Annotated in this window: 52 protein-coding genes and 2 pseudogenes (2 of these 54 cut by a window edge); 38 read left to right on the top strand and 16 right to left on the bottom strand. The window is 56.9% G+C overall.

What is annotated here, in order from left to right; genetic code table 11:
• The 3 genes from RJT37_RS19985 to RJT37_RS19975 form a co-directional block, all read left to right on the top strand.
• Window positions 1-698 carry the end of a hypothetical protein gene (locus RJT37_RS19985; RefSeq protein ID WP_313690422.1) on the top strand. 910 nt of this gene lie to the left of the window's left edge, so 698 of the gene's 1,608 nt are visible here — the last part of the coding sequence; the start codon falls outside the window, past its left edge; the stop codon is at window positions 696-698.
• Window positions 699-1,643: 945 nt separating this feature from the next.
• On the top strand, window positions 1,644-2,324 hold the full coding sequence (locus RJT37_RS19980) for a hypothetical protein (protein WP_114450774.1): 681 nt from the start codon (window positions 1,644-1,646) through the stop codon (window positions 2,322-2,324).
• 1,121 nt (window positions 2,325-3,445) lie between these two features.
• Window positions 3,446-4,843 carry a Cdc6/Cdc18 family protein gene (locus RJT37_RS19975; RefSeq protein ID WP_313690419.1) on the top strand — a complete coding sequence of 466 codons (1,398 nt, stop codon included), beginning with the start codon at window positions 3,446-3,448 and terminating at the stop codon, window positions 4,841-4,843.
• 167 nt (window positions 4,844-5,010) lie between these two features.
• On the opposite strand, the gene RJT37_RS19970 is transcribed toward RJT37_RS19975, so the two are convergent.
• Window positions 5,011-5,469, bottom strand: a complete 459-nt coding sequence (locus RJT37_RS19970; protein ID WP_245944541.1) for a DUF555 domain-containing protein — start codon at window positions 5,467-5,469, stop codon at window positions 5,011-5,013.
• 527 nt (window positions 5,470-5,996) lie between these two features.
• Window positions 5,997-7,793 carry a hypothetical protein gene (locus RJT37_RS19965; protein WP_313690417.1) on the bottom strand — a complete coding sequence of 599 codons (1,797 nt, stop codon included), beginning with the start codon at window positions 7,791-7,793 and terminating at the stop codon, window positions 5,997-5,999.
• Window positions 7,794-8,401: 608 nt separating this feature from the next.
• Here RJT37_RS19965 and RJT37_RS19960 point away from each other — a divergent pair.
• The 4 genes from RJT37_RS19960 to RJT37_RS19945 all read left to right on the top strand — a co-directional run bounded on the left by RJT37_RS19960 (window position 8,402) and on the right by RJT37_RS19945 (window position 12,502).
• Window positions 8,402-10,150, top strand: coding sequence for a hypothetical protein (locus RJT37_RS19960; RefSeq protein ID WP_313690414.1), 1,749 nt, complete (start codon window positions 8,402-8,404; stop codon window positions 10,148-10,150).
• Window positions 10,151-10,205: 55 nt separating this feature from the next.
• The gene (locus RJT37_RS19955) at window positions 10,206-10,508 is read left to right on the top strand and encodes a hypothetical protein (RefSeq protein ID WP_114450771.1); all 303 of its coding nucleotides are present in this window, start codon (window positions 10,206-10,208) and stop codon (window positions 10,506-10,508) included.
• A gap of 196 nt (window positions 10,509-10,704) precedes the next feature.
• On the top strand, window positions 10,705-11,655 hold the full coding sequence (locus tag RJT37_RS19950; protein WP_114450797.1) for a replication factor A: 951 nt from the start codon (window positions 10,705-10,707) through the stop codon (window positions 11,653-11,655).
• A 70-nt stretch (window positions 11,656-11,725) separates the two neighbouring features.
• Entirely contained in the window at window positions 11,726-12,502 is a 777-nt protein-coding gene (locus tag RJT37_RS19945; protein WP_245944539.1) for a DNA-binding protein, read from the top strand.
• A gap of 221 nt (window positions 12,503-12,723) precedes the next feature.
• Here RJT37_RS19945 and RJT37_RS19940 read toward each other — a convergent pair whose 3' ends face one another.
• Window positions 12,724-13,146: a TRAM domain-containing protein gene (locus tag RJT37_RS19940; RefSeq protein WP_112077703.1), complete on the bottom strand. Its 423-nt coding sequence runs from the start codon at window positions 13,144-13,146 to the stop codon at window positions 12,724-12,726.
• A gap of 67 nt (window positions 13,147-13,213) precedes the next feature.
• Window positions 13,214-13,612, bottom strand: a pseudogene (locus tag RJT37_RS20820) (DUF7837 family putative zinc-binding protein).
• Window positions 13,613-13,885: 273 nt separating this feature from the next.
• On the opposite strand from RJT37_RS20820, the gene RJT37_RS19935 reads away from it, so the two are divergent.
• From RJT37_RS19935 to RJT37_RS19905, 6 genes are all read left to right on the top strand, one after another.
• Window positions 13,886-14,374 (top strand): hypothetical protein, encoded by a 489-nt coding sequence (locus RJT37_RS19935; RefSeq protein WP_114450770.1) that lies wholly within the window; start codon window positions 13,886-13,888, stop codon window positions 14,372-14,374.
• Window positions 14,375-14,443: 69 nt separating this feature from the next.
• Window positions 14,444-14,971 (top strand): hypothetical protein, encoded by a 528-nt coding sequence (locus RJT37_RS19930; protein WP_114450769.1) that lies wholly within the window; start codon window positions 14,444-14,446, stop codon window positions 14,969-14,971.
• Window positions 14,972-15,178: 207 nt separating this feature from the next.
• Window positions 15,179-15,511: a hypothetical protein gene (locus tag RJT37_RS19925; RefSeq protein ID WP_313690652.1), complete on the top strand. Its 333-nt coding sequence runs from the start codon at window positions 15,179-15,181 to the stop codon at window positions 15,509-15,511.
• A 120-nt stretch (window positions 15,512-15,631) separates the two neighbouring features.
• Window positions 15,632-16,810 carry a transcription initiation factor IIB gene (locus RJT37_RS20760; RefSeq protein ID WP_390209098.1) on the top strand — a complete coding sequence of 393 codons (1,179 nt, stop codon included), beginning with the start codon at window positions 15,632-15,634 and terminating at the stop codon, window positions 16,808-16,810.
• A 109-nt stretch (window positions 16,811-16,919) separates the two neighbouring features.
• Window positions 16,920-17,129, top strand: a complete 210-nt coding sequence (locus RJT37_RS19910; protein WP_313690649.1) for a hypothetical protein — start codon at window positions 16,920-16,922, stop codon at window positions 17,127-17,129.
• Window positions 17,130-17,311: 182 nt separating this feature from the next.
• On the top strand, window positions 17,312-18,328 hold the full coding sequence (locus RJT37_RS19905; RefSeq protein WP_241964307.1) for a DNA polymerase sliding clamp: 1,017 nt from the start codon (window positions 17,312-17,314) through the stop codon (window positions 18,326-18,328).
• 8 nt (window positions 18,329-18,336) lie between these two features.
• Here the strand turns inward: RJT37_RS19905 and RJT37_RS19900 are convergent, their stop codons facing one another.
• Window positions 18,337-18,531: a hypothetical protein gene (locus RJT37_RS19900; protein ID WP_147270979.1), complete on the bottom strand. Its 195-nt coding sequence runs from the start codon at window positions 18,529-18,531 to the stop codon at window positions 18,337-18,339.
• A gap of 382 nt (window positions 18,532-18,913) precedes the next feature.
• Between RJT37_RS19900 and RJT37_RS19895 the strand changes: the two genes are divergently transcribed.
• The 4 genes from RJT37_RS19895 (at window position 18,914) to RJT37_RS19880 (ending at window position 23,205) form a co-directional block, all read left to right on the top strand.
• A complete protein-coding gene (locus RJT37_RS19895) occupies window positions 18,914-19,048 on the top strand; it encodes an AbrB/MazE/SpoVT family DNA-binding domain-containing protein (RefSeq protein ID WP_120083811.1) in 135 nt (44 codons plus the stop codon).
• A 5-nt stretch (window positions 19,049-19,053) separates the two neighbouring features.
• Window positions 19,054-20,289 carry an RNA-guided endonuclease InsQ/TnpB family protein gene (locus tag RJT37_RS19890; RefSeq protein ID WP_123124672.1) on the top strand — a complete coding sequence of 412 codons (1,236 nt, stop codon included), beginning with the start codon at window positions 19,054-19,056 and terminating at the stop codon, window positions 20,287-20,289.
• Window positions 20,290-20,435: 146 nt separating this feature from the next.
• Window positions 20,436-21,314: a DUF6166 domain-containing protein gene (locus RJT37_RS19885; RefSeq protein ID WP_256309296.1), complete on the top strand. Its 879-nt coding sequence runs from the start codon at window positions 20,436-20,438 to the stop codon at window positions 21,312-21,314.
• A gap of 328 nt (window positions 21,315-21,642) precedes the next feature.
• Entirely contained in the window at window positions 21,643-23,205 is a 1,563-nt protein-coding gene (locus tag RJT37_RS19880; protein WP_313690644.1) for a hypothetical protein, read from the top strand.
• A 249-nt stretch (window positions 23,206-23,454) separates the two neighbouring features.
• On the opposite strand, the gene RJT37_RS19875 is transcribed toward RJT37_RS19880, so the two are convergent.
• Window positions 23,455-24,849 (bottom strand): protein adenylyltransferase SelO, encoded by a 1,395-nt coding sequence (locus RJT37_RS19875; RefSeq protein WP_313690642.1) that lies wholly within the window; start codon window positions 24,847-24,849, stop codon window positions 23,455-23,457.
• Between the two features lie 238 nt (window positions 24,850-25,087).
• On the opposite strand from RJT37_RS19875, the gene RJT37_RS19870 reads away from it, so the two are divergent.
• Together RJT37_RS19870 and RJT37_RS19865 are read left to right on the top strand one after the other, a co-directional pair.
• Window positions 25,088-25,675 carry a DUF7437 domain-containing protein gene (locus RJT37_RS19870; RefSeq protein WP_123124676.1) on the top strand — a complete coding sequence of 196 codons (588 nt, stop codon included), beginning with the start codon at window positions 25,088-25,090 and terminating at the stop codon, window positions 25,673-25,675.
• Window positions 25,676-25,680: 5 nt separating this feature from the next.
• Window positions 25,681-26,214 (top strand): PIN domain-containing protein, encoded by a 534-nt coding sequence (locus RJT37_RS19865; protein WP_123124677.1) that lies wholly within the window; start codon window positions 25,681-25,683, stop codon window positions 26,212-26,214.
• A 94-nt stretch (window positions 26,215-26,308) separates the two neighbouring features.
• Here the strand turns inward: RJT37_RS19865 and RJT37_RS19860 are convergent, their stop codons facing one another.
• Both RJT37_RS19860 and RJT37_RS19855 read right to left on the bottom strand, forming a co-directional pair.
• Window positions 26,309-27,634 (bottom strand): RNA-guided endonuclease InsQ/TnpB family protein, encoded by a 1,326-nt coding sequence (locus tag RJT37_RS19860; RefSeq protein ID WP_123124803.1) that lies wholly within the window; start codon window positions 27,632-27,634, stop codon window positions 26,309-26,311.
• 305 nt (window positions 27,635-27,939) lie between these two features.
• Window positions 27,940-28,753 (bottom strand): annotated as a pseudogene (locus RJT37_RS19855) (IS5 family transposase).
• Between the two features lie 568 nt (window positions 28,754-29,321).
• On the opposite strand from RJT37_RS19855, the gene RJT37_RS19850 reads away from it, so the two are divergent.
• Window positions 29,322-30,926, top strand: a complete 1,605-nt coding sequence (locus RJT37_RS19850; RefSeq protein WP_313690638.1) for an AAA family ATPase — start codon at window positions 29,322-29,324, stop codon at window positions 30,924-30,926.
• Window positions 30,927-31,165: 239 nt separating this feature from the next.
• On the opposite strand, the gene RJT37_RS19845 is transcribed toward RJT37_RS19850, so the two are convergent.
• Complete coding sequence (locus tag RJT37_RS19845) at window positions 31,166-32,296, bottom strand: serine hydrolase domain-containing protein (RefSeq protein WP_313690637.1); 1,131 nt, start codon at window positions 32,294-32,296, stop codon at window positions 31,166-31,168.
• 578 nt (window positions 32,297-32,874) lie between these two features.
• Here RJT37_RS19845 and RJT37_RS19840 point away from each other — a divergent pair.
• Window positions 32,875-35,796, top strand: a complete 2,922-nt coding sequence (locus RJT37_RS19840) for a VWA domain-containing protein (RefSeq protein ID WP_313690636.1) — start codon at window positions 32,875-32,877, stop codon at window positions 35,794-35,796.
• 178 nt (window positions 35,797-35,974) lie between these two features.
• On the opposite strand, the gene RJT37_RS19835 is transcribed toward RJT37_RS19840, so the two are convergent.
• The 3 genes from RJT37_RS19835 to RJT37_RS19825 form a co-directional block, all read right to left on the bottom strand.
• Window positions 35,975-36,322 carry a hypothetical protein gene (locus RJT37_RS19835; RefSeq protein WP_313690635.1) on the bottom strand — a complete coding sequence of 116 codons (348 nt, stop codon included), beginning with the start codon at window positions 36,320-36,322 and terminating at the stop codon, window positions 35,975-35,977.
• Complete coding sequence (locus RJT37_RS19830) at window positions 36,319-37,203, bottom strand: IS1595 family transposase (protein WP_313690633.1); 885 nt, start codon at window positions 37,201-37,203, stop codon at window positions 36,319-36,321. Before RJT37_RS19830 ends, RJT37_RS19835 begins: the two co-directional genes overlap by 4 nt.
• A 386-nt stretch (window positions 37,204-37,589) precedes the next feature.
• Window positions 37,590-38,231 carry a hypothetical protein gene (locus RJT37_RS19825; RefSeq protein ID WP_313690631.1) on the bottom strand — a complete coding sequence of 214 codons (642 nt, stop codon included), beginning with the start codon at window positions 38,229-38,231 and terminating at the stop codon, window positions 37,590-37,592.
• 254 nt (window positions 38,232-38,485) lie between these two features.
• Here RJT37_RS19825 and RJT37_RS19820 point away from each other — a divergent pair, with 254 nt between their 5' ends.
• The 5 genes from RJT37_RS19820 to RJT37_RS19800 all read left to right on the top strand — a co-directional run bounded on the left by RJT37_RS19820 (window position 38,486) and on the right by RJT37_RS19800 (window position 45,790).
• Window positions 38,486-40,519, top strand: coding sequence for a GAF domain-containing protein (locus tag RJT37_RS19820; protein WP_313690630.1), 2,034 nt, complete (start codon window positions 38,486-38,488; stop codon window positions 40,517-40,519).
• Window positions 40,520-40,567: 48 nt separating this feature from the next.
• On the top strand, window positions 40,568-40,948 hold the full coding sequence (locus RJT37_RS19815) for a response regulator transcription factor (protein WP_313690582.1): 381 nt from the start codon (window positions 40,568-40,570) through the stop codon (window positions 40,946-40,948).
• 62 nt (window positions 40,949-41,010) lie between these two features.
• Window positions 41,011-42,174, top strand: coding sequence for a poly-gamma-glutamate biosynthesis protein PgsC/CapC (locus tag RJT37_RS19810; protein WP_313690628.1), 1,164 nt, complete (start codon window positions 41,011-41,013; stop codon window positions 42,172-42,174).
• A 396-nt stretch (window positions 42,175-42,570) separates the two neighbouring features.
• Window positions 42,571-43,752 carry a Mur ligase family protein gene (locus RJT37_RS19805; RefSeq protein ID WP_313690626.1) on the top strand — a complete coding sequence of 394 codons (1,182 nt, stop codon included), beginning with the start codon at window positions 42,571-42,573 and terminating at the stop codon, window positions 43,750-43,752.
• A gap of 175 nt (window positions 43,753-43,927) precedes the next feature.
• Window positions 43,928-45,790, top strand: coding sequence for a transposase (locus tag RJT37_RS19800; protein WP_313690624.1), 1,863 nt, complete (start codon window positions 43,928-43,930; stop codon window positions 45,788-45,790).
• Window positions 45,791-45,793: 3 nt separating this feature from the next.
• Here RJT37_RS19800 and RJT37_RS19795 read toward each other — a convergent pair whose 3' ends face one another.
• Window positions 45,794-46,162 (bottom strand): hypothetical protein, encoded by a 369-nt coding sequence (locus tag RJT37_RS19795; RefSeq protein ID WP_313690570.1) that lies wholly within the window; start codon window positions 46,160-46,162, stop codon window positions 45,794-45,796.
• Window positions 46,163-46,514: 352 nt separating this feature from the next.
• Between RJT37_RS19795 and RJT37_RS19790 the strand changes: the two genes are divergently transcribed.
• The 3 genes from RJT37_RS19790 to RJT37_RS20755 are packed head-to-tail and all read left to right on the top strand — an operon-like array spanning window position 46,515 to window position 48,593.
• Complete coding sequence (locus tag RJT37_RS19790) at window positions 46,515-47,453, top strand: hypothetical protein (protein ID WP_313690622.1); 939 nt, start codon at window positions 46,515-46,517, stop codon at window positions 47,451-47,453.
• 1 nt (window position 47,454) lies between these two features.
• Entirely contained in the window at window positions 47,455-48,369 is a 915-nt protein-coding gene (locus RJT37_RS19785) for an N-6 DNA methylase (protein ID WP_313690567.1), read from the top strand.
• Complete coding sequence (locus RJT37_RS20755; protein WP_425604929.1) at window positions 48,366-48,593, top strand: zinc finger domain-containing protein; 228 nt, start codon at window positions 48,366-48,368, stop codon at window positions 48,591-48,593. The genes RJT37_RS19785 and RJT37_RS20755 overlap by 4 nt, the downstream gene beginning before the upstream one ends.
• Window positions 48,594-48,645: 52 nt before the next feature.
• On the opposite strand, the gene RJT37_RS19780 is transcribed toward RJT37_RS20755, so the two are convergent.
• Complete coding sequence (locus tag RJT37_RS19780; protein ID WP_313690566.1) at window positions 48,646-48,783, bottom strand: hypothetical protein; 138 nt, start codon at window positions 48,781-48,783, stop codon at window positions 48,646-48,648.
• Window positions 48,784-48,839: 56 nt separating this feature from the next.
• On the opposite strand from RJT37_RS19780, the gene RJT37_RS19775 reads away from it, so the two are divergent.
• The 5 genes from RJT37_RS19775 (at window position 48,840) to RJT37_RS19755 (ending at window position 51,878) form a co-directional block, all read left to right on the top strand.
• On the top strand, window positions 48,840-50,195 hold the full coding sequence (locus RJT37_RS19775) for an RNA-guided endonuclease InsQ/TnpB family protein (RefSeq protein WP_313690621.1): 1,356 nt from the start codon (window positions 48,840-48,842) through the stop codon (window positions 50,193-50,195).
• A 180-nt stretch (window positions 50,196-50,375) separates the two neighbouring features.
• The gene (locus RJT37_RS19770; protein WP_112077683.1) at window positions 50,376-50,711 is read left to right on the top strand and encodes a hypothetical protein; all 336 of its coding nucleotides are present in this window, start codon (window positions 50,376-50,378) and stop codon (window positions 50,709-50,711) included.
• Window positions 50,708-51,121: a hypothetical protein gene (locus tag RJT37_RS19765; RefSeq protein WP_313690565.1), complete on the top strand. Its 414-nt coding sequence runs from the start codon at window positions 50,708-50,710 to the stop codon at window positions 51,119-51,121. Before RJT37_RS19770 ends, RJT37_RS19765 begins: the two co-directional genes overlap by 4 nt.
• Window positions 51,118-51,411 carry a hypothetical protein gene (locus RJT37_RS19760; RefSeq protein ID WP_313690563.1) on the top strand — a complete coding sequence of 98 codons (294 nt, stop codon included), beginning with the start codon at window positions 51,118-51,120 and terminating at the stop codon, window positions 51,409-51,411. Before RJT37_RS19765 ends, RJT37_RS19760 begins: the two co-directional genes overlap by 4 nt.
• A 170-nt stretch (window positions 51,412-51,581) precedes the next feature.
• Window positions 51,582-51,878 carry a DUF8011 family protein gene (locus tag RJT37_RS19755; protein ID WP_313690562.1) on the top strand — a complete coding sequence of 99 codons (297 nt, stop codon included), beginning with the start codon at window positions 51,582-51,584 and terminating at the stop codon, window positions 51,876-51,878.
• A 194-nt stretch (window positions 51,879-52,072) separates the two neighbouring features.
• Here the strand turns inward: RJT37_RS19755 and RJT37_RS19750 are convergent, their stop codons facing one another.
• Window positions 52,073-52,276, bottom strand: a complete 204-nt coding sequence (locus RJT37_RS19750; protein WP_313690560.1) for a hypothetical protein — start codon at window positions 52,274-52,276, stop codon at window positions 52,073-52,075.
• 432 nt (window positions 52,277-52,708) lie between these two features.
• Here RJT37_RS19750 and RJT37_RS19745 point away from each other — a divergent pair, with 432 nt between their 5' ends.
• From RJT37_RS19745 to RJT37_RS19730, 4 genes are all read left to right on the top strand, one after another.
• Entirely contained in the window at window positions 52,709-53,926 is a 1,218-nt protein-coding gene (locus RJT37_RS19745) for a deazapurine DNA modification protein DpdA family protein (protein ID WP_313690620.1), read from the top strand.
• A 123-nt stretch (window positions 53,927-54,049) separates the two neighbouring features.
• Window positions 54,050-54,328: a hypothetical protein gene (locus tag RJT37_RS19740; RefSeq protein WP_313690558.1), complete on the top strand. Its 279-nt coding sequence runs from the start codon at window positions 54,050-54,052 to the stop codon at window positions 54,326-54,328.
• Window positions 54,329-55,382: 1,054 nt separating this feature from the next.
• Window positions 55,383-55,868 (top strand): hypothetical protein, encoded by a 486-nt coding sequence (locus tag RJT37_RS19735; RefSeq protein ID WP_313690556.1) that lies wholly within the window; start codon window positions 55,383-55,385, stop codon window positions 55,866-55,868.
• A gap of 85 nt (window positions 55,869-55,953) precedes the next feature.
• Window positions 55,954-56,718: a hypothetical protein gene (locus tag RJT37_RS19730; protein ID WP_313690619.1), complete on the top strand. Its 765-nt coding sequence runs from the start codon at window positions 55,954-55,956 to the stop codon at window positions 56,716-56,718.
• Window positions 56,719-56,826: 108 nt separating this feature from the next.
• On the opposite strand, the gene RJT37_RS19725 is transcribed toward RJT37_RS19730, so the two are convergent.
• A protein-coding gene (locus RJT37_RS19725; protein ID WP_313690553.1) for an avidin-fold protein crosses the window boundary here: on the bottom strand, window positions 56,827-57,671 show its 3' portion. It continues 4 nt past the right edge of the window; only the last 845 of its 849 coding nucleotides appear in the window; the start codon falls outside the window, past its right edge; its stop codon occupies window positions 56,827-56,829.

Below are 57,671 nucleotides of genomic sequence, written 5' to 3'. Positions count from 1 at the left end.
CGGTCATCGGCGAGTACTTCCTCGTCGACGAGGTCGAGGAGATCTCCTACTCGGGAGAGAATGCCGGCCTCAGTAACGCAGCCCTCGCAGACGCCGCCACGCAGCGCCAACCTGCCAAGCGCGTGTTCGCTGAAGAGCTGAACATGGCGACCCACTCGTTCACCCGTCCAGAGGACGAGGGCGACGATCGTGCGCCAAAGTTCACGCTACTCCCCTCGGGTGAGGCGGTCAACCGCGTGCTCGTGGTCGGTGCTCTCATCGAAACCTCGGATGTCGGCGATGACTCCGAGTTCTGGAAGGGGCGCGTCATGGCAGGTGGTGAAGTTGTGAACCTCTACGCGGGGCAGTACCAGCAGGAGCCGATGGCTGTGCTCCGCTCGGCCGAGACCCCGTCGTTCGTCGCAGTGGTCGGCAAGGTCCACCAGTACGAGACGGACGCCGGCGTGAACGTCTCCATCCAGCCCGAGCACATCTCGACGGTGGGCGGGGAGATTCGCGACTCGTGGATGGCTGAAACCATCGACGCAACCCGGGCGCGACTAGGCGCGCTCGAGAGCGGTGAATCGGATGCAGCGGACGCCGTTCTCAGCGTCTACAACAGTGATATCTCGGCCACCGAAGCGGCAGTCCAGGCGGCAGCCGAGGACCTCGCTCCTGCCGGCAGCGACATCGAGTCGGAGCCAGCTCCCGCCCAGTAAGGGCGGCGCGGGATATTTCCGTCCGGCTAGGGTGAACGTCGCCCTCCGGCACGCCGTCACTGTGCATCGAAAATCTGCCGAGTGCCCCCGGTACGTCGGCGGTTCGCTGGTCTCAAGCGGTATGCAGTTGCATCGGCTCTTGACCCTTGACTAGCTTCTACCCATTTCTGGTTCCCTCTGGCGCTTCTTTTCTCCAGTTCTTGCCCCCCGAAGGAGGTGAGGGGCGATTCGACCATCTATTAGTGCTCGCCCCATCGATGAGGTCGGCTTATCACTGCCTCCGTCGAAGATCGCGGGCCTCACGATGATCAATCGCTAGCCCTCACCGACCGTTCGACTCTGTTTCCATCGGTTCCGTTCCCGGAGTCTTGGCACGAGTCCTGCCCGTGTCCACTCATAGCAACACTAGAAAGCAATCTGGCAACGCCACCGAACTCATCGCAGAGTCCCCGTCGAGAGTCACAGCCGACCCGACCATACGCTTGAGAGCGTGGTCCTTGGAGGTCGGCCAGTATTGCCAATGCCACGTCTGACGACGCACCTGGCTCTCGCATCTCACTTTCTGTACCATTCGACCATCCGCCAGCAGTTTTCAGACGGATGCAAGTTCCGGCGCTCCGTTCTTGTCCTACGCAACACCAAACGGCATCTACGTTCGGACTGTAACGTAGGATTTGAGCCTTTCGTACGACTTCATCTCATCTGGAGATACCGTCAACGTCACCAATTGCGGTCAGAGCAACCCGCTACACATCGTGAAATGTGGCGGCTACATTGAATGTGGTTCGCGAAGAGTTATGCTTGCATTTCACTGCTAGTTCTGACTATGAACACCCACCAAGCTCCTTCCTCGGCATCGTGTGAGTATTGGGCCCTGAAGAGGAGTGATGGAGATCGAAGAGGCGGTGTAACCGCTGTTCTCGGTCGATTTCGTTCATTCCAATCATGAACTCCAACAATACCTCCACGGACGCACAGCACTCGAACAGTACTCTCGGTCGCCGATCATTCCTCCAGGAGGGCGGTGGGCTCGCCGGTGCTGGAGCAATCACCGCGATCGCCGGCTGCTCCAGCTCTAGCGCTAGTGGCGGGACGAATGATGGTGGGGAGAGTTCGACCCCGACGCCTGACTCGGATGAGCCTGTCTTCCCGCTCACCGCCTCGGTTTCCGACCCGTACCATTTCTACCGGATCATTAACGAATACAAGGATCACACCGAATATCACGGCCCTGTCTGGCTTGTCGACCTTACCTTCGATCTGGCCGTCGATATCGATGACTGGAAGAGTTCCGACGAGTACGTCGTTCCGACGATGTATCCCATCAGAGTCTCGAAAAACGGTGGGAACCCAGAGTACGGCCGCATCTTCCACATCAATAAGGACGAGGGCTGGTACAGAGTCGAGAATAAGTGGTTTGTCGAGCGGGCTCACTTCGTCGTCGACGAGACGGAGACCGAGTATCTCATCCTCGGCTACGGCGAAGATGACGAACCCGACGCGGACACGGACTACAGCGTGTACCTTGAGGATCGGACAAATCAAGACTTCCACGAACTCGTCTCGTTCAGGTACGACGGCGACCCCGCCGAGCGCAACCTCCTCGATGAGGAATTCCGAGAGTAATAGTGAAGTGCTACTACACCGCTTTGCTTGTGTCCTCCAACAGCAGTGGGAGAGCTCAGAGTTTCCCGTCTTGGCGATAGAACAATATGCAACTTTATTTTTGGCTATGCCGTTCAGGACCCGGATGTTGAGGTTAGTGCTTGGCCTGACAGGGGAGTGCAGGTGATATCTCATACGGGGCTCGCTCTTCCATACGAACAGGTGAATCGGAACATCGGATATACCACGATCCAACGTGGGGAAAGAAAATTCAGAGAGGGGACACCCCTCCGGTTCCGTCGTAAGGAGAGATGGTCGGCCCCCCACGAGTTCCGACGTTAACACAAAGGGACACCCCAAGACTTCCGTCGTAAATGAAGGATAGATCGTATTAGCTCACCAGAGATCAAGATGAGATACCGCACCATTTCCGACGTTAGCATGTGAATCTACTCTCTTAGTATTAGAGCGGAACAAATAAGATGAAAAGACGGGTGGAGACTACCTCAGAACTCTCGTTGAGAGTGAATAATTCGGCATCCCACAAATAGAATATGAAAGTTAGAGACGAGAGTTATACTCGGGAGACTCTACCAGCCCACGATGGTTGACCCACACCCCTTCGGTTCCGGCGTTAGATGAATTGGTGACCACCCAGATTGAGGATAGGATGATCAGACACACCCCACCGGTTCCGACGTTAGCGGCCACGAAAGCAGGTAACTAGACTGAAAATATTAGAGGTGATCCGTATCCTATCTCACGATAAAAACATGTGAAATTTGATTTAGTTTACCCATAGCTTTATGACAATGCAGCTGAAACAACTCCGTAGGACGAAGTACTAGATATGAAGAAGCGAAGCGACTGATTTGTTCGAGACGAAATTCGGTAACAGATTGAAACGCACAGAAACGCCGTAGAGGCGCGTTCTATCCTCTGGACCGTGATCGTACCTATGCTTCCTGTGAGGGGTACACGTTCATCGGTAACGACGGAACCGAAGGGGTGTGTGTGTGTTGGGGGTCTGTGGTTGTTCGGAGACCGAGGTAGTCCTTCCAGTATATTCTCTTCGGTGGTAGATTTACGTCGGAAGTCGAGGTGGGAATACATTTAAGTAATCAGGTTTCGTCGATGCCTCTATGTCAAACGAGACCTCGACTTCCGATGAAAGTCGAGATTTGGAATCTGCGTCTTCAGACGGTCAAGACGACCGATATCGCGTCCAAACATCGGAACCGAAGGGGAGTCCAGACGAGAATGGAAAACCGCCATCAAGCGACGGGGACGGTACACAATTCAAAGTTGACGACCCGCTCTTTTCTCAACGGAAGGGAATTTTCCAAAATAAGGAGATGGTCCGTGTCGGTTGGGTACCTGATGGCGATCGAATTGTCGGACGTGACGATTATATTTCCACTATCAGCAGCTGTCTGAACGACGCTGTCTATGGTGGTGCCCCAAATCATATCTCAATTACCGGGAAAACAGGAACGGGAAAATCTCTTGTCTCCCGATACGTCACTCGTCGCGCTGTCAATGCATCTGTTGAGGATATCCGAATAGGTCATACGTATCTAGACTGTTCGAAATCCTCAACTGAAGTTCAAGTCATCTCGACAATCGGGCAACAGCTGAACGACGAGGATATTTATGACGAGAATGAAGACATCGTGAAAATGCCCGATACCGGGCTACCGAAAGACAAGTTCTACAAACGCCTCTGGCAGATTCTCGATCACTATGATTCGGCTATCATCATTCTCGACGAAGTCGACCTTCTCAAGAGCGACCACGTCTTGATGAGTCTCGCGAAGGCTGTCGAATCGAATGATACGTCGTGTCAAATTGGAATTATCGCAATAAGCAATCAAATCAATTTCTTCGACGAGCTAAACCCACGCACGAAGAGTGCCTTCCAGACCCAAGAACTCAATTTCGACCCATACAACGCAAATCAAATTCAAGAAATTCTTCGAGGCCGTGATGACGCCTTCCGTGATGGAGTCCTAACCGATGACGTTATTCCTCTTGTTGCGGCTTTCTCAGCACAGGAACACGGAGATGCGCGAAAGGCAATGCGATTATTCAGGACAGCGGGAGAGCTTGCTGATCGCGAGGGATCAGACGTTGTTGGAGAAGATCATGTGCGAAGCGCTCAGGACACACTTGAAAAGGATCGATTCCGCGACTTCCTCCAGGGAACCCCAACTCAAATGAAAGCCGCATGCCTCTCGATCTCTGCCAAGTCGCTCTACTCGCGCGACGATTATGTTATCACAGGTGAACTATATGATGCGTACCAGCAGATCACTAACGCAATAGATATGGACACGATCGGGATACGGCGGTTTCGGGATATCCTTGATGAGATGCAACTCAGTCAGGTAATTGAAACTAAAGAGGTAAATATGGGAAAAGGCGGCGGCCGCCACAACTCTCATCGGCTACTCCACAATCCTGAGACTATCCTTGATATTGTAATGGAGGATACTCGATTTAGAGAAATCTCTAAATCCTCGCTGAAACGGTTCGCCTGATTAGATCGCTTTGAGGTTGTAATAAAAGAATTTAGTGTAGTCGTCTGGAAGTATGATGAACCGGTAGGATCTATTTACAGTAAAAACCATATAGAATGTATTATTCACGCATAATGTTCTTCTCGGGAATATTTTATGCTAATCCTTCGGATTGACCCCGCTTAAACTCACGTTTGCTTTGTTTCGTTTCTGGATTGGACGTCGCGACCAAGATCCACGAAGTTCATTTCTGGCTTTTCATCCGCTTCGTCAACCGGTCGCGTCTCCAACACCGTGAGCGGGATGTCCTTCATGCGGACGCCCAACTCGCGCTTCGCGACACGCTCGCTCTCCTCGTGAGACTCTGCCAACATCTCGACGATAACAGTCAGTACGACCAGCGCAAAATCCGTCGTACAGAGCGCCGCCTCCATTTCATACCCACAGGAGGGACAGACGACATCTTGGACGAGGATCTCCGACGACCGGGCTTCTGTTGACTTCGTTCGCGTACCGACTTCCGCAACTGCGATGTTGATTGCGTCTTGGACGCTCTTCGCGCCGGCGACGACCCACGGGACCGACAACTGAATTTCGTACCACTGCTCATCGATACTCATCTTGTCGTCGCTGCGCCAGCTCGTCATCGCGATCGCCGACCAGTTACGCGGGCATCAACTGTGTATCGCCGTCTCCTATTCGCTGTCGGTGGAGGTCTCGGTGTCATCGGTGGAGGGAGAATCCGCTCGATCCGCCCACGTCAATGACACAACGAGGGCCGAGCCGAGCCAATTCCGTGTTGTTGGAGGGTGTTTCGACCGGTCGCGTCAGCGGCCGGGATGACTAAACATCCCGGTTCGCAACCGTACCGCACCCAACGCTGTCACGTTATAAGATGATTTGCCGTTCACATTTACTGTAGCCTCACATCCGTCACATCCCCCACATTCCACTTCTTTCGATATCGTCTCGATATCCTAAACATGGATGACTGCGAGATCGCGATCGATATCAAGACCGCTCGCTCTGTGGTCTGTGAAAAGGAAGGATTAGTTTTCTGAGTTCGTCGGGGGAACTCGGGTGGTTGTTAGGGTTCGTTACATTTCGGGGTGACAGTACGGAGACGGTATTCCGTCATCGAATCCATACCGAGGAGTACGCACTACGCGTGTACTCATGCAGTATCACCAGTCTGGGCAATGCGGGTGAGCTCATCGGCGATAAAGTCAGCAATCATCACTGGCTCGGGCCAGGAGACGCAGACTTCACCGTCGAAATTCGCAGCCTCACTCCGGGGAACTGGTTCACCATCATCAGACGGACTCGACGAACGACCAACATATTGCGGTCTGGCAGTCGTCGACGTCTGATCGGATAACTTGACAGGAGCGCGTTCGACAATCTCGATTTCAGATGCCCATCGTGAATCGAGCTTCGGTTGACCTTGATACGTCTGCTTGGATCTCTCGCGTGGAAGCTTGAAATCCACCAGACGCACAGTGTCGCCCTCGTTCGGTTCAATGAAGGTTTTCTTCGAGATTAGGACTTCGCCATCGACATCACCGGGGTCAGCCGTTGACGCAGTCTCTTCGTATTCGCTGGACTCCCAGACGGAAACCCGGACCTCATCCTCGCGGCGGTTACCATCCTTTAGGATCATAGCAAACTTCAGGCTAGGAACTGGTGGATAGTAGATTTTCTTCACGACGCCCTGTGTCGTGACATAGCCTTTCGAGGACGCGAGATTCGCCTTCAAAATCGCGTTGATCCTGATGACGTTTCTCGGGTCGGTCTGCTCCTCTTCGACAAGCGAAAGGAACGCGGTCGTGATGTCCGTCCCAGCCTGCACACGGCGTGCAAGTTGGGAAGCGACAGTGACCGGTGGTTTCCGAATTTCGTGCAGTGCATTCCCGTCAAGCAGTCTGCGTGTCTCGGCAAGAATTTCTTCACGAAGATCGGGATCTTCCTTACCCAGCTCGCGCAACGGAGCAGCTCGGTCGTAGATCTGCTGTTTGAACCGTTGTTCGAAGCTCCGCCGGTTCCGATCCCGTCGCTCAGGAAGCGTGCGATCGTGTTCCGTGCGGAAACGAGCAAGGAGGTCTGTGTGTTGATTCAAGAGAGCAGCCACACCTGTCATGTGACCGTTTTCGTCGATACCATGAGAGCTCCGCTTGAGCTCTTCATCCAACGCTAGGCGGAATTCGATTCCGGCTATCGACGACCGAGAGTAGTCCTCGGGGTTCGGCACGACGCTCCGAAGGGAGGCAACTTCGCCATAGGGAAGCAGCACTTCTAATTCGGACGTCGTGACACCTTCTGATTCGCGAGGCGTCTGTTCATCGTTGGGGATGATCTTCAGCTCACGAAGCCGTTGAGTGTCCGGGTCGAGGGTCTCGACAGGTTCGAGCTTCTGTCCCAACTGTACGGGGGCAGTAGACGAACTCGTGGGGATGTACTCTTCAAGACCAGACGCTGTGCCCGTCAACTGATCGCCAGTTGGGTCGGTCAGGCGGTCGTGGCCCATGTAGATGTACTCGCCAGTCGAGAGAGCGTCGGGTTCAGAGATCGCGTCAGCCGGACGGCCTCTCGCGTTCATCTCAGCCCTCCGCTCGTCACTACGGGATGGGACCATCGGTTGGTCGTTGTACCAGCCGTAGTAATCATCGGAACTCTCGCTCTCGAACTCATGTTCGGAGCCAGACGTGAATTCAGAGATTGCGCCTTGCGACTCCACGTCGTCCGCATCGAGGCGACGCTCTGGCTCATCGAGGCCAGCGTGCCAGCGGATAGTCGGCGACTCCACGTTACCGTCCAAGCGACGGCGTTCCTCGCGATCGAGGGAGCGGAGATCGTAGAACCACCCATCGTAGCGACGGGCAATGTGGGTCGGATTCTCATATTCGATTTCGGTTCTACCGTTCTTCTCGTGACCAGCCTCAGAGAGGTGGACACTGTCGGTGTTTCCACTCATAACAATGTGGGAAAGCGACCGTGCTTTCCATTCGCATAGACGCTCGAACCGTCTATAACTGTATCGCGCCTATCACCGCGCAGTAATGCGGTTTTCTGATGAAAACCCCCGAAATACCGCTCCCTTCTAACAGAGCCTCCGACTAGATCGCTCGCGCCAGCAACACTCATCGTCGCCCATAGCCTCTCAATTCGTCCTCACAGACCGTTATAGAACGTCGCAATCGCTCAAGAAGTGTGGAAGTGGAAAGACGAGAGTCGCCTTTCCCACATTGTTATGATGAGCCGTTCAAGGCTCACTATTAGCTACTCAGGATGTTGATATAATCGTATCGGCTACCGACCACCCAGTCCATAGCACAGTAGCCTGTCCCCGGACGTTACCCCTCATAATCCCGCCCGAACACGCTCATCGACTACCCCCAGCGAATGCGGGCGGGAACTGACCGGGGGACACCTGAAGACGTGACACGTTCCTAAAGACGCGATTGGCTAGCTTGCGCTCAGTTTTGGACCCCAAATGGGGCTGAGGGAGTGAGAGAGGGTCGACAGCAGCGCCGCTGTCGGTTCAGATCGCCTCAGACCTCACCCAGATGGAGTGACTACCAGATGACGTACTACCACAACGGAGACGACCAGCTCACGAACGGCGACGTCGAACAGGACGACCGGTTCGACGAACTCACCATGCGCGGCCTCTACGAGTCACCGCACCTCGAAAGCGACTGCCTCGGCATCCGCCTCGAGAACGCTGGCGAGCTCATGATGGCTGCCCGTCGTGAGCCCGAATACGACGAGTTCGGCCTCGAAATCGAAGGAAATGGAAACTACGAACTCGACGCATACTGGATCGGTGCGAGCCTTCGCACTACCGAAGGTCGCGACGTCGATCCTATCGACCTCGCCGACGAGGACCTCACTGGACTCCCACTCGAAGCCCAGGAACGCCTACACGGACTCCGTGAGGAACGCAAACGCCAGCGCGAGAAGGCCTTGGCCGCCCACGTGGTCGGCATCGACCGCGAGACACGATGCCGTAAGGAGCTCGTCGAAGAGCGCGAGGAACGCCAGTCCAAGCGCAACGAGCGCGTCCTCGGGGAGGGAATCATCCGCAACAACGCATTCGAAGATATCGACGACAACGAGGCTGAGGCTGTCCACGAGGCCGCTGCTCGAATCGAAGACCACCTTATCACCGGCCCCGGTGACGAAGTACTCCGACACCTGCTCGCACGCAAAGTCCGGAGCGGTCAGGACGTCTTCACCGCTCAGTCCAACACGTTGGACCAGCTCTATCAGGAGGCGAGCGTCATCCAACCTATCTCGTCCGTGCCGATTATCCCCTCGAAGTACAACGTCGAGGCTGACATCCAGGGCGAAGTCACGACCCTCTGGCAACCCAAATCAGGGAGCCAACAGCAGGTCGGCCTCATCAAAGACGACGCCGGCGATACCATCAAATTCACCGTGTGGACACGCTCTCAACAGGGTGTCATCCTCCACGAAGGCGATCTCGTTCGGATTCGTGCCGGGAAAGTCGGGAAGTACCAGGGACAGGCCACTCTCGCCGCTGACTCCGAGACGCATATCGAAGTTCTCGAGCGTGGCGACGGGCCCGCTCCCAGAGGCGACATCCCGAACGTAGACTGGGAGAAATACGCCAAGCGTCACCGCGAACAGGGCATCGAACAGCCCTTCCAAGTGCACAGCGCGTGTACGATTCCCCCCTTGGGCGCTCCCGGCGTCGAAGAAGTCTCTCGTCCCGTGCATGCTCCCGTCGACAGACTCGACCAAGAGAAGGGCGAGAAGCTGGACGCCCTCGAATGGCTCAAAGCCACCGAGATATTCGACGAGGACGATAGCAAGATACCACTCCCAACTTGGTGGCGCGAACAAGCGAACGTGGTCGCCCTAATCGTCGACGTCGACGTCGACGCCGAAGGGGACGAGATCGGCGCGGCCATCCGGGAGGTCGTCTCGACGGGCCGTCCCGAATCCACGCCTGTTCCCGTTACTCCCGTTCCCCAGGGTAAGCGTCGTCTCTGGGCGCTTATCCGTGACCTCGACCTTTTCGGAACCGCCCTTGATGACGACAAGGAGGGAGAGGTAGAGACGGAGACAGCGGACGACACGAACGAGAGCGTACTCACTGGCGTTGCAACCCCCGACACCTCGGAGACTACCGTGGCGAGCGACGACAAGCCGGGTCTTGGACTTCCAACGACCACGTGCCGGTGTCCAGAGTGTGATCACGATCGAGCGCAATATCGCCTCGTTCAACTCCGGTCCATCGACGAACCACCGACGAGACTCCTCTCCTGTGTGAATTGCGGCCAGAGATGGCGCGAAGACAGCTAGTCGACAGAAGCAGCACTTCACTCCGTGTATCCAGTCTCACTATTCCAATAGAACGATGTCAACCAACAACTCCGACCACGGTCCGACGAACAGTCACAGTCAACCACTCACGAACGAGGAACTCACCGGCGACGACGATGTCGACTTCCATCTTGACATCGTCGACGGCGAAGATCCCAGCCGGCCCGTCACCGACGACAAGAACGAGTTCAACCCGTACCCGTCGGGACCCGGTCCCCTTCCAAGAACGATGCGGTTCGTCAGGCTCATCGACGGCACCTGGGCGTTCATCGAGCGCGGGAACGTCGGCGGCTGGATCAGTGCCGAGGAAACCATCAACCTCGATGAAGTCCGGTGAGTCGCGATCGGCCACCAATACCTGTGTTTTGGCTCCCCCAAGGGGGTGAGGGGAATCGGAGGAGGAGCAAACATCCTGGGTGCTGCTCCAGCAGCCGTCCTCTGGGCACTCCCACTCGAATCTCATCTTCTATCTAGTCTCGTTCACCCAGTCGAACCATTCCAGCCAGCGACAGCAATCGCGCCACTTCCAGAAAATGTCAAGCAACACAAAATCCGCAGAACTAGCCGTAACTGTCTCCGACACAGACCTCTCGGAGGCTACAACCGGCATCCTCGAACAGTTCCCAGACGACCTTGATGGCGACCTCCCCAGCGTAGAGGAAGTCGCGAGCCGTCTCGAGAAGATGACCAACCAGTACAAGGTTCCTCTTGACGAGGCCCGCCGCGCCGCGGTCAGCCACTATCGCGACGTGTTCGGCCTCGAATACGATGACCTCGAGTTCCCTGGCCAGAGCGCCGGCGACGTCACCCTCGCCTCAATCAACCAGCACGAGCAGTGGGTGGACGTGACCGTAAAAATCGTCGAACTCTGGGACCCCACCCACGACAGCATCGACCAGGTCGGGCTCATCGGCGACGAGAGCGGTCGCCTCAAGTTCACCAAGTGGACGAAGGCCGAACTCCCAACCCTTGAGGAGGGTAGCGTCTACAAGCTTTCGAACGTCATCACCAGCGAGTACCAGGGGCGATACAGCATCAACCTCAACTCGCGCTCGAACATCGAACCTGTCGACGGCGACATCGACGTTAGAGCCGATATCGAAGATGTTCAACTCTCTGTCCCGATGGTTGCAATCCAGTCCGGGTCGGGACTCATCAAGCGGTGTCCCGACGGGGACTGCACGCGCGTCCTCCAGAATGGTCGGTGTGCAGAACACGGCGACGTTGAAGGGGAATTCGACCTTCGCATCAAAGCGGTCTTCGACGACGGTGAGACCGTCCAGTACGCAATCTTCGACCGCGAAGCGACTGAGGCCATCGCGGGTATCACGCTCAATGAGGCCATCGAGCAGGCGATGGACGCTCTCGATACCAGCGTTGTCGAGGACGCCCTCATCGACGCGCTCGTGGGCCGGTACTACCGTGTAGAAGGCTCTATTGTCGGTCGATATCTGCTCGTGAACGAGGCTGAACAGCACGGGTAACCTCGAATCCGAACCAGAACGCGACCCGAGTAGCCTGACTTTCGACTCCACAACCGTCACTAAACACTTTATGAGCAAATCCAACCCAGAAGCGACATCCAACAGCACCGACACCGAGAACAGCAATGCCGGCCGGCAAGGTCGCCAGGTAGCGAAGCGTGCCTTCGCCGCCGAAATCAACGACGCTACCCACGTCTTCAAACAGTCTGATGAGGAACGAGCCCCGAACTTCGCGCTGCTTCCGTCGGGCGAGGTCGCCAACCGATACTTCCTCGTCGGCACGATAACCGAAGTCAACGACGTCGGGAACGAGGACGACTACTTGCAGGCTCGCGTGGTCGACCCTACGGGCACTATGTTTGTCTACGCCGGGCAGTACCAGCCCCAGGCCGCTGCGTTCCTCTCCAGCCTCGAACCCCCGGCGTACGTCGCTGTGACCGCGAAGCCATCCGCGTTCGAGAGCGATGGCGAGACGTACGTCTCGCTCCGGCCCGAGACCACCACCCGCGTCGATAATGAAACCCGTGATCAGTGGGTTTCCGAGACCATCGAATGTACCGAAGCCCGACTCGACGCCTTCCCCGATAGTGACAGCGAGTTCGCCGCGATGAGCCGCGAGCAGTACGGCGACAGTCTCGACCTCGATAACTATCGGGAGGCCGTCAACGACGCTCGCGAGGACCTCGGAATGGACATGGACCACCGGTCGGACAGATCCAATAGTGAGACCACGACCGAGAACCAGAACGACGACGTCAGCGTAGATGAAGACGGCGTCACCAAGGAAGCGACGGTTGAGGAGGCAGAAATCGCCGCTGCCGTCGCAAACGCCAGGTTCGAGGAGTAAGCCCAAGTAGGAACACCTCCGTTCACTCCCGGCCACACTTTCTAACGTTGTCGCACAACTCTCTCGGGAGGGCTTTCACCCCTCCCCACCCCGTCGTTCGTTCCTCCCCGTCGAAATCCACCTTCCCTGAGCTGTAAGTGCAGTTTGACTCTACGGAAAACCTATTCTTACAATAACTGCGAGTGTATGTTCGTCCTCTTCTCGCACCGAAAATCGAGGAATTACTCGTAGTAACTCAACCGTTCGACGACCTCGGCGAAAGCGACGTTTTGCCGTACATCGGTAATCTCAATTTTGACTCGCTCACTCTCTTTCGTATCCGGGACGATCACGACGAAACCACGTTCGACCCGAGTGATGCCATCACCCTGTTCGCCGATGTCCTCAATCTCGACTTCTCGAGTCTCACTTTCCTCAACTGGTGGTTCCTGTGGCTCACGCTGGGACTGTGATCCCGTTTCAGCCTGTTCGCTCTGTTCTGGCTCGCTCTGTGTCGGGGAAGACACGAGTGCGACGCGATATGTTTCTCCTTGCTGTAGATCACCCAGTTGTAGCTCGCGCTCTGGAACGTCGATCACGTACGACCCGTCCTGTTCCTCAATCGAAGCTGAAAACAGACATTGGAGTTCTTCAGAAATCTTCATTAGTCGGCCTCCTGGCAGCGTAATAGTGCAGAACACTTGACTCTGCTGTCGTGTCGTTGCTCAGAATTCACTCGGGACTCACGACATCGTCGCAGATGGGACACTCTGCCCAGATACCAGTCGTTCCGTTGTTTTACTCATATTCAACCAAGACGTGTGCAGCAGAAATGTTCTCATCACACTCCGGACATTGCCCGTGTTTCGGAGTATCGTAGGTTATCAGGAGAAGGAAGGGAGCGTGTGACAATTCCCCTCCAACTGGCTGTAGAGTTATGTTTCGGTGTAAGCTTTGTGTGGAATCGTACCTGAGACGAGCGTAGTCGCAAAAAATCACTCGCAACCCGATCTCCGGTGATGAGCAGTATTTATGCGAACTCTGCGCCGAGAACTCCCTCTCTGTCGAACAAGTCGCCGAAAGCGGATGGGCTGTGCGCAGAACACGGCACTCTCCTGGTTGAGACGGCATAGAATCGAACCCCGGTCTCACGACTACTCTGAGGCCCCGTGACGCAATCCGAATCTCCTGTACGAACTACACTGGGAGAAATCTCTCTCCGGAGAGGCAATCGGTGAACACCGCGGCTGCGGTGCGACCATCGTCGCGCGGTGGATAGATCGGTTCGATATCGACGCGAGGCAAGCCGATAGTCAAAAAATTAGTGACGGCTAAGGGTACTGTGACAGAACTATTGACCCCCCCGTTTGTGCTCCCCTGAAATGGTGGAGGGTTCAACACGAAATGGCTACACTCCAGCTCAGCACCGCCTCGAACGCACCGACTATCGACCCCACTCAGGTCGATGAACTCCGCGAGTTTCTCGACGAATGGCTCATCGGCACGGGCTCATTCGACGATATCACGCTGAAGATTGCGGTTCCCGAACGCGATCCCGATACCGGCGAGGCAGACCCGCCGCACCTCACGCTCTACGGATATGCCTCGTTCTCCCCGACGCATCGGCCGACCGTTCGCGAGGCCGTCCTCGAGGGCCTCGACGACAATCTCGATGAAGACGAACGCGAGGTCGTCATCAACGACGAAACCGAGGAACTCCTCTGGGACTACGCCGGTGAGCACACCGAGGACTTCCTTCGCGAACTCTCGCCGTTCCTCACCGAGCCCTTTGTCATCCAGACCGTCGGCTACGAGAAATGTCGATTCCCCCACGTCGGCTACCAGTACCGCGTCGATCCCGATGGAGAAATTGACCATATCCAGTTGGGATGAGCAGTCGGCTCGAATCTTTCGCCACGACGCTCGCCGCAACTCGCCTCCATCTCCTATCCCCCATCCAGCATGAGCTTCTACGCGCGAATCTCCGGCTACCTCCAGTACCGCACGCACGACCACCTCGACGCCGCCATCGAACGCCTCAGGCGAGGCGCTTGGCTCAACGACGACGAGCAGTGGCTCGTCCGAGGTCACCCCCGAGAGATCCGCACTGACGCTACCATCGACCACGATCGCAACCTCCTCGCAATTCCCGCTGGTGTGTACCAGAATCTCGGTCGAATCACCACCGAACTCTTCGCTGGGGCGACCGACGGTGTCGTAGTCACGTCCTCGAACGACGCGTGTTTCGACGCTTGGATCGAGACCCCGCTTCCCGAAGCCGCCAACGTTCCGCCTGGTGAGGGTGGTGATGTCTCTTCTATCCGTTGTATCGACCTCGAACACTTCGCCCGTACGCAGGGCCTCGGCGTCAACCAATTCGGCGATCCTGGTCACTTCCAGTGGCAGTGGGATGTCCTCGATGCCTTCCACGACAAGCACGACCCAGACATCCTCGGGATTCTCGAATCCGCGAACGGGCCACCCGGATGACCAAGAGCCGAAACTATGCAATCTCCCGAACCCATGACCCAGAACACTGACCCAGACGCAAATACAGACTCAAGTGCGAACAAAACGAATACTGACATAGGCACTGCTCCCGATACGTTCGCTGATTTTCGCGATCAATTCGACGACGAGTGCGTTCTCCAGACGCTCTCGAAAGCCCACGATATCGATCGCGAGAACCCGCCGACTGTGTACTTCCTTGACGAGGACACCGGCCGTGTCTATCGTGTTCTCGAAGCCACACGAGGCTCACCCGACTCGGGGTGGTTCGTCCTCGCCCTCGCCCTCGCCGGCACCCACGTTGACGATGGCTACGAACGCCAGTTGCGCGTCCACGACTCGGACACCCACCGTGTCCTGCTCGGCAACGATATCGAGCACTATGCTCACCATGAGCCGACCCCCGCCGACGACGTCATCACTACTAGTGAGGGGATGTTCATCCTTCGGATGGACGAGCCACTAATCCCGATCGGTGAGCACCGCCAGACACGCTCCTCCGGGGATGACGTCGATGAGTGAACACGAACACAGCGAACTCGAAGGACCGTGAATCGTGCTCTTCGGTTGCTTACGACCAGATTCCTCGCCTTCAGTTTGTCTTCCCCCGGAGGAACTGGGGGGTCTACGCCCCCGTTCCATATGTCTCAAGATGCCCTCGAGAACACTGACACTACGACCCATAGTACCGGCTCGTCTTCCGCCGGGTCGGGGTCTCCCACTCCCGTCTCGACGCGCCTCAGGCAGAACCAGCAGCAGACTCAGTCATTTTCCAGCGAGACTGCCTCCGAAGACGAGCAGTCGAAAGCCACGGACTCGGAATCGACCGATGAAATACAGTGTCCTGAGTGCGCAACCGACGAGTACCTCGTCATTGACGAGGAGGAAACCTACTGTGGGGAATGTGGCCTCGTACTCTTCCGTGATATCCTCGATCGGCGCCTTCGCTGGGTCGATACTGGGGACGGCCGTGAACCCGAACGTGGCGGCGCTCCCACCACACATCGCCTCCATCATAAGGGGCTCCCGACGGAGATCGGATATAACAGTGACGGGTACGACCGCCCGCTGTCGCGTCAGACCAAACGGCGTTTCCGTCGACTCCGTAAGTGGGATAGTCGATCGAAAACCGGCTCGAGTCGCGACCGCTCGCTCCGCCTCGGCCTCGGCGAAATCGCTCGCCTCATCAGTGCGCTCGAACTCTCCGGCTCTATCCACGACCGCGTCGCTGACCTCTACCGCGAGGTGTGTGAGAAAGAAATGCTCGCTGGCAACTCCATCGAAGGCATGGCGAGCGCCTGTGTGTACGCTGCTTGCCGTCTCGAACGCCTGCTACGCACGCTCAAAGAGATTGGTGAAGTCGCTCGTGTCGATACTAAAGAAATCAATCAGGACTACAAATGCCTAAATCAAGATCTTGAGCTCGCAACGCCTCCACCACTCCCGCAGGACTACATCCCACGACTCGCGAGTGCCGTTGATGCCTCCCCTCGTCTCGAACGCCGTGCCTACCAGCTCTCCAGATCGAACGCTGTGGGTGTCCTCGCGAACGGCCGGCAACCGAACGGCGTCGCCGCAGCGTGTCTCTATCACGCCTTCAAAGAGAGTGGGCAAAGCAACCTCCGACTTACCCAACAAACTCTTGCCGAGGAAGGCTACACGACCCCGACAACGATTCGCAAGCTCTGGAGGGAGCTCCAAGGCCTTGCCGATGACGGAGAACTTCCCGATCCGGACGGCAACCTCGACCATTTCTCGTTACCCTGTGGAACGGTGGTAGGCGACGAGACGGATCGGATGACACCCCCATATCCTACGTAACAGTCCTAATCGCACCATCCGAATCGTTACGTAGGACTAACACTCGGGACGCGGCACCTGCGACCCCCCCGCTCGTTTGTCGCACCCCGAGTCGGTGGGGGAACTCGAAATGGGCTCACTCGCACGCCACCGTGCAGCGAATCGCTTCCAGACCGCACTCCAGCAGCGCCTCGACGCTGCCTCGAACCAGAGTGAAGTACAGCAAGCCTACGACGATGCACTCGAGGGGCTCATCAAAATCGCTCTCGACGATGTCGAACTCGACCGCGTCGCCAGGGAGCTTTCGATCAACCCCGACGTTATCGACTTCCCCGAGTGACCGAGATCGCGACCATCATGCTCGGTTTTGCCCACCCCACGGGGATGGGGGGAGGTAGAAGAGTTCATGACGGTTACCGTTCATAACGGTATTACCGTTATTATTACTATTATTGGTTCGATTTTCTCCCTTCGTGAGCAGCTCGATCACCGACAGTATCGCGACCACGACTCCACTCAAACATGAGTACCAACACCGAATCCGAAAGCGCGGACGCACAGCCAGCGACCACACCCGACGACGGATCCTCAGACGTAGAATCTGAGATGGACGTCGACGACGCGACCACCGCAGAAACCGCTGAAAATACCCAACCCAAAGGCGAGCCCGAACCAGATCTGGAATCGGAACCAGATTCTGAACCGGAGCAAGAATCCAACACCGACGGTGAAGCCGACGAGGACGTCGAGGAAGACGCAGAAGAAGAGGCCGATGTCGGCACCGGACCGCCGAGCCAGTTCCAAGCCGCCATCATGGGCGGTGACATCAAGGAGTTCGTCGGTACGCTTCGCGCCATCGTCGACGAGGCGAAGTTCAATGTTGAGCCTGATGGCATTCAGGTCCGTGCGGTCGATCCCGCAAACGTCGCGATGGACGACGGTGTGCTGTCCGCAGGGGCTTTCGAGTCCTACGACGCCTCCGAGGGTGTTCTGGGCCTCAATCTCGAACGTCTCGAGGGGGTCCTAAAACTCGCGAAGAAGGATGATCTCGTCGAACTCTCGTTCGACACGAATACGTTCAAACTCGTCATCTACATCGATGGCGTCGAGTTCACGATGGCGTGTATCGACCCCGACAGCATCAGGTCGGAACCCGAAATTCCGGACATGGATCTCCCCGCGTCGTTCACTGTCGATGAATCGCAGATCAGGCGGGGGGTGAAAGCAGCTGATATGGTCTCCGACCACATCCAAATCCGTTGTGACGAGACCGAGCAGGCCGTCTTCATCGAAGCCCAAGGCGACACCGACGACGTGTCCCTGGAACTTACGGAGGAGGAGTATACCGAGCTGACCGCCGTCGACGCGGAGGCGCTGTTTTCGCTTGACTACGTTAAGGACATCTCCCGGAAATTCCCGAAGAACGCTGCAATCAGCATCACCTTCGGGACGGACTTTCCAATGATGATCGAATACGAGTTTGCAGACGGCGAGTGCGAGATTCTCTCGATGATTGCCCCCCGAATCCGGTCCAACTAATGACTTCGCTAACCTCCCTCAGCGACGGCGATACCTATGCAGATATACGGCTTGGCGAGACGTTCATCGTTTCTGTCGATCGTTCCGAGGATGCACTCACTATCCGGGTATTCCACCCGGACGAACCGGAGACCGCCATCGGCGAACACTGCCTCGATCTCAGTCCTGACGGAGCAAACGACGAGACCACCGTTGGGGCACATACCGGGACTGACCCGACCACGAACAGCGATTTGGCTCTTGGGTAGTTACTCGATCGATGGCTCCTGGACGCTACGCGGCTCCTCTCTCGATTATCGATACGAGAACTGAAACCCAGCGGAAGTGTCCGTACTGTCGCTGGGAGACGAACTCACTCTATAGACTCGACAGCTGGCCAGACGACTACGCGGGCTGCGCGTCCTGCGTTCTCGAGGCACTTGCCGATGACGACGAGTACATCATCTACAGAAATCAAGGGAGAGTGCCTCGGGGCTTGACGAGGGTGAATCCCGACTATAGCCAACCAACCGACGATGGGTTTCGCCCGGCCCACAGGCCCACCGAATCGGCGTCATTAATTGGATTGGGTACGATTAAATCAGTATGGATCAGACAGAGATGGAATGTTACCCCACCGTCCGCGACCGGGGGCAAGTCACCATCCCCGAAGAAGTCCGAGAAACACTCGGCATCGAATCCGGGGATAGAGTCAAACTCACCGTCGAACGGCTGGAGTAACACCTATGAACGTCACGCTTCGCTGTCGCGCCTGCCCTGATGAGGAAACCGCCAGCGAAGCGTGGCGTCACATAGAACTTCACCGGCAGATCCGCAACCACGCCGTCCGCGACTACTACTCCCACGAACCGGGCAACCGTCCGAGTTCTTTCGATCAGCACAACAAACTCACCGACTGGAAACAGCGGTGGCCCGTGTTCAAGGACGTGTCCGCACATGCCGCCCAACAAACCATCTCTGAAGTTCACAAGAACATCAAGATCCTCCGAGAAAAGCGGTACAAGGGCTGTAAAACTGGACGGCTCAAATGGCAGGGGAGCGGAGAGCGGCGATCGGTCGCGTATCAGTCCGAAGGCTACGACGTGAATCACACCACGGGCCGCGACGGATACGTGTCACTCCGACTCTCCAAAATCGGCACTATTCAGATTCGCGCACACCGCGACCTGCCGCCGACCGAGAGCATCAAGCGCGTCGTTCTCAAAAAGGAGCTGACGGGCGAATGGTTCGCCTGTCTCGTCACCGAACGCCCGGACGACAGCCTCCCCGAGAAACCGAATCCCGACGACCTGTCTCCAGCCGACTGCGTAGGCGTGGACCTCGGCATCCAGTCGTATATCCACACCAGCGACAACCTCGCTGTGGACATGCTCGACCTCTCCGACGAGTACGACCGCTACGCACGCGAACAGCGGAAACTCGACCGGAAAGAGTATGGGTCGAACAACTGGGAGAAACAGCGTCAGAAGGTCGCCAAGGCGAAGCGTCGTATCAAGCGGGTGGTGCTGGACTTCCAGCACAAGTTGACGACGTGGCTGGTTCGGGAGTACGACATGGTGGCTGTCGAAGACCTCGACGTGAAGCCGATGATGGAAACGTCTCAATCGGCCAAGAACAAACAGGATGCGTCGTGGTCGCGGTTCTTGACGCTCTTAGAGTACAAAGGAGAGTTGCACGGCACGCACGTCGTGAAGGTAGACTCGGCAGGGACGACCAAGGAATGCTCGCGGTGTGGTGTCAAGACGGACAAGCCGATTTGGGTTCGGCAGCACTCGTGTCCGGCGTGTGGTCACGAGGAGGACCGGGACCTAAATGCGGCGAAGAACATCCTTTCACGCGGTTGCAAGCAGTTAGGGGCGGGACGCTCCGAATCAACGCCTGTGGAGACTGCGCTCCCTACGTTCACTCCTTCGCGGGTGAATGCAAAGCGCGTCGTAGAAGCAGGAAGCCCCGAGGCTTGACCTCGGGGCAGGTTCACCATTCGTCTCCGACCAACCTAGAGCAATCACAACCGAGTCCCACACCATCGACCGAGGCACGACCCGCCTCGGACCCGTCGCAGTCCCACCAATCCGCTGATGGATAACCCACCTTCAGACTTAATCTTATGCCAGCAAAAACCGATTACTCGCGAAAAACGAAATGGAAGAACGAACCGTACCAAGGCGAACGAGGCGTTGGCGGAAACTTCGTCTACGCTGGCGATAACCTGCTCGACAAGCATCTGTTCGTCCACCGACTCGCTCCCGGCGGATTCGACTGGGGGCCTGACGCCTCTGACGAGAAGGCCAGTCAACTCGCTATCGCACTCCTCGCCCCGCTCAAAGGCGTGGACTACGCTGTCGAACACTACCACCTATTCGCGGAGAACTTCGTCCGGCGTGAACTAACCGACGATACCTGGGAAATCAAACGTCAAGACTACCGCTCAGATGAGTACGTCGAGGCCATCGACGGTCGCGACTACCCCGAAAACACCGCCCCCGGCCCCGAAGACGTTCCCGATCTCGAGGATGCCGACCTAGAGTCCATCACGTACGCCGCGGAGATCGCTCTCGCCGAGAAGTACGCGGAGGTTCTGTGGCAGTCGGGGAACCGTCGCGAGAACCTTCGACGGCTGAAAGCCATCTGGAGCGGTGAGGAAGATCCCGCCAGCGACGCCGTCGCTTCGGGGACACTTTATCGAATTCAAGGCCTCGACATTCCCTCGAACGCCCGCAGTACGCTCGTCAAGCAGTTCGACTCGATGGGCGAACTCGCAGCCTGGGTCTGCTATGGGCGCAATCACTCCCAGCTCGCGGGCATCAGCGACGCATCCGCGAAGAAAATCCCTAACGCTCGCCCCGGCTTCGTCCAGTACTTCGGCGGTACAGAGCACATCCCCGAGCACGACACCCGTGAAATGTCGCTCTCGGAGATGTCCAACACTCGGGGCGACACCGCCCAGCAGACGTTCACAAGTACTCTTAGTGAGGCAGACGAGTAACCCACAGCAGCCTGACCGACTCGGCTTCCCTCTCACCTGTTTGTTCCCCCCTGTTCGGTGGGGGGATCGGATGTCCAAACAGAACACTCCAAGCGTTCCGCGCGTCGATTGACGACCACCGGGACGGATTCTGTTCGGGCTCTCCACCACCCCCCATCTTTCTCCTCTCGGCTCTAGCGGTTCTCCACGCTCCACTCCCCTTCGTAGCTGTAGTACTGTGCGGCAAACTCCCATGATACGGGATCGGCCGTCTCGTCTCTGCGTTTTCTCCGTTCACTCCCAGCCGTGTGCGTACTCCCGCGGCATTTTCGATACCGAGGACTCACCCATGTCAACAGAATCCAAATCCAGTTCCAGCCAGCCTCGCTCCCCCGGCTCCGACTCGAACGAGAACGAGACCGAGAACACCAGTGGGGACGAGAACGATACTAGCGCCAGTCGCACCGATACCGACCGCCCGCCCCTTCCGCTTGCCGATCTCCTAACCCGAGAGACAGACCGAAAATTCGTCGGCCTCACTGAGAACGACTCCCGGGAATATCCCGATGAAGTTCCACCGGAAACCCGGTGTTCGGCAGCGAACTCCCGCTCGTTTAAGGAAGCTATCCAAGCCCTCCCGAAGGCGAGCTCCGGTGAACTCTGGGCGACCAACGATTTCGTCGAGACATCCGGGCGTGTCGACACTGCCGTCATCCGCCGTGTGCATGGCCTCGACGTCGACGCACTCGAATCCTATACCGGAAGTTCGATCGAAGACCTCGCCGCCGCGAGTGAGGCCGACGCAGTCGTGCGTGTCTATGATCATCAAGATATCGTCGACGACCGCCGAAAGGCGTTGAACGCGCTCGGCTACGATGTTAAGTTCCGGTGGCAGATCGCCTCGGATTCGTACTCCATTATCAACCCACAGGAGGCGTATCTCCCCATCATCAGTGCACTCCAGCAGCGCGGCGAAACCAATCCCTTCGGGTGGGTGTCCTACCGCGATTGGGGTGGGTTGTTCAAGATGGTCGTCATCTGCCCGAGCCTCCGTCACCTCGTCTCCGGCGATCAGGGGGACATCGAAGACGACGTCGAAGAAGACGGCATCACCATCGCTGTTAGTAACGATAGCGACTCCGATGAGGACTCCAACAAAGACGAGGAAGGATCGGAGACCATCATCTACGGCGGCTTCCAGACCGGGTACGACTTCCGAGGCACGCAGACGCTCTGGGCGCGACCTGTCCTCTTCTTCCCCGACAGCGGGACCGTCCTTCCCGATATGGGCGAACGGTACACACGGCGGCACTACGGGAAAGCCACGAATGCCGATCACGAACGCAGTCAGGGCCGTGTCCCGATTAGCGAGTGGTGGCGCTCTATCTACGACGACATCGACACTCGGATGATCGAGGTCGATACCGCTATTCGTCGGACACGGGCCATCGCGTACGACTTTGAGGACCTCCCTTTCTCCGTCGAAGACTGCTACACCTACTGGGGGATCGCATTCAAATACGCAGAGCGGGCCGCCGACCGAGCGATCTCGATCGCAAAGCCCTCCTCGCGACCAACTGTGTTCAACCTTCAGCTCTCCTTGCTCATCGCGGTACTACAGGAATACGAGGGATCGATGGCCTCGGATACCTATCAGGAGTACCTTGAGGTCGCTGGCGAGTTGTTCAGAAAGCCAGCGATGATGATCCAACTCGCCATGCAAGAGCACGACCGGCGGACGGACGACGACTCCCAGCATGTCCTTCCCGAGAATCAGCAGACGCTCAGTGACTCTCTCGAAGACATCGTCGATATCCCGGGCATCAGCGTCGATACAGAGGCCGACCTCTCGGATCAGCAAGCACACCGAGTGCAGGATCAGCTTCAGCGACGACTCGGTGACATCTCCTGATTCACCGTGAACGAAGTGGTCATTCAACTGTGGATTCGTGAGTTCATAATCATACGCTCAAATATTAGATAGCAGATAATTCTCTCACCGCGTGCAAGATGGAGGGCGCGAGTCTTGCATTTGTGAATACTGCTCTCTCAATCGGCGATGCCCAACAGTTCATCAACAGTAACTGCCGTTTGCCCGATGATAGTGTCCTCGCCTGAGCAATGGCGAGTTGATGAGTATATCTACTTTGGTACTATTGGCTCACGTATTACAGTACGTTGTATACTCCGTATCGAATTCTCGTGGCGGTGGTTGCTGGAATTGTGAACCCATATCCTTCGATATATAGGGGTTTTCCAGCACGTTCAATAACCGTTCGAATGTGGAAAGAGTCCCAGTTTCGAGATACTCGTCCAATGCCTGTTCAACCAGGTAGTTGCGGGGAATGTACCGCGGATTGGCCTCCTGCATCAACTCCTCATCTAGGCCGACAGCAGCCAGTTTATCTCTGAGCTGTTCGAATTCTGTAGTTGCAAACGCTGGGTCATCAAACGTACCGGTTGTCTCTAATTCGAGGAACGTATTGGTATAGTCTGCGTTCGAATTGCGGAGCCACTCCAGGAATTCATCGACGAGTGCTTCCTCATCATCCGAGGTGATCCCCAGCTTCTTTCGCATCATCGTGTAGTATTGTGCATCAAATCGATCGTCAAATTCGTCCAGTTTACTTTCGAGTTCATCATACGTGAGCGCCGTTCGTGTACACAGCGGTTGGAGCGCCTCTGCGAGACGTTCGAGATTCCACCGCAAAATGGGTCGCTGGTTGCCGAAGGCATATCGCCCGTGCTTGTCGATCGAGCTGAAGACCGCATCCTCATCATAGTAATTTATGAACGCACAGGGCCCGTAATCAAATGTTTCTCCATCGATACTCATGTTGTCGGTATTCATCACGCCATGAACGAATCCGACACGCAGCCAGTCGACAACCATCTCAATCGACGACTGCATGACTGCATCAAAGAAATCGAGGTATGGACGATCCGCTGCAGTTAGCTGTGGGTAGTGTCTGTCGATAACGTAGTCAGTGAATCGCTGTAGTTCGTCGGCTGCTCGGCTTGCAACATACTGAAAGGTCCCGTATCGAATATGGCTGTTCATCACTCGGACAAGAATGGCTCCAGGTTCCTTCCGCCGTCGTCGGATCGCTTCGTCAGTTTCGAGGACAGCTAGGCTTCTCGATGTTTTCATGTGTAGATTCCGCATCGCATATGAATACAGATACTCTCTGAGCATCGAGCTGACAGTTGCGTTGCCGTCGCCTCTCCCGGAGTACGGCGTTCGACCGGAGCCTTTTAATTGGATATCGTATCTATCACTATCGCGTACATGTTCGCCGAGTATCATCGCTCTTCCATCGCCCAGGACGGTAAAGCTCCCATACTGGTGGCCTGCATATGCTTGGGCGATTGGTTCTTCCAAGAGGTCTTGGCCTGCTAGAATGGTAGCATTGAGTTCCGCTGGATCCAATCCAAGATCAGCACAGAGCCCGTCATTACGAACTACAATTTCTGGATTAGCGATACTTTTCGGCGTTACTCTCGAATAGAGGCTTGGGTCCAAATTTTTATAGGTGGTATCAAATGAAAACGTCATTTTGTCTTAAGTAGTATTATTTTGCTTGTTAATAAACTTACTTTTGAGGATATTGAGATCCGGTCAGTAGAGATTCAAATCGGCGCGTGCTGCATACATCTTCTACCTCTTACACACGGTTCTATCAAATAATGAGTCTCTTCTCCGGTTTGAGGAATAACAAACCCCTCAATCAACGGTTGGAAGCACCACTTAGCCCACCGATACAACTTTATGTATTCCGCGGAAATTAAAATATATGGCCGAATCAGCTCTCTCGGGTTCGCACCCGTTGGATACGATGCTGGCAGTTTCTGACGTGATCCAGAACGAACGGTTGGCACGTCTGTACGCTCGGGTACTCGAACTCGACACCCCCACTGTAGAGGAGCTCGCAAGCCGTTCTGCGAGTTCTCAAACCACGGTCTACGAGGATGTCAAGCATCTCGTGGAAATCGGTGTCCTCAAGCGCGTGACGGACTCTCAGCCGCACCGATATAGCGCTCGTCGGGTCGATATGACCATACAGACCGGGGAAGAGACGTTTCAAATCACCCCGACGCTTCTCGTTGCCCTGGCTCAACGCGACTCAAACGACAATATCGAACTTTACGTCGAACGCCACGAAGTCAGCGGTCTGGCGACGGCCATCGAATACGCTCGGGCCTACACGAAATCGGAGATGACTGCCCGGATCATGGCTCGAGAGCAGGAGATCCCCGTCCTCGAAGCCGAAACAATCCTCCAGGAACTCCAGGAAATCCTCCTTGATGTAGAGGACGAGATTTCGACGGAAATCGATATCGAGGCGTTGGATGCAGACGTAGACGAGCAAATCGGCGAGTAGTAACCGTGCCGGAACACCTCTTTCCCGATGTCGAGAGCCACCTCATTGACACGAATCTCTTCATTCGCTTCGAGCGCCACGAGACGATTGACCTGCTTGAGCGAGCAGTGACCGAACACGATATCGTTCTCTTGGTCCCGCAGCGAGTATACGAAGAACTCACGCCAGAGTCCTATCCCTACGACCAACCTCCAATTGACGATGCGATAGAATCCGGCTGGGTGCAGGTCTTGGATGAAGTTGATTACTCGAACCCCGTCGTTTCAGCCACGATGGATATGGTTCGACACTATATCTCCGCCGCAACCGAGCGTCCCGAGCATACGATAGAGCAAGCCGATGCAGAAGTAGGTGGGGCGGCTGCTACGCTCTTGGAAGACGGACTCACAAACTCGATAGCGATCTACACGAACGACAGAGCCGCATTCCGTGGGATTGAGCGAGCACTCTCTCAACACAGCTACGAGAATCACGTTCAGTTAGTCAAGGCGTTCGATTTCGCGGATACCGTCGAGAACAGATATCAATTCTCTAGATAACCACTCTTTCAACAATCAGACGAATGGAGTATTGACATCCTCCTCCGCGTGAACGCGGAGGAATCCCACGGCACCGCACCGCTGGATTGGGATATTAGGGTTTGCAGTCTACCACTTGTGCCTGCGGTTGGAATCCGCTGGACAAGTCGTGAAGGTAGACTCCGGGCTGTGCCAACCAGCCGGTACTCCTATCCTCGTCCAAACTGGCCGAAGACTCAGAGTTACTTTCGCTATTGTTGATGTCGTGGCGGATGTTTTCCGCCCCGTTCACGTCAGCGTTGAACGCCGCATCACACTCCTCGCACACGTACAAGCCGCGTTCGACACGCTGACTATCGTCTTCTCTACCGCACACGCAACACGTCTTACTCGTATCGCGCTCTGACACTTCCACGACTTCGATTCCCTCGACCTTCGCCTTGTACGTGAGAATCGACGTGAAGCGGTCGAACGCCCACCCGTGCAAGTCAAGGTTGCCGTGCCGACCCCAATTCTTCGAGTCGCCGTCTTCGTCCTCGCGGACGCCTTCCAAGTCTCCGACATTTATTCGCCCAACACCCTTCTCGACGCACTGTTCAACGATGTGTCTCGCTAAGGAATGGAAGAAGTGGGTGCGGCGTTCCGACCACTTGTGATGCAGTCGAGTGGCCCGTTTGCCACCCGAGTCGTCGCACTTGGCGATTTCTTTCGGGAAGTAGTACCCGTCTTGTTTGAGGCGGTTGCCGGGGTACAGATCGGCGTCTTCGGTGCTGTAGGCGACGGCAGCGAAGTTGCTGATACCGAGATCGATACCCGCCGTTTCGTTGCCGGGTGCGGTGGGCATCTCGACTTCGTCTTTGCAGACGAGATGCAGCTCCCACCGTTCATTCGACTTATGATAGACCGCGCGAACTTGTTGTAGGTTCTCGACGGTGACGCCGGGGCGCGTCTCGTACTCGACAAGGATGTACTCCCACGCTTTCGGGTGTTCCTTATGATTCGCGCCTTTCGAAAGTCGGACACGGTTGTTCTTCGTGTCGTGGCGGATGCCGTTCTGTTTCCACGTCACCGTCGAACGGGGGTGTTCTTCGTGGACGCGGTTGCCGTCGTTGTCGTAGTAGTTTTTCTTGCAGTAGCCGGGCGGATTCGCGCGATCATCGGACTGCCTCTTGCCGTACCACGAGTTAAAGGCTTCAGCGAGTTCCTCCAGAACGCGCTGACTGGACTGACTATGCAGTCCCTTGTATTTTGGATGGGTCTTCAACTCGTCTTTGAGGTCGCCGTGGTCGGGAATCTCGCCCGTTTCCTCCCACACTTCTCGGGAGTGGTAGTTAGCGACGTTCCAGAGCTTGCTGGCCGACCACCCGTGCCGGTTGAGCGGTTCCTCTACCTGCTGGTGGTTGAGGATTTTCGCTTGGTGTGTTCGGTGGACTTCCAGCATCTTGAACGCCTGTATAATCACTTATACTTGTTTCTGTTGTAAAAGTATGGGTTGAGACTGGTGGAATATCCGGCCCTGCCATAGATGGTGGGTTGCCTTGTTGAACGCAAGACAGCGACGGGGTAGGGTCGATTGTTTGTAGTCTCACGCTGTCAGAGGTGCGTTCTTACAGTCAGAAGATACAGCGGCTGTTACTGACAGCGGTTGCCGAAGGGTCAAAACTATGGTATCTTGCTTCGTTGTTTCGGTGACGACGGCGATGCCTCTCCCGGATACGTCCGGAGAAGGGGAGCAGGCGGCGAGCCCTAACTCGCCGCCTGCGTTAGGTTATGGACGATGCACTTCCGAGTCAGCTCCCGGAACTGGCCGTGCCAGCTCCGGGAGCGGAGCTTCTCGCCGTCGTCTTCTTTCAACTGCGAGAAGCCCGTCTCACTCATCCAGCGTTGGTTGTAATCCTCGGTCATTCGGGCGTTGTGGGCCTTCTGCAACGGTGTTTGTTCCCTGTGCTTGATCAGTGGTCGCGTTGAGTTCGAGCGACACTCCTCACGGAGTTCGCCCCACGAGTAGTTCGCGTCAGAACAATACACGCAGGTCTTCCGCGTTCCGGCGGAAGACCTGCATCCCGATGTGGCCGTCCCACGCCTTCTGTGTCGTGAAATGAACGTCTTTGATCGCTAGCGAGTTCACGTCGATCAAGATGGTTGTCTTCATCGACTGGAACGAGTAGTTCGCACGGTCACGGTAGTGATAGCTGGTCTGATCACGCTGGAAGCCACTTGCATCGATTGCGGCTTCACCACTCCAGCCCGCCTGCTCCGCCGAAGCGCGGAGCAGGCGGCGGAGTTCACGCATCCGATACTCGTCTTCCCACCGGCAGAACGAACTGTAGTGTGGTGCCTCGTTGAGATCAAATACGGCGAGGATACCGGGCATCTCGTTGAGGTAGTCTTCAGTCTCACGAAGACTCTTCTCCAACTCAACGCGGAACAAAATCAACGCAATCTGTGTCCACTTGGCGTACCCGTCCGCGCCGTTCGGCGCGGCGGGTACGTCAGGGTCATCTACGTGCTGTTTGGCAAGATCTCGACACATCCGAGCGAGCCGTCTGAGCGATCCCATATCGCCAGACGGCGTCCAATTCCCGGTTAGCTTGACGGTATTTTCCTGTGAGAGCGTCTGAAACTACAGTCAGCTAGCGGCAAAACAAGGCATGGTGGGTTGTGGAATGGGTTGTCGAATTCATCCCGCGCCTAAAGCCCTGTCTCTTACCCATAAGTTCACGGAGTCCCAAACAGACGTTTCAGACGCTGTCGAACCCAATCTGCAATCGGAAGATCGAGGCGAGGAGTGATCCGGGCGATGATCTCGGCGGTAGGGGGTTACTGAATGTGGTACACGGGATTAGCAAAATCGTTCCATAGGAGTGTTAAATCTGTAGATATCGAGGTTTCGATCGGATTTATTGACCTCGGCAACGACTCGATTTGTGGGTAAGAGACAGGCCTAAAGGCGCGGGTATTCGCCTTGCTCTTTATAATCGAGAGTCGTGCCTCGTCTCTCTATTCGGAATTCGATTCTAGAAGCCGACCGTTGCACGCTCTCTGACGGTGGAACGCCATTTTTGTCGCCCCCCGACAGGTGAAGGGGCTGGAAAGACCCAGATAGAACGCCTCGACCACCAGAACTCATGTCCTCAGCATCCACCGCGAGTGGCGACACCACTCCCGAAGGCCAGGTTGTCCTCTCACACCTCGTGAACCGACTCCTCCAGCGTGAAGGAGGCAACGTCCCTGTCGAGCGAGTGGCGCTACGAGTGTCCGACTACGTCGACCTCTCCGACCAGGACGCCGCCGACCTCATCGACGAGGGGGACGACGCCGGTATTTACACGCTAGATCGCTCTTCGAGCGGGAACGCCACCATCACCGGCGTTTCACCACAGGGGACGGAACCCGAGGTCATCACCGATGCCTTCGGCGAACTCCAACAAGACACCGACGTTGACTTCCGCATGATCGAAGTCGTGACCGACACGATTAATGACGCCCTCCAAGACGCCGGGTACGACGCCTTCGAGTCGCTCGCGGACGCCAACGTTGACGACATCGCCGGCCTCACCAGCACGCTCACCGAGAGCCGCGCCGAGAACCTCCTCAAAGAGGCCGCCACGCACGTCCCCGTTGGACTCCGCCTCGCGAAGAACGCCGCCACCTACTACGACCAGCGGATGGACCCCGACACCGAACGGGCTGCCGCTCGCGTCACCGACCTCTCGCTCGTCACCGATTCCGTCGGTGAACCCCAGTACCACTCCGAGGGGTGGGAGCCCGACGACGAGCGCGGAATGTACGTCTCCGATATCGGCCGCAACGCCAGGAGCCCCGTCCCCACTGGCCTGCACATCCTCGACGATCCCCACTACCCGAGCGTCCCGAAGGCCGCGACTCACCCCGATGCAGCCTATGACGCACTCCCGGTCGACGACAACGGCGAGGTCGTCCCACCTGCCGTCCCGATCGACCCACGCTTCCAGCTCCCACTCGACGAACTCATCGCGAAGAAACTCGCCCGTGGCCTCATCCCGATTCGGGTGGTCGGGCCGCGTGGGTCGGGGAAGAATTACCTTCTCAAGTATCTGTGCCACAAGACGAACCGGGGCTATCAGTCAATCGACGTCGACCGGGCGACCGAACCCGAGGACCTCTTCGGTCCACTCGTCCCTGATGGCGATGTCATCGTTCCTCGCAACGGCGCCGTGAAACAGGGTCTCCTGAACGGCGATACGATTGTCATCAACGAGTTCCCCGTCATGCAGGCCGGCGCTGCCATCGCGTTACACCGACTCTTGAACGAGGGGACGCTCCTGGTGAAGAGTCACGGTGAACTCGTCGAGCCACACCCGTCGGCCCGCCTCGTCATCACAATGAACCCGCCGACCCGCGAGTACCGGGATTCGGAGCCAATGAACTCGGCAACGAGAGGCCGCTTCCGTTCGTTCGAGCAGCCCTACATCCAGAATGTCGAGGAGGAAGTGGATACGCTCGACAGGCAGGTGAACAGCGGCGAGCCCGTCGTGGACCGACCGACGCTCACAAAGATCGTCCAGTTCGCCCACAAGACCCGGGAGAACGAGTCCTGGCCGACGCTCTCGACGCGGAATCTCACTATTCTCTGTGAACACATCGAAGACGGAGTGTACCCAAAGGCTGCCGTCAAGGGGGTGCTTTGGGGAGTCGCCGAACCAAACCAGTATCCCGAGGACGCCTACGAAACGCTCAACAACTACCTGTAATGGTTCGTCAACTGTCGGTTGATGCGATTGTCCTGTCTCTTCAGATATCAGGTAATAGAGGTTTCTCGCACCGCATGCAAGATGCAGCGCGCGAGTCTTGCACGAGGAGTTTGGGTCGATCAAGCCGGTTAAGATCGGTTGGTGTAGCCACCGTATCGATTACTAACTGATATGCCCACCGTTGGTACAAAGGCTCCTGACTGTGAACTCGAACAGTGCGGGTTTCATCCTCTCCAACGCTATTGTTCGGATTTCTCCACCTTCGAGATCGAACGCAGCGTTCGGAGGAGGAACCTCATGCTCTTCCGCATATACGACCATTGGTTGAAGCTCCCGATCAGATAGACGTCAATCGTGGGATTGTACAGCATGAACGCACTGCTCGCGCCCAACCCACCCCACGAGTGGAAGCGTTTGAGGAACGGCAACGGCCGGATACGGACGATGCCGTAGCCGTAGTCGATTCCCTGCCACAGTTTGTTCCACTGCTGCATCTCCTGGAGCGTTTCCTCGGCGACGAGCTCCCCCCCGACCAAGGCTCGATGGAACCGGAATAGTTCTTCTGCAGTGTTTACCGTCTGCCCTCCAGCGTAGAATGCACTCAACGAGGGCATCTCATCCACATCGATTCTCGTCTCGTCGATGTAAAACGGTGCCGTGGGAAGCTCACTTTCGACAGCAGGATCAGAGAACGGCGGTAAGTACGAATGCTCCATCCCCAACGGATCAAAGAGGAACTCCGCTAGCGCCTCGTGATACGGTTGCTCAGTTACGTTTTCGATGATCAATCCGAGCAAGTTGTACCCGAACTCCGAATAGTAGCAGTCCTCGCCGGGCGGGAAGTGCGGCTCCAGATTTTGTTTTGCCCACTCAACCGTCTCTTCCGGCTCCCATATCCGATCCGGTTCCGCTAACATCTCGTCGAACAGTGTGTTCCCCTCGGGGGATTCTTCCAATCGCGTGTTCAAGAACATCTTCCCGCCTTCGGGAAGGGAATGAGGGAGTCCAGACGTGTGACCGAGGAGATGGCGGATGCGGATATCATCCGTGTAGTCTGTGCCGTCGATCGTGTGAAGACCGTCAAGAAGTGGCTCCGGCAGGTACTCTGAGATCGGGTCATCGAAGCGTAGTTGCCCGTCGTCGGCGAGCATAGCCACGATTGTTGAGGTAAAGGTCTTGCCAATGCTGGCTGCGTAGTACGATTGCTCTGGATCGGCTTCGACACCATCTGTCTGACCAGTTGCTAGATTCCAGTGAAGGTCACGGCTGTCGGAATGAACCAACAGGTATGCGGAGTGGAGCTTAGAGTTGTCTTCGACGGCGGATTGTAACCTGGATTCCAGACGGGATTTGGTTTCTTGAGGGTCCATAACGTCCGAATATTGGACTTTGAGGGTTTTAAATGATAGTCTCATTCCCGGATCCGAAGAAAGTCCTCTCGAAGAAATCGTACTTCGAGACTTTGCCAGAGCCTTCCTACTATGGGTTTCAACAGAGCCAACGATCAAGGAGAGTTCGTGAATGGTCCGGGCCAATAGCTACATGTATCAAGCGCTCACTAAGCAGAGTAGGTCTTACAGCTGGTTCGACTGAGTTAGTGTGAAACAAATATCATTGATATGCTGGATAGATGCTCTCCATCTTGCACGCCTTTTTTATCAGATGACGACTCTCCCCTCTGGCTTGTGGGTCCTGGGACATATCAATAGAGGATTGACAACTCACCAGTGGACTCAGCACCGCCTGTTTGTGCGCCCCCGTGACGGTGAGGGGGCAGCACGCTCTGTCCAGTACCCGTCCGTCCCGCCTCGATCCTATTCCAACCATGTCAGTTCAACGCCATCAGGTCACAGACGACCTCAAACCCGACGCCGCTGTGAGATCGCGAATTTCTACACAGCGGGCCGATCGTCTCCGAGAGTTCATCCTCGGTCACTTACCCAGGGATGTGACCGTCGATGTCGTCATTTCTTCCGGCGTCCAGACCGCTGCTGTTCTCCCCGTCGACGTCGATGCGATCGTCTCCTCGGGTGCGACCGAAATCGAACGCGCTCAGGCCGAACAGTTGCTCGCCGGCGTCGACGCCGACTATCTGATACTGGTGACCGGGAACGAGGCTGACCTCACACGAATCCCGCTCAACGATCAGCTCACCGCCGACCACGCCCACCAATTCGGATTGGCCTTTCACGAACTGCTCCACATACTTAAGACAGCCATCACAGCCATCTCGGAACTCCTCGAGACCGAGGTCGATGCCAAATACCACGCCCAAGTTCACGACCTCATCAACATTGTCGAGGATGGCGCAATCGAGTCCGAAGCCATCCACGGCAAGAATTTCACCGATAACGCCGGTATCCGGCTCGAACTCACCCGACGACTCCACTCGCAGACGCCCGAAGACATCCCTGATGGGGAAGAAATCCGCTACTCCTTCTGGGACGCCGTCACGAGTTGTCTGTACGACGAGGCCATCTATCCGACGGGGACGACTGACGTTCTCCTCGACGAAGACGACACTCGCATACAGTTCAAAAGTGGTGCGGATCGGGACGCATTCGAGACAATTCATTCGGAACTGTGTACGCTGTCTGATGACGTACACGCGATTCGGAGCGCCGACCGCTCAGACATCACTCACAACCACGACAAGACCGCCTCGATCCGTCGAGCGCGACGAGTTATCCAGACCTGGACCGACCACATTCAGCCCGTCCTCGAGGCCGACGAAGAGGACGGAGAAGAGCAGGAACAGGACGCCCAAGCCAACCAACAGGGGGCCGGTGACGAGAACGAAAGCGGGCAGCAAGACCAGTCCAGCGGGGACGAGGGTGGCGAGGCCGCAGAACAGCTCGAGACGCCATCCGACCCTGACGCAGGCGACAAAATCTCCAGTGGAAACGAGTGCCTACAGGACACCGAAGGAGACGCTGGTCCAGACGAAGGCTCAAAAGGGACGTCACAGCCTCAGTCCCCGACACAACTTACCGATGACTTCGATCCGACTGACGTCTCACTGTCGCGGGAAGCAACGAGTGACCCCCACCAAAACATCTTCGAGCAACCGCCGGTCACGGACGACCCCGACCGCACCGACGTCGACGAGATCGACAATCAGGGAGAGGAGGGTCACGGGGAAGAAGGCGAACAGAAGGATGAGCAGGCCCCCAGCAGCGGCGAGGGCGTACAGGACCACCACGGGAATGGTGAAGACGCAGGTGACGCAGAAGCCGATGAGGAGAGAACTGAGGCCGCTCAAAACGGGGGAGACGACACCGACGGTGAGGGTAATGTCAGAGACGGGGTTGGGGGTGGGGATGGGGGGCAGGCCGAGTCAGACTCCGAACCGTCGAGTCGAGCCCAGGCCATCGCGCAGGCCGCCGACCGCGCCCGACAACGCGAACAAGAACAACAGGGAAAGAACCCGGACCAGGAGACGAGTTCTTCCGAGACAGAAGCGCCGTCGAAGTCACCGTCGCCCGAGGAGGACGCGGGTGACGTCCCGAAGTCCGCCGCGTCGAGCTCCATCGACACTCAGCAACAGAACCAAGACCAGCTCACTCTCGGGGAATTTGGCGGCGATACCCAAGACGATCACGAGAGCGAAAGTCCCGATACGAGCGAAGACGAGATCGACGATAATCCGGGCGCAGGCGAGGGTGACGACGAGCATTCCTCGGACGGGTTGGATGAGGCAGAGCAGTCGGACCAAGCGGAGACCTCGACGCCCGAGACAGCGAGCAGTGGCGCGGCGGCGGAGGACATGGACACTGACGCACGTTTGGAATCGGAGTCCGGTTCAGAGCCCGAAGCCGAATCAGACGCTGAATCGGAACCAAACATCCCGGAGGGGCCTGCCCACGCCGAGAGTTCGACGAGGTCACCCGACGAAGACGAAGCCACCTACGAGAATGCCCTCGCCGGAGACGAACGCGCTGCCCACGGTGAGTCCGAGCGCGAAGGCATCGACGAACAGGCCCTCGAGGAAGAACTCTCCGCGCTCGCTGACCAGCTCGAACGATCCGCGCGCCAGCACACACAGAATGGAGAAGAACGGGACAGTGAAGGAGGCGGGCAACAGGGTGGGCCTGGAAGCTTGGACGACCTTGATATCCTCCCCATCAGCGACGACCTCGCCCCTCCTCGTGAGTGGGGCGCTATCGAAGAAGGGGCGGATCAAGTCGCAGACACCCTCGAGATGTACCTCCGGCTCGACCGCCGCAAAAGCGTGCGGCGTGGCCTGTCTTCCGGGGCGTACGATTCGCGAGCCGGTCATCGCCTCGCAATCGGCGACCCTCGCGTGTGCAAATCCCGAACCCTTGGGGACGAAAAGCAGTACGCGCTCGTCCTCGTCCTCGATCGTTCTGGGTCGATGCGTCAAGGGTCACCACCGAAGATTGAGATCGCGACGCAAGCACTCGCTCGATTTGCACTCGCTGCCGAGAACCTCGGAATTAGTGTCGCTATCACCGACTTCTACCGTGGCGATGCACGCCTCGTGAAACCATTCAGTATAGACACTCGCCACGTCCAGGCGAATCTCCTCGATACGACGTGTGGTGGCGGGACGCCCCTCGCGGATGCGGTTAGCCTCGCCCGTGAACTCGTCGAAGCACAACGCGACGAGCCGCTGATAATCACCGTGACGGATGACAACCCCTCCTCGACGGACGAGGTCATCGACCAGATCCGGCGGTCGCACGCACCCGTGTGCTCGCTCACTATTGCGACCGATTGCCAGCCTGGGTCGCTCTCTGACAGTGCCTCCGAACTCTCGCAGTACTATGAACGTCAGGAGGCCGTTTACACGCCCGGGCGTCTCGACGACAGACTCGACCAGTTCGCGAGCCTGCTAGCCGGGCTGTGATAATTAGCAGAAGTTTCCATACATTCTATCACCATCTACCTCTGTGGCTGATAGATCCAGCTTGCTGAATACATCGCGCGAATCGGTCGTGCGGACTTATCAAAGTTTCAGCGGCCAAGATTGGTGCAGCGAATGGGCGGGTAACAAGTTCATCTGGGAAGTCGTCGATTGATACCAGTTACAGGGAGCCTGCTTCTCCCATCAGGTACAGCCACCTGAACAAGACTCCGAGCGTGAACAGGTAGTGTACCAGCAGGAAGATGAGGACTGTCGACGTGAACGTCAGGACAGGTGGAACCACCTGCGTCATCAGATTCGCCTGCGCCCACTCGACAATCGACGGGTTCTGACGGACGATGAAGTGGCCCCCCGCGACAATTAGCGAGGTGAGAAATGAAACGAGGCCGAGGAACACCGCGTACATCGCTGTCCTGCGCAGCTGCTGAAGCGCCTCGGCCTCCCGTTCGCCATCTGCCTCGCCAATATTTGGAATGCGCTCTTGTGGCGTAGATTGTTGGTAGATCACAGAACAGTTTCGAGGATGGTTTTCAGTGCTTCCTTCCCTGGTTTTCTGAGGACTCCACGGCGGAGCTGAAGTGCTCGGAGATACGGAGTGAGTCGATCTTTGGAGATACCCCGATGCGGCGAGAGCCACCGTCGCGCCAGCGACGCGTGGCTCTCGCAGGTGTTCACGTGAACGTCTTCATCGACGTACTCGCCATCGCCGTGGACGACGTATTCACGTGTGAATGCGTCGTCTTCGTCTAGCGGGTTGTACGCCCGAAAGCCGTCAGTATAGACGGTGAGTGACTCCTGCTGGCGGTCGGCCAGCAGGAGTCGAATCGTCGATTCATCGGCGGCTTTCGCTGGGATCACGTACCGCCGTCCAGTCCCACGATCCACGAGAATGAACACAGGTGGCTTGTCTTCGGCGTATGTTCCACGTCCGCGCGTGGACAGGCCACGCGAGCGCGACGGCTGGTCGCGCTCGCGGCCTTTTCGTCCCGCTTTCACGTAGAATTCGTCGATTTCGACGGGGCCTTTGAGCTGTGGCCGAGGCGCGTCCAGCGCTCGCAGGAAGCGCTGGACGCGCCGGTAGATCGTCTTGTACGAAACATCGAGTTCTACGTCTAACTGTCTGAGACTCGTGTTGAAGCGGATATAGGTGTAGACCGCGAGGAACCACTTTCTGAGTGCCACCGCCGAGTGTTCGAAGACGGTGCCGGTCTGATCGTTGAACGTGCGGTCGCAATTCTTACAGAGATACCGCTGAAACACCCGATAGCTGCCGTACCGAATCACAGATTCGGCACGGCAGCGTGGGCAATAGACGCCGTTACGCCAGCGAACCTGTTGGAGCAGGTTCGCGGCTTGACACTCCGAGACGAACGTCTTGATTGGGAACATCGTTCGTCGGGTGACGCGGTCGCGTCACCCTTGCCCGCTGTGACTTCCAGCGACTGCTGAGACCTGACCAACAATCCTCTACCCAAGAGCGTTTGGAATGTTGAACGCTGAACGCGCCGATAACGCCAACACTGCACCGTAAAATACGGTCAAGAACCCGACTATTTCCCACGTCACCGTCAAGAACTGACCGACAACGGCCGCGAGGAACAACGGGACGATAATCAGGGTGATCATGTACCCGATGGGATGCTGAGATTCATGCCATAGTGTCCCGTAATGACCGCGGATCACGGGGGCAGGGTTGACGATTCTTAGTATGCTCATCGGTTCAGGTGGGATCTAACCCTTGTTTTTCGGTCTTGATGGGTCTTCTGGCGCGATTCTCAGAGCAGTGAATCGTCATTATCTGGGCCATCAGCCTCGGGTGGGAGTACCACGTTCGCAACCTCCCGAGCCCGCGGCGACAGTGAGTCAGCAGTCGGGTGTCCTCCATCCATATCCAGGGCATCCTCTTCGGGGTCAAGCTCACGCCGCATCCGTATATCTGCGTTCCACAGTGAGAACGTGATTTGCGATCCATCCTCTTCGAGGGTCAGCTTGACATCATCAAACTCGTCCTCACTCAGTTGGCCGTACTTCCAGTTACCGTTCGGCATGAACGACCGAACAAAGTCAGGCTCCCATTTGTTATCTGAGGTAGGTTTGATTTCATACGTTCGACTGACCGTCTGTCGGTCGGCATCGGTAGCATCCTCATTGTCGGCGTGTTCCTCGACAGGAGTCAGTTCCTGTGTCCCCTCGAACTTGAGCCGCTTGAAGTCGTCAGCCCCTGTTATCCGCTCTTCCGCATCCTGCGTGTAAACAGGCTCCATCTCGCAGACAATATCTTTCTCCTTTGCGTCCGAGTCATGATCCTCGATATAATCATCGAGACGTCCGTAGAGTTCACCTTTCACGCCCCGAGCGCGGTACTGTTTTAGAACCACGACGGCTCGCGTATCCACGTTCGGGGGCTTGTAGAACATAAACAGTCCTCGGTAATTGAGACTCGATTCTCAAATTTAGATTCGTAATTCCGGGATTCATTTCGACTAGTCTATAACGCGTAACTTAGTCGGAGTTCACCCCATCCCCTCAATATCCTTACATAGTTACAGATGTTCTCTCACAACTCGTAGCAAATGCTGTGATACTAGGTCTCCACTGGTGGGTATCCCTCTTCATAACGTTATGATCCGTCGATGAAAACATCTATGATGAATTAGTGGAAAGTTCATCCATGGACACAGGCCCCCATAACGGCGCTTGGGGGGGCAGCGAAGAGATTACCAGCCGCTATAGATCCATCATCGAAGCTGTTCGAGACGGCGTTTTCGTCGTCAATCTGGACGGGACTATCACCTACGTCAACGACTCGCTTTGCTCATTGACTAGACGTGAGCGGAACGAACTGGTTGGCAACACGTTCGACACGCTGGTTGAATCAGGACTGGTTGAATCCGCCGAGTTTGATCGATTCGTTACAACCATCAACTCCATTGCCGACGGAGAAATCCAGGATGAAATTCTGACCTTCGAAATTGATCAGGAAACCGAACAGATGGTAGACGTTCGCGTCTCGAAACATATCCGGGACGACGGCACTGACGATATTGTCGGCGTGGTCCGGGATGTGACAGACCGCGAGCGGAGGGCCCGAGCGGCAGAACAAAAACAGGAGGTGCTGGCCAAACTCTATCAAGTTGGTGCAGAGGACGCTCTCACGTTCGAACAAAAAGCCGAGCGCATCCTCTCCATTGGGTGTGAGTACCTGGATCTGCCGTTTGGGTTCCTGTCGAGAATAGAGGAAGACACACAAGAGATTGTACACGCTGTTGGCGATCATACACTGCTCCAGCCAGACGAAACCGCACCGCTGGAACAGTCGTACTGCCGGAAAACCATCGAAAGCGACGATTTGGTCGGTATGCAGGACGCACAAGCGGAGTTGGGCGACGACGACCCGGCGTACGAACTGTTCGACTTAGGCTGTTATATCGGAACGAAGGTCATGGTCGGGGAGACCCTCTACGGGACGTTCTGCTTTGCGGCCCCACACGACCGTGACCGGGAATTCACCGCCGGCGAACGAGAGGTGATCAAGCTTCTCGGACAGTGGGCCGGGTACGAACTCGAACGGCAGCGGTTCGAAGAACGCCTGGAAGGTCTGCACGAAGTATCACAGCGGTTGCTGACGGCTGAAACGACGACGGACGTCGCACAGATCACGATGGAGATGGTCGTCGAGTTGTTCAATCTCCCGGTGAGTGCGTTTTGGGAGTATGATGCTGACGACGACGTGTTATCTGCGGCGGTTGAAACAGACGAAGCAGTACGGATAGTCGGGGAGGCCCCGACGTTCGAGCGAGGTGACGCACTCATTTGGGAGAGTTTCGATAGTGGCGAAATCCGGTACTACGAGGACCTAACCGAACAACCAGGAACCTACAATCCGGAGACGCCATTGCGGTCAGAGGTCCACGTTCCCTGCGGGAATCATGGCATCATCACGAGTTCTGCGACCGAGCCACGTGCCTTCGACGAGATCGACATCGAAAGTCTCCGCCTTCTTGAGGCGTTGGTGACGGAGGCCATAACCGCAGTCAAACGGGAAGAACAACTGGCCGAGCGTGGTGAAGCACTCCAGCAACAGAACGAGCGCCTCGAAGAGTTTGCCGATGTCGTGGCACACGACCTTCGAAACCCAATGACGGGAGCGGTCGGCTTTCTCGAAATCGCCCGCAAAACGAACGAGTCACAGCATTTCGACCGCGTCGAACAGTCCTTAGAGCGGATGGAGGAACTCATCGACGAGTTGTTGATGATCGCACGCGGTGATCGCCAGGCAGTCAACATACGCACCCACCAATTACAACCAATCGTGGAGGAGGCGTGGTCATACACCGACGCCCCGAAAGCGACCTTGTCCGCAGACGACCCGCTTGGTGAGATACAGGCCGATGAGACACGACTGCTGCAACTGTTCGGCAATCTCTTCCGCAACAGCGTCGAACACGGCGGCGACGACGTTACCGTGGAAGTTGGCCCCCTCGCTGACGAGGGGGGGTTCTACGTGGCCGATGACGGGCCAGGGTTTTCCGAGAAGAGCCGGGCAGAGATCGAAGCACACGGAGACACGGACGAGATGTCGGGGATCGGAATCGGACTCATGAGCGTTGTCGATGTCGTGGAAGCACACGGGTGGGACCTCTTAGTCCCCGCCACAGACCAGGGAGCACGCATCGAAATCCGAACTGGTGAACGGAACGAATGACCCGTGGAACCAAGCGTCGCCGCGACAACATGTGGATAGGAGACACACATGACCGCCGAAATAGTCATTGCTGAGGACGATGAGACGACCCGGGAAGTCGTCGAATTCAACCTGACTGACAACGGATGGGACGTGGTGGCGTTCACAGATGGTGATGCGTGTTGGGAGCATCTCGGATCACGGACCAGCGATCCACCAGATCTCGTGGTCTTAGACGTGATGATGCCCGAACTCGATGGCCTTTCCATCCTCGAACGTATCCGGGATCACGACGCACTCGTGGATCTGCCAGTCGTCATGTTGACGTCCCGCAACCGGGAGGAAGATATCGTGCAAGCACTCGACGCCGGTGCTGACGATTTTGTGGCCAAGCCCTTCTCGGAAGCCGAACTTGTGGGGCGAATCGAGGTCGTTCTCGACGCAGTTTGAGTGTCGAGTAGTAGTCGTTCATATGCGTAGACCTTTAGGTATCAGTCTCGTTTCTTTTTGTAATGTGGGTTGCTACGCTGTTGGCCGTCGTAGGGTTACTTGGCGTAGCAGTGACGACACAGTTTACTGGCTACCGACTCGGTGGATCGATCACCGTGCCGGTCCTCGCGGTGTACACGCTCAAGAACGTCCTGATGTTGCCGGTGTTCGTCCTCAGTACTATCGCAGCGTACATCGGTCTCTGGTATCTTCGACGACGAACCCTCATTTACGGTCGAGACGAACTCCTCGCCGCATTCGTCATCGGCACGTCAGTCCCGTTAGTGGTAATTCTCGGTCTGATTCAGGTTGGATTCGATGCAGACATCATCGTGTTAATTGGCAGTATTCTCCCCGGTCTAGCGGCCTACAACTATCACAGCATCAAGCCGGAGTTCCGCCGGAACGATTTACTCGCAACTGTTGGCTTGTTCACCGGGCTGATCGTACTCGGTTTGGTACTGGTCTCTCCCGGAATCGCTACCCGATTCGGGACAGTGACGCCACCGGTGTTGTTCGCAGCAACCGCCGACGTTGCGGTATATAATAATGCTGTCGTTGATATCACAACAGAAGCGGTCGTCATTTCGAGGGAAATCATTGCTGGCCTCTTTATTGCCGGTCTGATCATATCCGAGCGCATTAGATCCCGCTTCGGCGTCCGAGTGGGCATCATCACGGCTGTCCTGTTGGCAGTCTACGCCAACACGAACTATTGGCTCATCATCATGTACGTGATTCTGTTAGTCCTTGCGTTCGGCTTTGTCCAGGCAGTAAATTACGCAACACTGCGGTATGGGCGGGTACTGCTCGGAACCACCACCGCGTTTGCGCTTCTCATGGCTGTTCCACTCACGCTTTCGCTCCCGATTGGTCGGGGACTATCCGCGTTTTTCGTTGCCTTCCTTGCCGGCATCACAGCGTATAACGCTCACGTGACAGGTTCGTTTGATCGACGGCTAGTTCTCCCTCTCCAAGCTGTCGTGTTCGTTCCGGCGGTGCTCGTCATACGACTATTCTCCGCTCCGGAGCCACTCGGTATCCCGCAAGAACTTACGTTGCCAGTCATACTGACAGGCATACTCGTGGTGGTTGTCGGTGTGGGAATTGGAGGCTGGTATTCAGTCGCCCAACCTGACGAGACCGAGGTACAGTCTGTGTCCGTTCTTTCGGGGGATGACTCATGAGCACGACTGCATACGAAATATATGGACGGGGATTCGGCTGGTCGTGGCGACTTCGCGTTCAGGAACGCGTGGTTGCAACCGGCGGACATCACTACGATACGTCACGAGAGGCCCGACAGGCTATAGACAGCGTCCGCGGAGCGGTTGCCTCGCTCACTGGTGATGACGAGGCATTCGAAAGCGAGGATATTACCGATCCTCAAACGGTCGTCAGGGAAGACCCGACTCCGAGTGGTGACCTTCCGCAGGACCGGAACAATTGGGTGTGGCAATTACAGACGCCAGAGCGCACTCTCGCAAACAGCGCAGATCGGTTTCCCACCGAGAGCGAGGCCAGAAATGCCTTGGATCGGTTTCTCACGCGGGCCGCCGGTGCGCTCCCGATGTTCATGGTCGGTGCCGAATACGAGTGGCGGGGGGGCCCTTCGATCTATCGAGGTCGGCAAGCCGAGTCTGACCGGGATTGTGAAGGAGCTAAAACGAGGGTTCCGTCACCGAAAGGCACTCCGACGCCTGGACACTCGCATCGCCGTGGCGGGGAGCCGTGGCAAGACATCGACGACCCGTCGCCTCGACGACGTGTTCAATCGCCGGGGCTACGATACGTTAACGAAGATTACCGGGAACCACCCGACGCTCATCCATAACGGCGAGGTTCACCCGATCGAACGAGGCGGCCCTCGGACCACGCTGTACGAGAACATCAGCGTGATCGGAGAGTTCGCTCCGGAGCTCGATGCCTATGCCGCCGAGGATATCGGCATCTTCGAAAACCAGGGCATCACCGAATACACGACGCGACTGATCAATCAGCAACTGATAAATCCGGACATCGTCGTCCTCACAAATGTCCGCCAGGATCACAACGACACACTCGGTAAAACGCGAACCAAAATTGCCCGGTCGTTCGCACGGTCGATTTCCGCCGGGACGCACGTCGTCAGTGGGGAACAAAATCCTGTTCTTCACGACTATATGCAAGAGGAGATCGAACGACGTGGCGGTACTATCGAACAGGTCGAGATTCCCGACCGGCACGAGGGGATGATCGGGGCAGAGACTGCGCACGCGATTGACGCGGTCCTGTCGTTTCTCGACGAACCGCCGCTCCCCGAGGGCGAACTCGAAGCGTTTTTAGACGCAATCCAGCCGGAATGGACGCGACTCCCGAACGGTCGTATATTCAACGCAGCACAGGTGAACGATGTCGAGAGCACGGAGATGGTGCGCCAGGCACTCGTTCCCGATGAAAAAATACTGCCGTTCGTCTATCTCCGACGAGATCGACGGGGGCGAACCGCCTCCTTCGCAGAGTATGTTGACCTTCTCTACGAGCAAGGCCACATCGATAGCGCCCACGTTGGTGGGGCCAACACCCGCGCGTTCGCTGAGAATACCGAGCTACCGGTCACCCGACACGACAACGGAAACGACGCCGAGAAGGTGCTGACTGATCTTCTCGCAGAGGGCAATCCCGTCGTCATCATGGGAAACACGGTTGATGAGTTCATGCGTGAGTTCGAGGAGGCTGTAAGTACTCAGGAACAGGAAGCAACCGAATCTATCAAACCGACGTAGAACTCTATTACTGCTTATTAACTGAATGTGCCGACGAGTACGATGCCGGTGACGACCCGGAAGAAGCCCAATACCGGAGCCCATCGCAGTACTACGGTGCGGAGGGTGAAGTCGGGATGGATGATAGGTGACACCTGCTAATTTATAACCTATACAGCAGTAACATACCGGAAGCGTGCCGAATCCTCCACAGGAGTTTGGATCTATCGATCTCGATTTTTCGTCAAATCCCGAGCTGGCGGCAGAGTTCCCTGATAACTCGAAGGCACTCCTGATGCTTGGTTTCGAGCTGCTACACGCAAAGATGTGGCCGATGGCATCCATCTCGGAGCAACTTCAGGCCTACCTGAACCAGGGCTTCGATCCAGCCGAAGCCGTTGGCGAGCTTGACCTCGTCACCGACACCCTCCCGTTCTGGAAGCTGGAGAAGAACTGGTACAAACTCGACAGGGAGGACGCCGCACGGCTCTATCTCTACCGGTCCCTCACCGCCTCGAAGGACTACGCCATCGAAGAGGAGTTGAAGGACGGCGTTGCGGAACATCTCGGCCTGAACGACACCGTCACCGAAAACACAATCGAGCGCATCAGCGAGGAAGTCGAGAAACAACTCGGCGGTGAGGTACGTACCGAGGTTCGGGAGGTCCTAGAGGAACTGGAGGACAACAACGAGGTCGTCACGCTGCCGGAATCCTCAGCCGACGGGCGCGGAGAGCCGCCGCTCGTGCTCATCTCGCGCGAGATGCGGAAGAGAGCGTACCAGTATATCCAGTTGGACCGGGACGAGGCACGGGTTACGTACCCCAAGTGGCAGTTGTTCAAGCTGATGGAGATTGCCGGACTGTGCAACATCCACCCCAACGACGCCGAAGAATCACTCCGGTTCCTCCCGTACTTCTACTACCGAGACGTGCCCGGCTTCAAAGCTCTCTGGAACCAACTCCGCGAGTACGACATGTTCAAACTGCGGAAGATGTACCTTGCCGCCCTAGAGTCGGTTGTCACCGTAATCGATGAGTACGGCTATCTGCCCGAGACGGCCGATATCGCCATGGACCTCACGAATATCATGTGGTACGGTCGGCACTCGGATAAGAAAAACGAGGACGGGCAGCCGCTCGATCGGGATAAGATTCCGCACGAAGAGCAGCCCATCGGCGTTGAGGGTGTGGATGAGAAGGCGGGGAGCGCCTACGCGTTCCAAATCGCGTCCGTGAGCCTCGCCAACGTCGAGATACCCGTAACGCTGGCCGCCAAAAGCATCCAGCGCCGCGGGAGCATCGAGCACCAGATAGACGAGCTGCTCACCTACGCCGAACACTACGTTGGCCCTGATGTCGTCTGCATGGACGGCGGCTTCTACGGTCGCGGGATGCACGAGTGTCTAGAAAATCATGGTCTCGACTTCATTTCCCGCCTGCGAGGGCGTATGCCCTCCATCGTGGACGACCTCAAGCAAGGGGCGATTTACAACGACCTGGACTATAACGCAGCGGGATACGACGTTCGCATCGGTGAAGAAGTCCCGGAAAGCAAGGCGGAGTCGTGGCTCATCACGATGCCGTCGGAGAAACGCATATCCAGGGCTGACACCGGAACCGAGGACAAGGGGAATTGGGAGGTCTACTACACCAACCTCAATCCTGAGCACTTCGGCGGATTGGAGATCGGGCGACGATATCGGCAGCGTTGGGCGGTGGAGACATCCTATCGACTGATGAAACACGACTTTACCGCGAAGTCGGCAAGCGAACTCCGGAGTCAACGGGAATTTGTCGCCAACATGGCGTTTATCTACAACGCGATATGGATGGCGTCGAACGTGAAGTACGCTGTGGAGAACGACCGTCCGGTGAAAGACGACCAGGGGCGTTACCCCTTCACTGCCAACCAGTTGATGGTCGCCATGCTGCTTGACATGGAGGACATTGATATCGGAGAAGTGCGAGATCTATCAGTTCGAAGTAACATTGTCCGGGGGGTGTTCGGAGACGGCTATCCGTTCCGTCTCGAAGGCCATCCTGAATTTGAGAACTGAGGCTCAATTACCGAGGACTGTAAAGTAGAACGGTGTCTCCTCCGAGTGATGCGACCTGCGGTGACGTGGAATGCGCTGACTTTGTTGAGTGTCGTAGACGTCCGCCTCAATTCCGTATTCTCCAAGCTTGATTTCGCCCTCGATAGCGTTGCCATCAGCCTCGTAACTGTCAACCTCGAAGGTTCGGTTTCGGTCGTCGTCCTCGTCGATATCACCGTAGTACTGGTCGAAAAAGTCATCGAGACCGTTGACAATGGAGTCATGGTTGAACTCATCCCTGTGACTGGTTATGTCACTAAGGTTCCAGTAGTTGTCTGTATCATACGTCTCTCGGAGGCGGAACCAGTAAGGGACGAGCTTGTGCGATACCATGTTGCTTGTTTTAGGATACTATTTGTCAGTTCATATTATTACCGGAGCAGTCTCTGCTGACTACCTCCTCTATATCGGTCAACGTGATTTCATTCAGTTGAGGATCTGTTATGTTGGAATGCATGAGAACTTCTGCGAATCACGATGATATGGTCCTACGCTACGACAATACTCGGTTCGTTGCATAGGACGTCTTCCGAGCCAGTTTGTCGCCCCCCGCGTCGGCAGCGGGGCGTCCAGCAGACGACCGACTTCAGCATTCCGCCCTTCGTCAATCATGTCCTGTCGAACCATCCACTCAGCCGACGGCAGTGTGCCCCATCTGACGTTGCCACCAGGCGCACTCGCACACATGGACCGTGACTACGACTACAATGTTGACCGCGATCCACCGAACATCGAACCCATCGAACACCAGATTCGCCTCGACTTCATGATGAGCGGTGGGCCTGTCCGCCGCGACCAGCTCCTCGGAGACTACAATCCCTGGTCATACAAGGCCGAGACTCCCACAACCCATCCCTGGCGGGGGGTAAAACAGAAGCCGAGGGGCCTCGATTACGCCGAAGCATCGTGTGATGTACGGATTCGCGAAGAGGAGAAGTTCTACGAACACGCCGACGATGACACTGTTCTGGTCGACGCACCTGCCTACCTTGCCGCACGTATCCGTGAAGCTAGTGAGCAATCCGACCCTCACGAAGCCGTCCGTGAGGTGCGTAAGGACCGCGAGAAGTGGTATCAGGAACTCATCCCCGGCGCGAATCTCCGACAGATCCTCAAGGTGTCGTCCTATGGGTCGCTGATCGAGAAGTGCATCGGACCCACCCCCGACGCCAACCACCTCCTCGAGCACAACGCCTTCGTGGGGATGGTCATCGTTGACGACGACACCAACCCCGACGCAATCGCCCGAGAACACGACATCGACTCGGTGTACGTCCTCCAGGAATCTGTGCTCTCACACGCGAACACTGACGAACCAGTGGCTCTCGCTGACTACGGTATCGAACTCCCCGCACCCGTCCTTGTCGGAGAATACGACAGCGGGAGCCAGTACCCATTCATCCCATGGGGGGACGCCCTCACCTGTTCGTGCCCGTACAAGCAATCCGCTCCCTTCCGCGTGATGTGTAAACACGAACTTCTCGCGAGCATCGTCTGCGGCGAACACGACTCGATTTTCATCTCTCTCACTCGGGGTATCGACGTACCCCACCGCGCTCGTCGATTCGTCAGTCCCGAGATCGCCGTTTCCCATCAGCCAGGACCAGCGGGAGGTCGCCCATAGCATGACGACACTTCTAAAACTCGAACACCGCGAACACGTCACTGACCCGCTCGACGACATCAGTCAGCAGACGGGCGAATCCCCTTATCAGGTCTTCTCCGATTGGATCAGTATGGCGGTCGCCAGCTTCTCCGGCGACGAAGACGCCTATCAGAAACCGCTCGACCGGTATCGAAATGATGGTCGGGACGAGGAGACGGTTCGAGAGTTCGCGACGCTGCACGCCAACGCCCTCGGGGGTCTCGTCCTTGCGATGGAGGAAACGCAAGAAGATGTCCTCGGCGGCGTCTACGAACACTACGGCCTCACCAGCGAGCACTTCGCCCAGTACTTCACGCCCGGAGCAGTGAGCCGAGCGATGGCCCAGATGAACCTCCCCGACACCGACAGCCTCCGTGAGGCCACGCCGGACGACCCGCTCGTTATCGGTGATGTCTCTGGGTGCGGGAGCGGTCGACTCATCGTCGACAGTGCCCATCGACTCCGGGACCTCGCACCAGAGACTCCAGCCGTCTATCTCGGATACGACAAAGATCCTCTCTGCGCGAAGATGGCCGTTCTCAACTTCGTTCTCAACGATATGACCGGGTACGTCCTCCTCGGTGACGCCTTGAAACTCGATGCCCGACGGGTATGGTTCATCAGCACTGCCCAGCTCATCGGGGGCGACCATCCTGTGCGAGAACTCGACACGAGCGAGCGTGACCGCGTCCTCGCCCGATTCTTCGGTGTGCCCCTCGCCGACGACCTGGACGACGACACCGACGCCGGCGCCGCACAAGAAGAGCCGGGCATCGAGCCCGAGCCGGACGTCGACCCGGAACCAACACCCGAAGAACCAACACTCGCACCGAACCTCGATGTCACGCTCGACCCGAGTGACACCTCCCAGGCTGGTTTCGACGAGTTCGTATGACCCTCTCCTGCAATCGCGACGGCTGTGATCGAACGTGGCCCCGCGATCCCGTGCTTGAGGTAGGGTGCCCATCGTGTAGCGCTCCTATCGGCACTAAGTGCAAGCGCCCGTCGGGGCACGCCGGTAATTTCGTTCATCCTCACGGAAAGCGTGACCGCCTCGCTGTCGACGAAGGCCACTACAGAGAATGCAGGAGAGAGCCCATGACTTCTGTCGTGGGGTGAATCCGCCAGTTCAGAACCCGTTCAACGTCGCCTGCCCGCGGGATGTCCCACGTTACAGTTCTCTTTCCTCCACCCGCTTCATCCCCTGTACCAGCAGACCTTTCCACGTCAATCCGTACTTGTCCTTCAACTCCTTCATCTTCTCGAACTGCTCGTCGTCGTCCACTTGGATGTGAATATTGTTCGTCATACCTCAATAGAAATAGCATAGATATTCATATCTATAGGTTCTAGGTGCGTACAGCGATGAAGCGCACCAACACGTTCGCCGTGCGACCGCTCTCACAGGCTGGAGAGCGCGTACTGCGGGATCTGTTGGATGCGTCAGCTGCACTCTGGAACGAGGTCAACTACGAGCGCCTCATGCGGTACAACGACGAAGACGGCCTCGAAGACGAGAGTGTCTGGGACGCCGACACCGGCTCACTCGAAGGCCAATACAAACCAGTCCTCGGTGCGTCCACCGCCCAGCAAGTGATCCAGAAGAACTCCAACGCGTGGACTGCGTTCTTCAGAAACAAACAGCAGTACCACGACCAATCAGACGACTCCGTCACGGAACACCCCAGTCCGCCCGGGTTTCGTGGCAACAAAGACGACGGCCGTGTTCTGAAAGGAGTCATTCGAAAGGACGCATACAGTGTCGAGTGGGGCACGCGTTCCCGACTCGAGATGATCGTCGGAGAAGAACTACGAGACAGACAAAACAGTCCGAAAAGCCGCCTCCGGTTGGAAATCGTGGGCGAACCGAACTGGCCCGATTATGAGGACCAAGGTCGATTGGAACTGTGGTACGACGAAACTGATGGCACATTCAGAGCTTCGCAGCCCGTGACCATTCCTGACGACACACGGGCAACTCCACTGGCTGATGAAACAGCCGCTCTGGACATCGGTGCCAACAACCTTGTCGCCTGTACCAACACAACCGGTGAGCAGTTCCTGTACGACGGCTCACAGCCGTTTGAGCAGTTCCGCGAGGCAGCCAACCGAATCGCAGAACTCCAGTCAAAACTCGACGACCAGCGGCGAACAAGCAAGCGGATCGACCGATTGTATGACCAGATGTACGGGCGGCGTGATCACGCTCAGGACGCACTCGTTCGCGACCTCGTCGAACGGCTGTACGTTGACGGCGTATCCACAGTGTATGTCGGCGACATTCGAGACGTCCTCTCGACCCACTGGAAGGCCGAAGTGAACGCGAAGACGCACAACTTCTGGGCGTACCGACGGTTCATCCACCGGCTGGAGTGTGTCTGCGAGGAGTACGGCATCGACCTGCTTGAGGAATCTGAGGCGTGGACGACACAGGAGTGTCCAGGGTGCGGTGAACGTGAAGAGACGGAGCGGAACGGTGACTTGTTCCGCTGCGTCTGTGGGTACGAGGGACACGCCGATCTCAAAGCGAGTCAGGTGTTCCTCGAACGTGAGACTGGGACGGAAGTGGGGCTGATGGCTCAGCCCGTGCGCCTCAAGTGGGACGACCATCACTGGTCGGAGATACCACACTCTCTCGAGAGGGCAAGTCCCAACGAGGAGCGCACAAACCGAAGTACCCACCGCACGGTGGGGAATCTTGCCTCCGTGGAATCGGCATAGCCCGACATCCCAACGGAGGAATTCCACGACTTCAGTTGTGGGAGGAAGTCAACGAACAGGTCTCGATCGGAGCATTTTGAATCGTTCTTCCGGCGTTCAGCGTCCTACGTTACAGTACGGACGCGAGCGTAGCGTAGGACCAGTTTTGTCGCCCCCCGTGCCGGTGAGGGACGTACAAACATGACCTATGAAGTCGCAGAAGACGCGCCTGAACGCACCCGTAGTGAAGTAGAACAGCTCCACGAACTCGCGGTCAACACGTTTGGCTACGCCACCGACCACGTCCTCTTCACCGCTCACGGCGACGGGACGATCTCCGGTCGAATCGCCCTCCCTACCGGCCGTCCGTACGATGACACGGACGACGATCGGGAGCGCACAACACTCCACGACCGAATCGCCCGTCGCTTTCAGAACAACAACGACACCGATCCCGACCCACCCGCCGTCTGCGCACCCATCACCCCAGACGCACCGAGCGCGAATATCCCGGACGAAGCGCAAGCCAGTGCATGACCGGTGACTCTACGCCCAATAACGTGCCTCGGTGGGAGGATATCGACCTCGATGCTATCGACTACGAGGCGCGTGACGGTCTCTCATCCGGTCACGAGCGCACGCTTCGAGCACTGCGGTCGAAAATCGGCTCTACGGAGGCGCTGCTCCGACGCTATCTTAGAGAACTCGGTGTCTCATCCGGGGGTGACCTCGCCAAAGTCAGTATCCCGACGCATCTGCAGTATCGTGACCCGTTCGCGTTCGACCGAGTTCGCCGAGCCCGGAGCTCCCAGATGACCCTCGAGAGTCAGCGAAATCGCTTTTCTCGGGTGTATGCCGACCACTGTGCCGAGAAAGCTCGCCTCCGTGAGAAAGCCGAGGCCAAAGGTGACGGTGGCATCAATGATGGGGAGGCCGTCTCCGGATGACTCAGACCTTCATTCCAACACCGGTCCCCGAACCGCTACCGCTCGTCGAATCTCTCGTCGACGACGTCCTCGATGAACTCGACGAGATGGGAACCTCGCTCGAAACAGTGAATTCCGACCAACTGCTCGAGGCTCGCTACTCGGCGCTCGACGATCTCCTCCATACTGACCGCGACCCCTTTGGAAGCGATCTCGTCGCTATCGCCTATACGCTCCAGACCCTTGCTCGGGTGTACGATCTCCACGACGTCCAAGAGCCTGCTCAATTCCCTGATTGGAGCCTGTCATAGAAAACTTCGCACGGTCTGTCTATCCGACTCTTGTCAAGCCCCGCCTGCAAGATACAACGCGCGAGTCGGTCAACGCCATCAGCACCGTTTCACGATCAAACCATACTCGTCTCAGCGGCGGGTATGCGAATCCCTGTAGCATTTGAACCTCGCGGGAGACGACACGCTTGATGCCCTCCATCATTGATGAAACCCTGTTCGGCGAATCTTCCAGACGTCTTGCATTGGTTAATCTCTGTGGCGCACTTCTTCTGGCCGGACAGCAAGGGTACTACGTCATTGTAGAAGGGGCGACACCGTTCTATGCTATACTGTTTCTGATCGCCGGGATGGCCCTCTCTGGCATTGCCGAGTCCTTGCCGGAACCTCGACGACGGGCAGCCGGCGTCTTGCGGCTCACGGCACTCGTCGTGCTGGGGAGTATGCTCGGAATTATGATCATCACACCCGAACTCCTCACCAACTGAGCGCGGTGATCGATTCGAACCCACTGCTGCCGACCGGGTGTGTTATTGAGATGACTCACCACGACTGCTGACAATTTACGGGGTGAATCTGCCGTATCAGCCACACGGTTTCTGAAAGAGATCAACCAGTCTGTAACCACACCGCTGTACGTACAGCGCGTATCTAGCAAGAGGTAGTCAGTGATTTGGATATGCTATCCGGAGAGTTCGGCATATAGCTGGGTCAATCCGCAGTCCGGACAAAGAAACGCGTGAAGCGGTGTTTGATGCCCGACACCGAGTCGGTCAAGCACACCACCGTCTCTTTCGGTTTTGACGTAGAGGTCACCGACTCCTTCTGCGGTTACGTTCGTTTGTTCCATTTGGACATCACAATCCGGACAGTGGCGTTCACACATTGGACGTACATCCGTTTGTGTTCTCGATTGCTAAATGAGTCCGGGCACGGTTTCATGCTCGGAAACATCAATGTCGACACGTTCCTACGCTGAGCCCACGCTCTATATCTTGCATACCACTTTAGATATCAATCGTGTCTAGTAGTTCCTTTGTCGCTCAGTGCGCAGTCCTGCTAACCGGCTGAGACTAATTCTATGACACGCTGTGATTGTACAACAACCCTTACTGAGACGTTTCGGTCTGGTCTACTGTGGCATCATCTTGAGGCGGTCGTCACCATCGAACTCCTGGACGAATCAAATAGCTGAGATTTCGACTCCGATTCAATACGCGACAAACTGTGCATCTCGTTAACCCCGAATTGCTCGGTCGCCAAGCCACCCGACTGCCTCCGTTTGTCGCTCGCTGGAGGGTGCGCGAGATCAGAGACGATGTCCTCAGAAGCACCCGCCAGTCCCGGTCAGCGATCGCCTTCTCACGGTGAATCGCTATCGCCCGGAGTACAGGAGAGTGAGCGGTTCAAGTTCCACTACACGGTCGGGTCCGGATCATCGCGAAAAGCCATCGGGACGGCTGCACTTGCCGCCACAAATCCCGACGCACTCGATCTCGACGATCTGGAAGCGCTTCTCGCTGCTGGTGTCGACCTCAACGCCATCCCACACCCTGGATACGCGATGATATCCTACGCTCGCCGGGACAATCGCCCTTTCGAGGGGCCGAACTGGTTCATCGATTCCGGCGGGTACAGCGTTCAGAAGAAGTTCAACCATTACCCGACGAGCATTGACGACTATGTTGCCTACTTGAGCGAGTACGACGATCAAATCGAAAAGTACACGCTCCGGGATTGGGCGTGTGCCCTCGATCTTCTTCGCGACGCCGACCGGGATATCCGCACCCACCAGGAGTGGTCAATACGCGACCACGTCTACTGCCTGGAAGCTGCGGAGGAAGCCGGTCTCACCGCCGAACCCGTTGCCGTCTTGCAGGGGCACGACATCGAAGAGTATCTGTGGTCGTTCGACTACCTCAAAGAGCACGGCCTCGCCTCACCAACGCTTGGCATCGGGTCAATTCTTCGCCCGAACAAACCCAGTGAAGTTCGTGCGATCATTCAGGAGTTGCGCGACGCTATCCCCTCGAAGTATGCGCTCCACGGCTTCGGGATCTCGAAGACCGTTCTCGAGGACGCCGAGACCCTCTGGGCACTCGATTCGGCCGATACGACGTCGTGGCAGTCGAAGGCCGCTCACGCTCGTGTGACTGACCCTGAGTGGGCCGACCGCGTCCCCGCCTGGATTCGCACTCTCCAAGCGTACATGGACTACGGCGATGTCGTCGACGCACTCATCGCAGCTGCCTACGCCGACGAGTCGGCAGACGCAGCAACCGAACCCGGGCGCTTGCGAGTCGTCCCCCTCAGCGCGTTCGCTGCCGGGAAGCCGGGCCGTCCTGACGTTGCCGACCCGTTGGTTGAGTGTATCTGTGGGAACCTAATCGACCCGAATCGGCATCCATACGAGGAAAATACCGCCTGGTGTCGATTCTGCGAGCAACTCCAGTTCAACCTATGGAACAGGCAGTTCTGTGTGGACGACACCGACGGCGTCGAGACAGACGAGCCATACCCTTCGAAAGAACTGTAGCCGCCACATTTGATGTGATTCAGTCTCACTTATGAGCAGACCCGTCCTACTGTACCTGTGAATATCACCTCCAAATATCCGACCCTCAGCCTCGAATCAGAGTTCGAGGCGGACTCTTTCACCATGATTACCATCATGGATGGTCCAGGGGTGAACGGCCTCGAGCGATACTTTCTCGGGTACTATGATGAGGACCTTCGCGACGATGATGGCTCATTCCTCGCCCGCCCCGTCGGGCATCACGAACTCCCTCACCCGATGACGCTCCCTGAGGTCGAAGAGTGGGCGCTCGATTATCTCAGTGTCCCAGAAGAAGCCCTCACCGAATGTGAGGCTCGACAGCTCCGAGCGAAACGAGCACGAGAAGGAGAACTGTCCGACGACGAACGTGAACAGGTGTAGAAGCGGGACCGCCCTCTATGATTACCCCTCAAGATCCGCTCTCCCAATCGAAAGCAGTCACTCCCGGTAGCACTCGACGAGTAACCCGTCGGACTGTTCTCGGCGGTATTGGGACAGTTGGCCTCGCCAGCCTCGCCGGATGTCTCGGCGTCTTCGGCGCAGAACCCGTCAACAGCGAGCAGAACGCGACTGACGAAGACGGACTCGGGAGCGGTGGTGGGCAGACTCCTGCTCGAACGTCCACGACGACGAACCAACCCGACACCAGCGACGGAACCCCCGAACCAACGTCCGAGCCTGACCCTGACGACGATAGACCTGGTGGACTGCCGAACGGTCCCGGCGTGATGCCTGGCGACATCCCCCCTTCGTACACCAGATATCCTGAACGCTTCGACCCAATTGACCGCGTCTATGTCGGGCCGATCACCTCGCCCGCCACGAACGACTGGAATCCGCATTACGACGATCCCGAGCCTGGGAAGAAACTCGCCGACGTTGCCGTCCACAATTCGACCATCGAGGACTGGGTCGTGAGCCCGCCCCACACGATGCACCGGGTGGATGGGCAGAGCTCACCGTCGACGGCGACGGTGCGTTCACGGCAGAGGGCGGCTTCCACTACAGAAACAAGTGCGGATACTTTGGCGTCAATCATCTCTATGTTAGGGGGCCCACCGCGACGATCTACCTCGCGTACAGCCACGACCCTGCCTGCTCCGAGAGTGAGGTTCGCGACGAAGAGGGGTATTGGTACGGGCCTGTTACGGTGACGGGGAGCCTCGATGGAGACTTCGACACGCTTCGTATCATCCTCCTCAACGGGAACGAGAACCTCGGCGAGTTTGATTCTACAGACACGATGGAATTTGGGATATAGTGGTCCGTCATGGCTAAACTCATCAATATAAATCCAAGACCGGCCTGCCCACGGCCTACTCGTTTGTCGCCCCCGGACGCGGTGCGGGGATCGCCTGCCTCACCAACCCCACTAATCCGCACGACGTGAGAATCATATCAGTCGAATCACCCGTTCCTACAGGAACTACAATCTATGAGTACTGATACCGACACCAGCGCCAGCGTACTGAACCGACACCGCTCGTTCATTGTGCATCACCAGTCTGTCTTCGTGACAACTGAACATGAAGACGAAGCTCAAGATGACCCCGAAAATACCGAGACGAAGACCATCGACGGGGCCGGTTTGCTTGCCCTTGATGACGAACCCTTCGAGACCACGCTCTTTCACCACGGAGTCAACGTTGATACCCGGGAGCGAGCCTCACGAATCGAGACCGGCGGCTCCGACGAGTTCGTCGACAATCGTTCTCTCTCCGCTATCCGTGCTCAGAACGGTGAGAAGACGGTTCCCGAGGACGCATCCGGCCTCCAGGGGACGCTGTTTGCGGATACCGCCGTCGATCAGCGCACCCTCGGCGGGGACCAAGCCAGCGCCCGCTTCATGTTCAAGGCCGACCAGCGCCGCCAACAGGCCGATTCTTGTGATCAGGACACATCTCTCGCAGCCTCTCGGTGAAACCCCCCTTTGCTACTAGATCGTCACTGATGCTCGCGCTCGTTTATACGAGAGGGCAATCTATGAAGGGGTAAGGAAGCCCTCCATGACCGCCGAAAGCCCTTGGGACGACGACCGGAGATTCTACGGCAAGGACGACTTCGGAGACACATCTTTTGAAGACGAGCATTACAGCCCCAATGACGCCGGCGAATTCTTCGTCGACGAAGCCCCGCGATGTACCCAGTGTGATCGCCCCGTCGATCCCGATCGGGCCCTCTGCAAGGAATGTGAGCGCGACAAGGAGCTCGAATCGGGGAATCCCTATGGACCCATCTACGACGACGTCTCCGTGACCTACGAGAAACGCATCGACGATCTCGCGTTCGCCGTCGTACCCGCGAAATCGCGCTTCGAAGCGATCGTCAAAGCCACCCTCGCGTTCGACGCTCGAGAGAACGCCCCCAAGACGCCCGCCGGCTACGACGGTGTAACTTTCGAGCTCCTCCACGAAGCCGACGAATCAGATATCCGTTCCTTCAACATCGGCTGGGGCGCACTCCCTGAAGCCGTCCCCGTCGCGAGCGAACGCGGCCTCGAACTATTTAATAAAGCCCACAACCGCACCAACTGGGGTGATCACCTCTCTGAAGGCCCTGAAGTTGACTTCGAACCCGAACCTGACATCTACCTCTACGACGAGGACGGAACCGCAATCTGCCGCGCCGGGCAGTTCATAGACCTTATCGACAGCTACACCGTCCCTGATGATCCCAGCGACTATACTCAGCCCGAGTACGGCAGTACTGACGAGGAGCTATGGATCGTCCCAGCATTCACCCTGAGTGTACATCCTACTACTGACGGTTGATTACGAGAGAGCCTGTCATAGAAAGCTCCGCGCTCTCTGTCTATCCAAGTCTTGTCAAGACTCGCGTGCAAGATACGCGCGCTGTATCATTGCACACTCAGTGCTACCTTATTTGACTTCTTCGAGTACCGTTTCACCGCTGCCTCTCTGTGATTCCCATTTCCACTCATCCTCAACTCGCAGGCGGCCATCTTCTAGAACTTCGATGACCCCGACAGAGTGGCCCGTTGCAGTCTCGTGGTTCCGGTTAATCTGTGTGTATCGGATGTCCCAATGGTTGCCCTCAACAGTTCCAACAAGGTGTCCATCCACCACATCACCACCCTCGTAGTGGGCGTAGATTCGTTCACCGTCCTGTTCAAAATGGAACTTCGTGTCCCCGCTCACCTCTCCGTCGTCAGTATTCGTGACTCCGACCATTGTCCGTCCGTCAAGCGAAATGTTGTTGTTCATGTAGCATCTCACTCTGTGTCCTGTATTCAAGATTGCGTGCGGAACCCGTCCTCTGTATCTTGCAGCGGCTTCTGTAATCATATATGATTCAACATTTTCTACCGCTTGCACCGCAGTAAATCGGCTGTGAACGATTCTATGACTCCTTTCACATACGAGATCGATTTTACCCTGTTTGTGGCCCCCGAGACGGTGGAGGAGTCCAAACAAGATGGCAACCACCAGCCGCAGTACAAACCGGCGAATATACGAGGTCGTTAGATGAACTCCGAATCGGAGTTGCTTGTCTGTCCAGATTGTGGAAACGGACGGTTCTCGTGGATCATCCATCAAGTACAGTTCGGAGCTGTGCATCGCTTTGCGAACGGACATATCGATGTCGAAGTGACAAAGAATGGCCCCATCACCGACTCCGATATCGGTGAGAACGGAGTCTTCTGTGTCGATTGCCAGGAATTCCGAACCTATGAGGAACTTGTTCCAGACGACGCCGAGGCGGT

Source organism: Halobellus marinus, from assembly GCF_032113415.1.
Lineage (GTDB): Archaea > Halobacteriota > Halobacteria > Halobacteriales > Haloferacaceae > Haloquadratum > Haloquadratum marinus.
The sequence above is the reverse complement of the archived record's forward strand: the minus strand, read 5'-3'. Positions and strand labels throughout refer to the sequence as shown.

Bases quoted from the DNA above. Each gene is read 5' to 3' on its own strand.
- RJT37_RS19980 (WP_114450774.1), top strand. From the start codon at position 1,644: ATGAACTCCAACAATACCTCCACGGACGCACAGCACTCGAACAGTACT.
- RJT37_RS19975 (WP_313690419.1), top strand. From the start codon at position 3,446: ATGTCAAACGAGACCTCGACTTCCGATGAAAGTCGAGATTTGGAATCT.
- RJT37_RS19970 (WP_245944541.1), bottom strand. From the start codon at position 5,469: ATGACGAGCTGGCGCAGCGACGACAAGATGAGTATCGATGAGCAGTGG.
- RJT37_RS19965 (WP_313690417.1), bottom strand. From the start codon at position 7,793: ATGAGTGGAAACACCGACAGTGTCCACCTCTCTGAGGCTGGTCACGAG.
- RJT37_RS19960 (WP_313690414.1), top strand. From the start codon at position 8,402: ATGACGTACTACCACAACGGAGACGACCAGCTCACGAACGGCGACGTC.
- RJT37_RS19955 (WP_114450771.1), top strand. From the start codon at position 10,206: ATGTCAACCAACAACTCCGACCACGGTCCGACGAACAGTCACAGTCAA.
- RJT37_RS19950 (WP_114450797.1), top strand. From the start codon at position 10,705: ATGTCAAGCAACACAAAATCCGCAGAACTAGCCGTAACTGTCTCCGAC.
- RJT37_RS19945 (WP_245944539.1), top strand. From the start codon at position 11,726: ATGAGCAAATCCAACCCAGAAGCGACATCCAACAGCACCGACACCGAG.
- RJT37_RS19940 (WP_112077703.1), bottom strand. From the start codon at position 13,146: ATGAAGATTTCTGAAGAACTCCAATGTCTGTTTTCAGCTTCGATTGAG.
- RJT37_RS19935 (WP_114450770.1), top strand. From the start codon at position 13,886: ATGGCTACACTCCAGCTCAGCACCGCCTCGAACGCACCGACTATCGAC.
- RJT37_RS19930 (WP_114450769.1), top strand. From the start codon at position 14,444: ATGAGCTTCTACGCGCGAATCTCCGGCTACCTCCAGTACCGCACGCAC.
- RJT37_RS20760 (WP_390209098.1), top strand. From the start codon at position 15,632: ATGTCTCAAGATGCCCTCGAGAACACTGACACTACGACCCATAGTACC.
- RJT37_RS19910 (WP_313690649.1), top strand. From the start codon at position 16,920: ATGGGCTCACTCGCACGCCACCGTGCAGCGAATCGCTTCCAGACCGCA.
- RJT37_RS19905 (WP_241964307.1), top strand. From the start codon at position 17,312: ATGAGTACCAACACCGAATCCGAAAGCGCGGACGCACAGCCAGCGACC.
- RJT37_RS19900 (WP_147270979.1), bottom strand. From the start codon at position 18,531: ATGTGCCCCAACGGTGGTCTCGTCGTTTGCTCCGTCAGGACTGAGATC.
- RJT37_RS19895 (WP_120083811.1), top strand. From the start codon at position 18,914: ATGGATCAGACAGAGATGGAATGTTACCCCACCGTCCGCGACCGGGGG.
- RJT37_RS19890 (WP_123124672.1), top strand. From the start codon at position 19,054: ATGAACGTCACGCTTCGCTGTCGCGCCTGCCCTGATGAGGAAACCGCC.
- RJT37_RS19885 (WP_256309296.1), top strand. From the start codon at position 20,436: ATGCCAGCAAAAACCGATTACTCGCGAAAAACGAAATGGAAGAACGAA.
- RJT37_RS19880 (WP_313690644.1), top strand. From the start codon at position 21,643: ATGTCAACAGAATCCAAATCCAGTTCCAGCCAGCCTCGCTCCCCCGGC.
- RJT37_RS19875 (WP_313690642.1), bottom strand. From the start codon at position 24,849: ATGACGTTTTCATTTGATACCACCTATAAAAATTTGGACCCAAGCCTC.
- RJT37_RS19870 (WP_123124676.1), top strand. From the start codon at position 25,088: ATGGCCGAATCAGCTCTCTCGGGTTCGCACCCGTTGGATACGATGCTG.
- RJT37_RS19860 (WP_123124803.1), bottom strand. From the start codon at position 27,634: ATGCTGGAAGTCCACCGAACACACCAAGCGAAAATCCTCAACCACCAG.
- RJT37_RS19850 (WP_313690638.1), top strand. From the start codon at position 29,322: ATGTCCTCAGCATCCACCGCGAGTGGCGACACCACTCCCGAAGGCCAG.
- RJT37_RS19845 (WP_313690637.1), bottom strand. From the start codon at position 32,296: ATGGACCCTCAAGAAACCAAATCCCGTCTGGAATCCAGGTTACAATCC.
- RJT37_RS19830 (WP_313690633.1), bottom strand. From the start codon at position 37,203: ATGTTCCCAATCAAGACGTTCGTCTCGGAGTGTCAAGCCGCGAACCTG.
- RJT37_RS19825 (WP_313690631.1), bottom strand. From the start codon at position 38,231: ATGTTCTACAAGCCCCCGAACGTGGATACGCGAGCCGTCGTGGTTCTA.
- RJT37_RS19820 (WP_313690630.1), top strand. From the start codon at position 38,486: ATGGACACAGGCCCCCATAACGGCGCTTGGGGGGGCAGCGAAGAGATT.
- RJT37_RS19815 (WP_313690582.1), top strand. From the start codon at position 40,568: ATGACCGCCGAAATAGTCATTGCTGAGGACGATGAGACGACCCGGGAA.
- RJT37_RS19810 (WP_313690628.1), top strand. From the start codon at position 41,011: ATGTGGGTTGCTACGCTGTTGGCCGTCGTAGGGTTACTTGGCGTAGCA.
- RJT37_RS19795 (WP_313690570.1), bottom strand. From the start codon at position 46,162: ATGGTATCGCACAAGCTCGTCCCTTACTGGTTCCGCCTCCGAGAGACG.
- RJT37_RS19790 (WP_313690622.1), top strand. From the start codon at position 46,515: ATGGACCGTGACTACGACTACAATGTTGACCGCGATCCACCGAACATC.
- RJT37_RS19785 (WP_313690567.1), top strand. From the start codon at position 47,455: ATGACGACACTTCTAAAACTCGAACACCGCGAACACGTCACTGACCCG.
- RJT37_RS20755 (WP_425604929.1), top strand. From the start codon at position 48,366: ATGACCCTCTCCTGCAATCGCGACGGCTGTGATCGAACGTGGCCCCGC.
- RJT37_RS19780 (WP_313690566.1), bottom strand. From the start codon at position 48,783: ATGACGAACAATATTCACATCCAAGTGGACGACGACGAGCAGTTCGAG.
- RJT37_RS19775 (WP_313690621.1), top strand. From the start codon at position 48,840: ATGAAGCGCACCAACACGTTCGCCGTGCGACCGCTCTCACAGGCTGGA.
- RJT37_RS19770 (WP_112077683.1), top strand. From the start codon at position 50,376: ATGACCTATGAAGTCGCAGAAGACGCGCCTGAACGCACCCGTAGTGAA.
- RJT37_RS19765 (WP_313690565.1), top strand. From the start codon at position 50,708: ATGACCGGTGACTCTACGCCCAATAACGTGCCTCGGTGGGAGGATATC.
- RJT37_RS19760 (WP_313690563.1), top strand. From the start codon at position 51,118: ATGACTCAGACCTTCATTCCAACACCGGTCCCCGAACCGCTACCGCTC.
- RJT37_RS19755 (WP_313690562.1), top strand. From the start codon at position 51,582: ATGCCCTCCATCATTGATGAAACCCTGTTCGGCGAATCTTCCAGACGT.
- RJT37_RS19750 (WP_313690560.1), bottom strand. From the start codon at position 52,276: ATGTGTGAACGCCACTGTCCGGATTGTGATGTCCAAATGGAACAAACG.
- RJT37_RS19745 (WP_313690620.1), top strand. From the start codon at position 52,709: ATGTCCTCAGAAGCACCCGCCAGTCCCGGTCAGCGATCGCCTTCTCAC.
- RJT37_RS19740 (WP_313690558.1), top strand. From the start codon at position 54,050: ATGATTACCATCATGGATGGTCCAGGGGTGAACGGCCTCGAGCGATAC.
- RJT37_RS19735 (WP_313690556.1), top strand. From the start codon at position 55,383: ATGAGTACTGATACCGACACCAGCGCCAGCGTACTGAACCGACACCGC.
- RJT37_RS19730 (WP_313690619.1), top strand. From the start codon at position 55,954: ATGACCGCCGAAAGCCCTTGGGACGACGACCGGAGATTCTACGGCAAG.